Origin of the sequence: Pectobacterium brasiliense, from assembly GCF_013449685.1 — a bacterium.
GTDB lineage: Bacteria > Pseudomonadota > Gammaproteobacteria > Enterobacterales > Enterobacteriaceae > Pectobacterium > Pectobacterium brasiliense_A.
The window spans coordinates 1-57,671 of the sequence record NZ_JACDSF010000023.1 but is presented as its reverse complement, the minus strand read 5'-3'; the positions used below and the strand labels follow the sequence as shown (position 1 = coordinate 57,671).

At 48.1% G+C, this 57,671-nt stretch carries 49 protein-coding genes and 1 tRNA gene (1 of these 50 running past the window's edge); 32 read left to right on the top strand and 18 right to left on the bottom strand.

Translation table 11 applies throughout. The features are described 5' to 3' along the window. Positions 1–2,289: the 5' portion of an acyl-CoA dehydrogenase FadE gene (fadE, locus tag H0248_RS10870; protein WP_180785945.1), read on the bottom strand. The gene continues 159 nt to the left of window position 1, outside the view; 2,289 of the gene's 2,448 nt are visible here — the first part of the coding sequence; its start codon is at positions 2,287–2,289; its stop codon lies beyond the left edge, outside the window. A gap of 350 nt (positions 2,290–2,639) precedes the next feature. On the opposite strand from fadE, the gene lpcA reads away from it, so the two are divergent. Both lpcA and H0248_RS10860 read left to right on the top strand, forming a co-directional pair. Further along, complete coding sequence (gene lpcA / locus H0248_RS10865) at positions 2,640–3,221, top strand: D-sedoheptulose 7-phosphate isomerase (protein ID WP_180785944.1); 582 nt, start codon at positions 2,640–2,642, stop codon at positions 3,219–3,221. 50 nt (positions 3,222–3,271) lie between these two features. Beyond that, positions 3,272–4,039: a class II glutamine amidotransferase gene (locus H0248_RS10860; RefSeq protein WP_180785943.1), complete on the top strand. Its 768-nt coding sequence runs from the start codon at positions 3,272–3,274 to the stop codon at positions 4,037–4,039. On the opposite strand, the gene dpaA is transcribed toward H0248_RS10860, so the two are convergent. Together dpaA and H0248_RS10850 are read right to left on the bottom strand one after the other, a co-directional pair. Beyond that, a complete protein-coding gene (dpaA, locus tag H0248_RS10855; RefSeq protein WP_180785942.1) occupies positions 4,010–4,765 on the bottom strand; it encodes a peptidoglycan meso-diaminopimelic acid protein amidase in 756 nt (251 codons plus the stop codon). The genes H0248_RS10860 and dpaA overlap by 30 nt on opposite strands. 267 nt (positions 4,766–5,032) lie before the next feature. Beyond that, positions 5,033–5,806: a class I SAM-dependent methyltransferase gene (locus tag H0248_RS10850; protein ID WP_257981551.1), complete on the bottom strand. Its 774-nt coding sequence runs from the start codon at positions 5,804–5,806 to the stop codon at positions 5,033–5,035. A gap of 232 nt (positions 5,807–6,038) precedes the next feature. Here H0248_RS10850 and H0248_RS10845 point away from each other — a divergent pair, with 232 nt between their 5' ends. Together H0248_RS10845 and dinB are read left to right on the top strand one after the other, a co-directional pair. Next, positions 6,039–6,839: a helix-turn-helix transcriptional regulator gene (locus H0248_RS10845; protein WP_180785941.1), complete on the top strand. Its 801-nt coding sequence runs from the start codon at positions 6,039–6,041 to the stop codon at positions 6,837–6,839. A 75-nt stretch (positions 6,840–6,914) separates the two neighbouring features. Continuing rightward, on the top strand, positions 6,915–7,973 hold the full coding sequence (gene dinB, locus H0248_RS10840; protein WP_180785940.1) for a DNA polymerase IV: 1,059 nt from the start codon (positions 6,915–6,917) through the stop codon (positions 7,971–7,973). Between the two features lie 66 nt (positions 7,974–8,039). Here dinB and pepD read toward each other — a convergent pair whose 3' ends face one another. Beyond that, the gene (pepD, locus tag H0248_RS10835; RefSeq protein ID WP_180785939.1) at positions 8,040–9,500 is read right to left on the bottom strand and encodes a beta-Ala-His dipeptidase; all 1,461 of its coding nucleotides are present in this window, start codon (positions 9,498–9,500) and stop codon (positions 8,040–8,042) included. A gap of 330 nt (positions 9,501–9,830) precedes the next feature. Between pepD and gpt the strand changes: the two genes are divergently transcribed. From gpt to proA, 5 genes are all read left to right on the top strand, one after another. Beyond that, the gene (gpt, locus tag H0248_RS10830) at positions 9,831–10,289 is read left to right on the top strand and encodes a xanthine phosphoribosyltransferase (protein WP_010282559.1); all 459 of its coding nucleotides are present in this window, start codon (positions 9,831–9,833) and stop codon (positions 10,287–10,289) included. Positions 10,290–10,565: 276 nt separating this feature from the next. Next, positions 10,566–11,816: an esterase FrsA gene (frsA, locus tag H0248_RS10825; protein ID WP_180785938.1), complete on the top strand. Its 1,251-nt coding sequence runs from the start codon at positions 10,566–10,568 to the stop codon at positions 11,814–11,816. Between the two features lie 104 nt (positions 11,817–11,920). After that, positions 11,921–12,295 (top strand): sigma factor-binding protein Crl, encoded by a 375-nt coding sequence (gene crl, locus H0248_RS10820; RefSeq protein WP_180785937.1) that lies wholly within the window; start codon positions 11,921–11,923, stop codon positions 12,293–12,295. A gap of 123 nt (positions 12,296–12,418) precedes the next feature. Beyond that, the gene (proB, locus tag H0248_RS10815; RefSeq protein ID WP_180785936.1) at positions 12,419–13,522 is read left to right on the top strand and encodes a glutamate 5-kinase; all 1,104 of its coding nucleotides are present in this window, start codon (positions 12,419–12,421) and stop codon (positions 13,520–13,522) included. A gap of 10 nt (positions 13,523–13,532) precedes the next feature. After that, positions 13,533–14,786 (top strand): glutamate-5-semialdehyde dehydrogenase, encoded by a 1,254-nt coding sequence (gene proA, locus H0248_RS10810; protein ID WP_180785935.1) that lies wholly within the window; start codon positions 13,533–13,535, stop codon positions 14,784–14,786. A gap of 307 nt (positions 14,787–15,093) precedes the next feature. Here proA and H0248_RS10805 read toward each other — a convergent pair whose 3' ends face one another. Continuing rightward, positions 15,094–15,513 (bottom strand): hypothetical protein, encoded by a 420-nt coding sequence (locus tag H0248_RS10805; protein ID WP_180785934.1) that lies wholly within the window; start codon positions 15,511–15,513, stop codon positions 15,094–15,096. Between the two features lie 525 nt (positions 15,514–16,038). On the opposite strand from H0248_RS10805, the gene H0248_RS10800 reads away from it, so the two are divergent. The 5 genes from H0248_RS10800 (at position 16,039) to H0248_RS10780 (ending at position 20,432) form a co-directional block, all read left to right on the top strand. Then, positions 16,039–16,114: transfer RNA gene (locus tag H0248_RS10800), tRNA-Thr, on the top strand. Between the two features lie 551 nt (positions 16,115–16,665). Next, positions 16,666–17,709 (top strand): hypothetical protein, encoded by a 1,044-nt coding sequence (locus H0248_RS10795; protein WP_180785933.1) that lies wholly within the window; start codon positions 16,666–16,668, stop codon positions 17,707–17,709. 117 nt (positions 17,710–17,826) lie between these two features. After that, positions 17,827–18,063 carry a helix-turn-helix transcriptional regulator gene (locus tag H0248_RS10790; protein WP_103808587.1) on the top strand — a complete coding sequence of 79 codons (237 nt, stop codon included), beginning with the start codon at positions 17,827–17,829 and terminating at the stop codon, positions 18,061–18,063. 103 nt (positions 18,064–18,166) lie between these two features. Continuing rightward, on the top strand, positions 18,167–19,579 hold the full coding sequence (locus H0248_RS10785; protein WP_180785932.1) for a YfjI family protein: 1,413 nt from the start codon (positions 18,167–18,169) through the stop codon (positions 19,577–19,579). Positions 19,580–19,808: 229 nt separating this feature from the next. After that, positions 19,809–20,432 (top strand): inovirus Gp2 family protein, encoded by a 624-nt coding sequence (locus H0248_RS10780; protein WP_180785931.1) that lies wholly within the window; start codon positions 19,809–19,811, stop codon positions 20,430–20,432. Between the two features lie 60 nt (positions 20,433–20,492). Here H0248_RS10780 and H0248_RS21920 read toward each other — a convergent pair whose 3' ends face one another. From H0248_RS21920 to H0248_RS10760, 5 genes are read right to left on the bottom strand one after another with little or no spacing between them, the layout of a single operon-like run. Then, the gene (locus H0248_RS21920; RefSeq protein WP_205561840.1) at positions 20,493–20,639 is read right to left on the bottom strand and encodes a hypothetical protein; all 147 of its coding nucleotides are present in this window, start codon (positions 20,637–20,639) and stop codon (positions 20,493–20,495) included. An 8-nt stretch (positions 20,640–20,647) separates the two neighbouring features. Next, the gene (locus H0248_RS10775) at positions 20,648–23,782 is read right to left on the bottom strand and encodes a type I restriction endonuclease subunit R (protein WP_180785930.1); all 3,135 of its coding nucleotides are present in this window, start codon (positions 23,780–23,782) and stop codon (positions 20,648–20,650) included. After that, a complete protein-coding gene (locus tag H0248_RS10770; protein ID WP_180785929.1) occupies positions 23,782–24,969 on the bottom strand; it encodes a DUF4268 domain-containing protein in 1,188 nt (395 codons plus the stop codon). Before H0248_RS10770 ends, H0248_RS10775 begins: the two co-directional genes overlap by 1 nt. Beyond that, the gene (locus H0248_RS10765; RefSeq protein ID WP_180785928.1) at positions 24,962–26,353 is read right to left on the bottom strand and encodes a restriction endonuclease subunit S; all 1,392 of its coding nucleotides are present in this window, start codon (positions 26,351–26,353) and stop codon (positions 24,962–24,964) included. Before H0248_RS10765 ends, H0248_RS10770 begins: the two co-directional genes overlap by 8 nt. Then, complete coding sequence (locus H0248_RS10760) at positions 26,343–28,052, bottom strand: class I SAM-dependent DNA methyltransferase (RefSeq protein ID WP_180785927.1); 1,710 nt, start codon at positions 28,050–28,052, stop codon at positions 26,343–26,345. Before H0248_RS10760 ends, H0248_RS10765 begins: the two co-directional genes overlap by 11 nt. Positions 28,053–28,385: 333 nt before the next feature. Here H0248_RS10760 and zorA1 point away from each other — a divergent pair, with 333 nt between their 5' ends. From zorA1 to zorD, 4 genes are read left to right on the top strand one after another with little or no spacing between them, the layout of a single operon-like run. Then, positions 28,386–30,575, top strand: coding sequence for a type I Zorya anti-phage system protein ZorA1 (gene zorA1 / locus H0248_RS10755; RefSeq protein ID WP_180785926.1), 2,190 nt, complete (start codon positions 28,386–28,388; stop codon positions 30,573–30,575). Between the two features lie 13 nt (positions 30,576–30,588). Beyond that, complete coding sequence (gene zorB1 / locus H0248_RS10750) at positions 30,589–31,329, top strand: type I Zorya anti-phage system protein ZorB1 (protein ID WP_009114116.1); 741 nt, start codon at positions 30,589–30,591, stop codon at positions 31,327–31,329. Further along, positions 31,326–33,008 (top strand): type I Zorya anti-phage system protein ZorC, encoded by a 1,683-nt coding sequence (gene zorC / locus H0248_RS10745; RefSeq protein ID WP_180785925.1) that lies wholly within the window; start codon positions 31,326–31,328, stop codon positions 33,006–33,008. Before zorB1 ends, zorC begins: the two co-directional genes overlap by 4 nt. Continuing rightward, positions 33,008–36,250, top strand: a complete 3,243-nt coding sequence (gene zorD / locus H0248_RS10740; RefSeq protein ID WP_180785924.1) for a type I Zorya anti-phage system protein ZorD — start codon at positions 33,008–33,010, stop codon at positions 36,248–36,250. Before zorC ends, zorD begins: the two co-directional genes overlap by 1 nt. Before the next feature lie 327 nt (positions 36,251–36,577). On the opposite strand, the gene H0248_RS10735 is transcribed toward zorD, so the two are convergent. From H0248_RS10735 to H0248_RS10705, 7 genes are read right to left on the bottom strand one after another with little or no spacing between them, the layout of a single operon-like run. Further along, positions 36,578–36,985 carry an SMI1/KNR4 family protein gene (locus tag H0248_RS10735; RefSeq protein ID WP_180785923.1) on the bottom strand — a complete coding sequence of 136 codons (408 nt, stop codon included), beginning with the start codon at positions 36,983–36,985 and terminating at the stop codon, positions 36,578–36,580. Continuing rightward, positions 36,982–37,602 carry an HNH/ENDO VII family nuclease gene (locus tag H0248_RS10730; RefSeq protein ID WP_180785922.1) on the bottom strand — a complete coding sequence of 207 codons (621 nt, stop codon included), beginning with the start codon at positions 37,600–37,602 and terminating at the stop codon, positions 36,982–36,984. Before H0248_RS10730 ends, H0248_RS10735 begins: the two co-directional genes overlap by 4 nt. Beyond that, complete coding sequence (locus H0248_RS10725; protein WP_180785921.1) at positions 37,599–40,850, bottom strand: ATP-binding protein; 3,252 nt, start codon at positions 40,848–40,850, stop codon at positions 37,599–37,601. The genes H0248_RS10730 and H0248_RS10725 overlap by 4 nt, the downstream gene beginning before the upstream one ends. Positions 40,851–40,860: 10 nt before the next feature. Continuing rightward, positions 40,861–41,730 (bottom strand): hypothetical protein, encoded by an 870-nt coding sequence (locus tag H0248_RS10720; protein ID WP_180785920.1) that lies wholly within the window; start codon positions 41,728–41,730, stop codon positions 40,861–40,863. Between the two features lie 14 nt (positions 41,731–41,744). Further along, positions 41,745–44,003, bottom strand: coding sequence for a dynamin family protein (locus tag H0248_RS10715; RefSeq protein ID WP_180785919.1), 2,259 nt, complete (start codon positions 44,001–44,003; stop codon positions 41,745–41,747). Between the two features lie 14 nt (positions 44,004–44,017). Further along, positions 44,018–44,992, bottom strand: a complete 975-nt coding sequence (locus H0248_RS10710) for a dynamin family protein (RefSeq protein WP_180785918.1) — start codon at positions 44,990–44,992, stop codon at positions 44,018–44,020. A gap of 3 nt (positions 44,993–44,995) precedes the next feature. Beyond that, complete coding sequence (locus tag H0248_RS10705; RefSeq protein WP_180785917.1) at positions 44,996–45,898, bottom strand: helix-turn-helix transcriptional regulator; 903 nt, start codon at positions 45,896–45,898, stop codon at positions 44,996–44,998. Positions 45,899–46,229: 331 nt separating this feature from the next. On the opposite strand from H0248_RS10705, the gene H0248_RS10700 reads away from it, so the two are divergent. The 11 genes from H0248_RS10700 (at position 46,230) to darG (ending at position 54,490) form a co-directional block, all read left to right on the top strand. Further along, complete coding sequence (locus H0248_RS10700) at positions 46,230–47,105, top strand: GTPase family protein (RefSeq protein ID WP_180785916.1); 876 nt, start codon at positions 46,230–46,232, stop codon at positions 47,103–47,105. An 84-nt stretch (positions 47,106–47,189) separates the two neighbouring features. After that, on the top strand, positions 47,190–48,026 hold the full coding sequence (locus H0248_RS10695; RefSeq protein WP_180785915.1) for a DUF932 domain-containing protein: 837 nt from the start codon (positions 47,190–47,192) through the stop codon (positions 48,024–48,026). Between the two features lie 215 nt (positions 48,027–48,241). Beyond that, positions 48,242–48,976, top strand: coding sequence for a helix-turn-helix transcriptional regulator (locus H0248_RS10690; RefSeq protein WP_180785914.1), 735 nt, complete (start codon positions 48,242–48,244; stop codon positions 48,974–48,976). A gap of 56 nt (positions 48,977–49,032) precedes the next feature. After that, positions 49,033–49,248 carry a transposase gene (locus H0248_RS10685; protein WP_180785913.1) on the top strand — a complete coding sequence of 72 codons (216 nt, stop codon included), beginning with the start codon at positions 49,033–49,035 and terminating at the stop codon, positions 49,246–49,248. A gap of 51 nt (positions 49,249–49,299) precedes the next feature. Next, positions 49,300–50,262, top strand: a complete 963-nt coding sequence (locus tag H0248_RS10680; RefSeq protein WP_180785912.1) for an Ivy family c-type lysozyme inhibitor — start codon at positions 49,300–49,302, stop codon at positions 50,260–50,262. Positions 50,263–50,477: 215 nt separating this feature from the next. Further along, positions 50,478–50,960 carry a RadC family protein gene (radC, locus tag H0248_RS10675; protein WP_374705269.1) on the top strand — a complete coding sequence of 161 codons (483 nt, stop codon included), beginning with the start codon at positions 50,478–50,480 and terminating at the stop codon, positions 50,958–50,960. Between the two features lie 39 nt (positions 50,961–50,999). Beyond that, the gene (locus H0248_RS10670; protein ID WP_180785910.1) at positions 51,000–51,335 is read left to right on the top strand and encodes a type IV toxin-antitoxin system YeeU family antitoxin; all 336 of its coding nucleotides are present in this window, start codon (positions 51,000–51,002) and stop codon (positions 51,333–51,335) included. A 68-nt stretch (positions 51,336–51,403) separates the two neighbouring features. Next, positions 51,404–51,724 carry a TA system toxin CbtA family protein gene (locus H0248_RS10665; RefSeq protein ID WP_180785909.1) on the top strand — a complete coding sequence of 107 codons (321 nt, stop codon included), beginning with the start codon at positions 51,404–51,406 and terminating at the stop codon, positions 51,722–51,724. Between the two features lie 117 nt (positions 51,725–51,841). After that, positions 51,842–52,675 (top strand): DUF4942 domain-containing protein, encoded by an 834-nt coding sequence (locus tag H0248_RS10660; protein WP_180785908.1) that lies wholly within the window; start codon positions 51,842–51,844, stop codon positions 52,673–52,675. 104 nt (positions 52,676–52,779) lie between these two features. Then, positions 52,780–53,427 carry a type II toxin-antitoxin system toxin DNA ADP-ribosyl transferase DarT gene (gene darT, locus H0248_RS10655; protein ID WP_180785907.1) on the top strand — a complete coding sequence of 216 codons (648 nt, stop codon included), beginning with the start codon at positions 52,780–52,782 and terminating at the stop codon, positions 53,425–53,427. 13 nt (positions 53,428–53,440) lie between these two features. Continuing rightward, positions 53,441–54,490: a type II toxin-antitoxin system antitoxin DNA ADP-ribosyl glycohydrolase DarG gene (darG, locus tag H0248_RS10650; protein ID WP_180785906.1), complete on the top strand. Its 1,050-nt coding sequence runs from the start codon at positions 53,441–53,443 to the stop codon at positions 54,488–54,490. 83 nt (positions 54,491–54,573) lie between these two features. On the opposite strand, the gene H0248_RS10645 is transcribed toward darG, so the two are convergent. Beyond that, positions 54,574–55,893 carry a tyrosine-type recombinase/integrase gene (locus tag H0248_RS10645; protein WP_180785905.1) on the bottom strand — a complete coding sequence of 440 codons (1,320 nt, stop codon included), beginning with the start codon at positions 55,891–55,893 and terminating at the stop codon, positions 54,574–54,576. Positions 55,894–56,486: 593 nt separating this feature from the next. On the opposite strand from H0248_RS10645, the gene H0248_RS10640 reads away from it, so the two are divergent. The 3 genes from H0248_RS10640 to H0248_RS10630 all read left to right on the top strand — a co-directional run bounded on the left by H0248_RS10640 (position 56,487) and on the right by H0248_RS10630 (position 57,578). Beyond that, positions 56,487–56,681: a hypothetical protein gene (locus H0248_RS10640; RefSeq protein WP_039499580.1), complete on the top strand. Its 195-nt coding sequence runs from the start codon at positions 56,487–56,489 to the stop codon at positions 56,679–56,681. Positions 56,682–56,724: 43 nt separating this feature from the next. Next, a complete protein-coding gene (locus H0248_RS10635; protein WP_180785904.1) occupies positions 56,725–57,108 on the top strand; it encodes a hypothetical protein in 384 nt (127 codons plus the stop codon). Positions 57,109–57,182: 74 nt separating this feature from the next. After that, a complete protein-coding gene (locus tag H0248_RS10630) occupies positions 57,183–57,578 on the top strand; it encodes a hypothetical protein (RefSeq protein WP_180785903.1) in 396 nt (131 codons plus the stop codon). The last annotated feature ends 93 nt before the right edge of the window (positions 57,579–57,671 follow it).

Genomic DNA, 57,671 nt, shown 5'->3' with positions numbered 1-57,671 from the left:
CAGTGCCTGTTCTGCCAACTGATCCAATCGCATGAACGGCAGTGGTTTGTCGCTGGCTTTCGACAGGCGTTGGTAAATCGGCTCGGCAGCCATGATATCCAGCAGTGCTTCTTCCAACAGCCCGATAGGGTTGTGTTCGCTGGCAACCAGATATTGACCGCGTCCCAGACGGCTGCGCGTTTCTGACGGCGTTTGCAGAATCTTCGCGACCTCATGAGCGAGACGGTCAGACGGTGCCGGGCAGCGCAGACCCAGTGGGAAGATGATAAAGGTCAGCAGCCCTGCGACGGCACGGTTCGGGAAGTTACGCAGCAGATCGTCCAGCGCCTGCTCGGCCTGATGCAGGCTGTCCTGCACACCCCAGTGCACCAGCGGTAAATCCGCTTTCTGACGCCCTTCGTCCTCATAGCGTTTCAGCGTCGCGGAAGCCAGATAGAGCTGGCTGAGAACATCCCCCAGACGCGCCGAGATACGCTCACGACGCTTCAGGCTGCCGCCCAGAACCGCCATCGACACATCCGCCAGCAGGGCTAGGTTCGCGCTGAGTCGGTTGAGCTGCTGATAGTAGCGACGTGTTTTGTCGTTCACTGGCGCACGGCTTAGAAGTCCGTTGGTCAACCCAAGCCAGAAGCTGCGCACCTTGTTGCTGCCGACGTGGCCGATATGTCCAACCAGCGCATGGTCAAAGCGTGATACGTCGTTTTCCTGCGCGGCTGCCATCTCTTCCAGTACATAAGGGTGGCAGCGGATGGCACCTTGCCCGAAGATGATCATACTGCGCGTCAGAATATTCGCCCCTTCCACGGTAATCGCAATCGGTGCGCCCTGATAGCTGCGCGCCAGGAAGTTGGACGGGCCAAGACAGATGCCTTTACCGCCGGCGATATCCATCGCATCCATCACGCTACGCTGACCGCGGTGGGTACAGTGATATTTAACGATAGCGGAGAGTACCGCCGGTTTTTCGCCCTGCATGATGCCGCTGGTAATCAGCGTTGCGGCAGCGTCCATCACGTAAGCGTTACCCGCGATGCGTGCCAGAGGCTCTTCAATGCCTTCCATCTTACCGATGGAGATTTTGAACTGGCGGCGAATGTGCGCGTAAGCACCGATGCCGAGGGCAATCGATTTCAGCCCACCGGTCGAGTTGGACGGCAGCGTAATACCGCGTCCGACCGACAGACACTCCATCAGCATACGCCAGCCCTGACCCGCCATCTTCGCGCCGCCGATGATGTAATCCAGCGGAACAAAAATGTTCTCACCTTGCGTCGGGCCATTCTGGAACGGCACGTTCAGTGGGAAATGGCGGCGGCCGATTTTAACGCCGTCGGTGTCCGTCGGAATCAACGCACAGGTAATGCCTACGTCGTCTTGATCGCCTAACAGATGATCGGGATCGTACAGCTTAAAGGCCAGCCCCAGCACGGTGGCGACGGGGGCGAGAGTGATATAGCGTTTATTCCAAGTCAGGCGCATGCCCACGACCTGTTCACCGCGCCAGTTGCCATAGCAGACAATGCCGGTATCGGGAATCGAGCCTGCATCCGAACCCGCTTCCGGGCTGGTCAGCGCAAAGCAGGGGACTTCCTGACCGCGTGCCAGACGTGGCAGGTAGTGATCTTTTTGCGCTTCTGTCCCGTAATGTTGCAGCAGTTCGCCGGGGCCGAGTGAGTTAGGCACGCCGACGGTGATCGCCACAATGCTGGAAACGCCCGCCAGTTTTTGCAGTACCTGCGCCTGTGCATAGGCCGAGAATTCCAGCCCGCCGTACTGCTTCTTGATGATCATGGCGAAGAAGCGGTGCTCTTTTAAGTATTCCCACAGTTCTGGCGGGATATCGGCGCGTTCGTGGGTGATTTCAAAGTCGTTTGCCATCCGGCAGGCTTCAGCAACCGGCCCGTCGATAAATGCCTGTTCTTCGGCGGTCAGCTGTGGACGCGGATAGTTATGCAGCTTTTTCCAATCCGGCGCGCCGCGAAACAGGTCGCCTTCCCACCAGGTTGTCCCGGCATCAATCGCTTCTTTTTCCGTGTTCGACATCGGCGGCATGACCTTCTGGAACATGCGCAGCGCAGAAGCGGAAACCAGCTTTTGGCGCAGAGCCGGAATCGTCATCGGAATCAGCAGAATCACGAGCGGAATCATCAGCCAGACAGGCCACAGCAACATGGCGGACATGGCTGCGAAGTAGGCCAACAGGATGGCGCTGCCGAGCAGAAGACTGAGCCGATGGTAAAACATCGCGCCGATAATAATCAGTAGGAGGAGGATACTGACAGCAACCATAACGTGTCTCCTGCATTGTGATCGAATGGAGGGGGTTCACCTTTCCATCAAACGTTATGTGGCAGTGGAAAGTGAGAACCGTTTTTATCAGTGAAATAAGGCGTAATAGGTCAATATCATAAGAGGTCTGACCTGTTGCTTATATTCGTTGTAGTTTATCTGATTATTTTTATCAATTCGTTTACATCATAATTACAACTCACTTCACAAACCGAGCGGCAGTCGTGTGTTTTCTGACGGGCATCAGCGATCCTCTCAATCCCGTGATTACGCGCTTCTCGCTGTTTGTTCAATCCGCTACACTGCATTGCAGAAGATGATACTGTCACCAGACAAAATGAGAGGATTCCATGTATCAGGATTTAATCCGTAGTGAACTGAAAGAAGCGGCAGAAACACTGAATAATTTTTTGAGTGATGATGCGAACATTCAGTCGATTCAACATGCTGCGGTACTGCTGGCTAACGCGTTTAAAGCGGGCGGTAAAGTGATCTCCTGCGGTAACGGTGGTTCACACTGTGATGCCATGCACTTTGCCGAAGAGCTGACGGGCCGCTACCGCGAGAACCGTCCGGGCTATCCGGCCATTGCGATTTCCGATCCGAGCCATCTGTCCTGCGTCAGCAACGATTTTGGCTATGATTTTGTCTTCTCTCGCTATGTCGAATCGCTGGGGCGTGAAGGTGATGTGCTGCTGGGGATTTCCACTTCGGGCAACTCCGGCAACATTATTAAAGCCATTGCCGCAGCAAAAGCGAAGGGCATGAAGATCATTACGCTGACCGGGAAAGACGGCGGTAAAATGGCGGGCTCAGCCGACGTGGAAATTCGTGTTCCGCACTTTGGCTATGCCGACCGTATTCAGGAAATCCATATCAAAGCGATTCACATCCTGATTCAACTGATTGAAAAAGAGATGGCGGATCAGTAAGCCACGTTAATACGCTCTAAAAGGGCAAGAAGGGAAGGGTAGGAAGTCAGATGTGTGAATTGCTGGGGATGAGCGCGAATGTACCGACGGATATCTGCTTTAGCTTTACTGGGCTGATACAGCGCGGTGGGAAAACCGGACCGCATCGGGATGGCTGGGGAATTACCTTTTATGAAGGGAACGGCTGTCGTACGTTCAAAGATCCGCTGCCAAGCTATAATTCGCCGATTGCCCGACTGGTGCAGGATTATCCGATCAAATCGTGTGCGGTGGTTTCACATATTCGGCAGGCCAATCGCGGCGCGGTGTCGTTGGAAAACACCCATCCCTTTACGCGCGAGCTGTGGGGACGGAACTGGACGTTCGCCCACAATGGGCAGTTGAAAGGCCACCACACTCTGAAAACGGGCATGTTTCGCCCTGTTGGCCAGACGGACAGCGAATTTGCTTTCTGCTGGCTGCTGTCCCAACTGGCTGAACACTACCCGCGTACGCCGGGCAACTGGCCAGCGGTATTCCGCTATATCGCCAAGCAGGCGGATGTCTTGCGGGAGAAAGGCGTGTTTAACATGCTGCTGTCGGACGGGCGTTTTGTGATGGGCTACTGCTCCACCAAACTCTACTGGATCACGCGTCGCGCGCCGTTTGGTAAAGCGACACTGTTAGATCAGGATGTGGAGATTGATTTTCAGCAGCAGACGACACCCAATGATGTCGTCACCGTGCTGGCGACGCAGCCGCTAACGGGCAACGAAACCTGGCATCAGATTATGCCAGGTGAATTCGTCCTATTTTGTTTCGGCGAGCGCATACTTTAAAGTCGGCTGGCTGGTCATCAACGGTGGGTTAACGACGTATTGCCCGTTAAACACGGTGATGGCCGGTGGCTGATTGTGCTGATTAAAATAGGCATACCCCGGCTGAAGCTGTTTCCAGAAGCTGGCGTAGATGGAATTACGGTGGCGCTGCATGTTCTGCTCCGTCATACGGAACGGGTAGATGGCGATATCAATCTTCGCCTGCCCGTGGCGTAACGCCGCTTCGGCATAGCGATAAATCTCATCCATATAGGTGTTGGTCATGGCATAGCAGCCGACCGACACACACTCACCGTGGATCATCAAATAGCGACCAGAATATCCCTGTGATTTATCATAGTCGTTGGGGAAGCCGATATTGATCGCGCGGTAATATTGGCTGTCTGGCTTGAGCTGGCGCAGGTCAACCTGATAGAAACCTTCCGGGCTTTTTAAATCGCCTTCAACGCGTTTTGGTCCTAATCCGCCTGAATATTTACAGATGGGATATTGTTCCAGTAAACGGTATTCGTTACCGACTTTCGCATAAAGTTCGAATATTCGCTCTTCTTTAAAGATCTGAATATAGATCGGAGAGCCTAATAATTGCTGTTTTAATTCTTTTGCTATCGGCGCTAGCGGCGGTGCGGTCCCGCTGGCGGCGCTGGTAACAACACTGGCTTCGCTGGTAATAACAAGAGAAGGCAAAAAAAACAACATCGCAAACGACAGCGCGATTTTTTGCATTATGGTTCCTGATAATAAAATTGCCTGCTACACGCGGCATCCGCGCCGCGCTACTAGTGTTTTAGCGAAAGCGTGGGGATAGCCGTTATCGGTATATATTCCGTCGGCGAATAGGTCACGACGAAAACGAAATCACATTATCATTGGTTTCGTATTAATCAAGCGTTGAAAAGCGCTAAAAAATAACATTTACAAAAAACGACCCGAAAGGATGCGGGCCGCTCAATTTGAGATCGTTTTGAGGTCGTTAATTACGGGAAAAGCGTATCAGGCGCGGGTGGCTTCTATCATCATAATGTCGGTGACAAAGGAACCATCCGTCTGTACGTCAAAATGCTGTACCACCTCGTCCGGCAGCGTTTTTTGCAGTTCACGAATCGCGACCGCGAAATGTTCTGGCGTGCGCATACGGGCGATCCAACTGCTGAACTCCAGTGTTAACCTGTCGCTGGTGACGTTACGCACGATAAACCCTGCGTCGGTAAAGAAGCTCAGCCATTCGCCTGGCGCGTAATTGCGCACGTGTGAGGTATCGCGCAGCTTCTCTACCGTCTGCAAATAGCTGTCCAGCAGCGGATGACCGGGCGAAACGACATCCATCACGATCACTCGGCCGCCCGGTTTCAGAACGCGCCGCATTTCTCGTAATGCCTGTCCGACATCATGCCAGTGGTGCGCAGAATAACGGCTGATGATGATATCTGCGCTGCTATCCTCGAACGGTAAAGACTCGGCGACACCTTGCTGAACGCGGATGTTATTCAGCCCTTTCTGCGCCGCAGCCTGACTCACCACGTCCAGCATTTGGGAAGACAAATCGTAGGCGACAACCTCCGCGACAGCCCGCGCGGCAACGAAACTGGCATGTCCGGCACCACAGCCGACATCGATCACGCGCGCCTGCGGGAAGGGCGCTAATAAAGCGGCCAGTTGGGTTAAATCTTTGCCCTGCGCGTGCACCGCACTGGTCAGGTAGTTCTGCGCCTGTGAGCCGAACTGGTGTTCGACGCGATGATTATGGTTCTGTTTTTCTTCCATCATTGCTCTCGCTTTATTTATCTGAACTGCTTTCGTTTCATCATGGGTTAAACGGCGGCGCGCCAGCCACTACAGAAGACGTCGGTCTGAGAACACTATAATCAGGGAAAAATACGGGTACAATATGAGCATTTATACGGGTATAAAATACTCCCTGTTTGATTAACCTGTTTTTCATTAATGCCGCTGCCATCGCAAGCCACCTATACGAGCGGGATGAAAAGGACACCTGATTATGTCTGCACATTCGTTTATACCTGCCAATTCTCTGAGTGGCCCAAAAGCGCTAGGGGCTTTCTTACGGGTGCTGCGTGAGCGGACTACGCCGGAAATGGTCGGCCTGCCAGCCTCTGGACGGCGGCGCACCAGCGGATTACGTCGCGAAGAGCTGGCGCAAATCGCCCGCATCAGCACCACCTGGTATACCTGGCTTGAACAGGGGCGTGATGTGTCCGCTTCGGCATCGGCGCTGCGCCGCGTGTCGCAGGCGTTAAAACTGGAACCCGCAGAGCATGATTATCTTTTTAGCCTTGCTGGCGTGAAAGATCCTCAGAAGCAGAATAGGGCAACGCCGCCGGATGCGCAGATTGCCGCCAGCTTGCATCACATTACTTGTCCTGCATATTTTCTGGATGGCAGTTGGAATATGCTGGCGTGGAATGCGCCGTCGGAACAGCTGTTTGCCGGATGGCTGGGGAACGATCCCGAGCCTAACCTGCTGCGTTTCATGTTTCTGAATCCGCTGGCACGATCGCTGGTGGTTAATTGGCCGGAACGCGCGAAGCGGGTGGTGGCGGAGTTCCGCGCGGAATCAAGCCATTACGCGCCGACTGATTCTGTTCGGCAAATCGTGATGGCGTTGTGTGAAGAAAGCCGTGAATTCAACCTCTGGTGGTCACAGCAGGCGGTAACCGCCCGTGAAGGCGGCGAGCGACGTTTCCACCATCCTTCGCTTGGCGATATTGCCTATCATCAACAGACTTTTCACCCTGCCGTGCAGAGCGAATTTAAGCTGGTTATGCTGATCGCCCAATAAACGCGGCAGGCATCGCGCAGCTTGTCTATACTGACTTTGATCTGTATATTCATACAGTGTTGTCAGAGGGCCAGTATGCGCAAAATCATTCATGTTGATATGGACTGCTTCTACGCAGCAATTGAGATGCGTGATAACCCGCGCCTGCGCGATATTCCTCTGGCGATTGGTGGGAGCGCCGATCGCCGTGGCGTCATCAGCACCGCTAACTATCCTGCCCGACGCTACGGCGTCCGCAGTGCTATGGCGACGGCAACCGCCTTGCGTCTCTGTCCACATCTCACGTTGTTGCCGGGGCGCATGGAGGTGTATAAGTCCACCTCGCGCCAAATCCGCGAGATCTTCGCCCGCTACACGTCGCTGATCGAACCGCTTTCTCTGGATGAAGCCTATCTGGATGTCACCGATAGCCCGCACTGCAACGGTTCGGCGACGCGCATCGCCGAAGAAATCCGTCGAACCATCGCGGATGAACTGAATCTGACCGCCTCGGCGGGGATTGCGCCGATCAAGTTTCTGGCGAAGATCGCCTCTGAGTTAAATAAGCCGAATGGGCAATATGTAATTACACCGGAGCAGGTGGATGATTTCCTGTTGGCGCTACCGCTGGAGAAGATCCCCGGCGTTGGGAAAGTGACGGCGAAACGGCTGGAAGAACGTGGCTTGCATACCTGCGCGGATGTGCGGGTGTATGCGCTGGCGGATCTGCTTAAAGAGTTCGGCAAGTTTGGCCGCGTACTGTGGGAGCGATGTCAGGGGATTGATGAGCGACGTATTTCACCCGATCGGCTGAGGAAATCGGTTGGCGTGGAAAAGACGCTGGCGCAGGATATTCACGACTGGGAACAGTGTGAAAATCTGATCGAACAGCTTTATGAGGAGCTGGAAGTCCGCCTGAAACGGGTGAAGCCCGATCTGCATATTGCGCGTCAGGGCATCAAACTCAAGTTTGATGATTTTCAGCAAACGACGCAGGAGCATGTGTGGCCGGTGCTGAATAAACAGGATTTGTTGAAGCTGGCGCGGCAAACCTGGCAGGAGCGGCGTAAATCCAGAGGCGTCCGGCTGGTTGGGCTGCATGTGACGCTGCTCGACCCGCAAATTGAGCGACAGCTGGTGTTTGATTGGGGATAAGGCTGTTGAGTTGAGGATAAAAAAGGGCGACGTCTATGCGCCGCCCTGAATTTTACGACTACGCGATTAAGCGCGTGGCGGAATCGCTTTCAGCAGCGCTGTCAGCAATTTCCAGTACAGATCGACGCTGCCGATATGCACTTGTTCATCCGGCGAGTGTGGCCCGGTGATGGTCGGTCCAATGGAAACCATATCCATGTCTGGGTACGGCTTTTTGAACAGACCGCATTCCAGACCGGCGTGAATCACCATGATGTTCGGCGTCTTGTTGAACAGCTTCTGATACGTTTCGCGTACCAGCGCCATGACCGGCGAATGCGCATCTGGCTGCCAGCCTGGGTAGCCGCCTTTCGGTGATGTTTTCGCGCCAGCCAACTGGCCCAGTGCTGTCAGCGTACCGACGACGGCATCTTTACCGCTGTCGATCAGCGAACGAATCAGGCAGATAATTTCCGCGTGGTCGTCTTCCATCGTCACAACGCCGAGGTTCAGTGATGTTTCTACCACGCCTTTGACTTCGTCGCTCATGCGGATCACGCCGTTCGGCGTGGCGTTGAGCAGCGCCAGCAGACGATCGCGGCTGTCTTGCGTCAGCGGGTGCTCATTGCTGTCGCTGGCTTCTACCAGCACGGTCACGTTTTTCTCAACGGCGGACAGCTCATTTTTCAGCACGGCCAGATAGTCCTGGCTCAGCGCTTTCAACTGCTCGACGTTAGCGGCAGGCAGTGACAGCGTGGCGAAAGCTTCACGCGGAATCGCGTTACGCAGCGTCCCGCCGTTCAGATCGAGAATGCGGAGATCCAGCGCTTTCGCCTGCTCGAACAGGAAACGTGCCAGCAGCTTGTTGGCGTTGCCCAGCCCCAGATGGATGTCGCCGCCGGAGTGGCCGCCTTTCAGCCCTTTAATCGTCAGCTTCAGCGTGTGGTACCCAGCAGGTGGCAGTTCGCGCTCCAGCGGTAAATGCGTAATGAAATCAATACCGCCAGCGCACCCCATGTAGATCTCGCCTTCTTCTTCTGAGTCGGTATTGATCAGGATTTCGCCCTGAAGCCAGTTAGGTTGCAGACCAAACGCGCCATCCATACCAGCTTCTTCCGTCATGGTCAGTAGCACTTCCAGCGGGCCGTGCTCGACGTTCGGATCGGCCAGCACCGCCAGCGCAGACGCCATACCGATACCGTTATCCGCGCCCAGCGTGGTACCACGTGCTTTCAGCCATTCGCCGTCAACATAAGGTTGGATCGGATCGGTAGTGAAATCGTGTACGGTGTCGTTGTTTTTCTGCGGCACCATGTCCAGATGCGCCTGCAACACGACAGGTTTGCGATTTTCCATACCTGCGGTTGCCGCTTTGCGCAGCAGAATATTGCCGACCTGATCGCGCTCGGTATAGATGCCTTTCTCTTTAGCCCATTCCAGAATGTGCGCGGCCAATGCTTCTTCATGATAAGACGGGTGCGGAATGGAACAGATCTTGGCGAAAATATCCCACAGCGGCTGGGGGGAAAGTTGAGACAATTCAGACACTATTTCAGTCTCCTTTTTAGCGGCCAGCCTTTGTGTTCTGGCGGGCAAAGCTATAGGTTAAAAGTTAATCGCGGTTAGCCACGAAATATGGCGTGTTACAACAGAATATCATTTTCCATCAAAGCAGGGGAATTGCCGTCAACCCCGTCTTATTTTTCCTGCTGCAATATGAATCCATGGGCTTCCTAGGGCGCAGGTTGTCAGGAAAAACTCGATTCTCACGTTGAGAAAAACTGGTTTTTATGTTGTTGGCTATCTATAATCCCGCGCAACCTTTTTTCCCCCTCAGACTCAACTTAAGCCGTTTTTTATTCGGCTGGGATATATTTTATGAGCGAAAAGTACGTCGTAACCTGGGATATGTTGCAAATTCATGCCCGCAAACTGGCGCAGCGTTTACTGCCTGCCGATCAATGGAAAGGCATCATTGCCGTTAGCCGCGGTGGTCTGGTGCCAAGCGCGCTGCTGGCGCGTGAGCTGGGCATTCGTCACGTTGATACCGTTTGCATCTCCAGTTATGACCACGACAACCAGCGCGAAATGAAAGTGCTGAAGCGTGCCGAGGGAGATGGCGAAGGGTTTATCGTGATTGACGATCTGGTTGATACGGGCGGTACGGCGAAAGCGATTCGTGATATGTACCCGAAAGCGCACTTTGTGACCATTTTCGCGAAACCGGCTGGTAAACCGCTGGTTGACGACTACGTGATTGATATCCCGCAGGATACTTGGATTGAACAGCCGTGGGATATGGGCGTGGTGTTTGTTCCGCCTTTGTCTGGCCGTTAATCGCCTGAGCGAATATTCGTTTCCATCAATGCCCGGTTTAGCCGGGCATTGTCGTTTTTGACGATGGGTATTTATGACGATGGGTACTTATGACGATTGTTGTTTATGGCGATAGTTGTTTCTGAACGGTCGTCATTTCTCGCGCAGGCTTTGATCCCATCGTGTGTTTCTGCTGTTGATATTTGTCTTCTCTGGCCTGAGTTCGTTACACTTTAGTGGGTGACGAAGACGTCGTCTGATGTCCGCTAACAGCGGTTTACATTAACGGAGGCTGCTGTGGCGCAAGCTAACCTGTCTGAAACGCTATTCAAACCATCTTTTAAACATCCAGAAACCTCGACGTTGGTCAGACGTACGCGGAATAGTCAGGACGTGCAGGGGCTGCATTCTACGCTGGAAGGGGAGAAGACCGGCAGTTGGTATCGGATGATTAACCGACTGATGTGGATTTGGCGTGGCGTCGACCCGTGGGAAATCGAAGATGTGCTGTCGCGCATCGCCGCCAGCAAAGCTGACAGAAGCAACGAGCAACTGCTTGATACGGTGATCGGCTACCGAGGCGGCAACTGGATTTATGAATGGGCGAAGCAGGGCGCAGACTGGCAGCAGCGGGCACTTGAGAGTAGCGATGAGTCGCAAACTGGGCAACGCTGGTTGAATGCCGCCAACCTCTACAGCATTGCTGCCTACCCGCATATTAAAGGCGATGAGCTGGCGGAGCAGGCGCAAACGCTGGCAAACCGCGCCTATGAAGAAGCGGCTAAATATCTGCCTTATGAACTCAAAGAATTAACCTTCCCGATTACGGGCGGCGGTACGCTGACCGGTTTCTTGCATATGCCAGCGCAGGCGAAAGCGCCTTTCCCAACTGTGCTTATGTGCGGCAGTCTGGAAATGTTGCAGAGCGATTATCATCGCCTGTTTCAGGACTATTTTGCGCCAGCGGGTATGGCAATGCTGACGATTGATGTTCCCTCCGTTGGATTTTCTTCCCGTTGGAAGCTGACTCAGGATTCCAGCTTCCTGCATCAGCAGGTCTTGCGCGCATTACCGGATGTTCCGTGGGTCGATCACACTCGCGTTGCCGCGTTTGGTTTCCGCTTTGGTGCCAATATTGCCGTTCGGCTGGCGTATCTGGAATCGCAGCGCTTACGTGGTGTGGCCTGTCTCGGCCCCGTGGTGCATCACCTGTTAAGCGATCCGACTCGCCAGCAGCAGGTGCCGGATATGTTTATGGATGTGCTGGCGAGCCGACTGGGTATGCCGTTCTCGACGGATACCTCACTGAAAACCGAACTGGGGCGCTATTCGCTGAAAACGCAGGGGCTGCTAGGACGCCGCTGCCCGACGCCGATGCTGGCAGGCTATTGGGATAACGATCCGCTCTGCCCGAAAGAAGAGGCCAGCCTGATTGTGAATTCATCCGCACAAGGGAAACTGCTGCCAGTGAATTTCTCGCCGGTGTACCAGAATTTCCACCGCGCACTACAGCAAATCAGCGGATGGTTGCAGGATAAAGTGTGTTGAGCATGATGTATCAAAAGTCTAACACCGAACGGTAACCTGATGCCAGGTGGTTGATAAATTGCCATTCTCTGCTAAAAAGAAGGTTCAACCAGAGGAGATCGTAGATGATGTTACCGAGTGGACACCCCAAAAGCCGACTCATGAAAAATTTTACGTCGTTGGGACCTTATATCCGTGAAGCGCAGTGCGAGGATACCGCGTTCTTCTTTGATTGCCTGGCGGTTTGCGTCAACATCAAGCCTGCGCCAGAAAGTCGTGAATTCTGGGGCTGGTGGTTGAATTTGGAAGATACTGGCAAAGGCTTTACCTATGACTATCACTACGGTTTGTTCGATAAGCAGGGCAACTGGCGTGAAGAAAAAATCAAGGACAAAGCCGTAATGGAACAGGTGGAAAATGCCAGAAAGGCTTTCCATATCCGTCTGGAGAAACAGTTGCACTCGTTGGACCCCGCCTGTAGCCTCGTCGCACGACCGTGATATTTCCCTGACGATCCCCGATTTATTCACAGGTTTTCGCGTTGTGCCTGTTGGCATAACGCGTCTGTCCTGCTACAACGTTTTTCTTATTCTTATTTTTTGACATCCAACGGCAGAGATATTATGAGCGGCAGCCAGACTTTGGTTGTGAAACTGGGCACTAGCGTGCTAACCGGCGGTTCGCGCCGCCTTAACCGCGCCCACATTGTTGAACTGGTGCGCCAGTGCGCGCAGCAACATGCGGCAGGGCATCGAATTGTTATTGTTACCTCAGGGGCGATTGCCGCCGGGCGTGAACATTTGGGTTACCCCGAACTCCCCGCGACGATTGCGACCAAACAACTGCTGGCCGCCGTGGGCCAAAGCCGTCTGATTCAACTGTGGGAGCAGCTGTTTTCTATCTACGGTATTCACGTCGGGCAGATGCTGCTGACGCGTGCGGATATGGAAGACAGGGAGCGTTTCCTTAACGCGCGCGACACCATGCGGGCGCTGCTGGATAACAATATCGTTCCGGTCATTAATGAAAACGATGCTGTTGCGACCGCTGAGATCAAGGTCGGTGACAACGACAACCTGTCTGCGCTGGCGGCGATTCTGGCCGATGCGGATAAACTGCTGCTGCTGACCGATCAGGCTGGGCTGTTTACTGCCGATCCGCGCAATAATCCCGATGCGGAGCTGATCCGTGAAGTGACCGGTATCAACGATGCGCTGCGCAGCATTGCGGGTGATAGCGTATCAGGCCTCGGAACGGGCGGTATGTCGACCAAATTGCAGGCTGCCGATGTGGCCTGCCGTGCGGGTATCGATGTAGTGATTGCCGCTGGCAGCAAACCGGGCGTGATTGGCGATGTGATTGCGGATATCTCCGTCGGAACACGTTTTCATGCGCTCGATGCGCCGCTGGAAAGCCGCAAACACTGGATTTTCGGCGCACCGCCAGCGGGAGAAATCACCGTCGACAACGGCGCGCTCTCGGCGATCCTCGAACGCGGCAGTTCGCTGCTGCCTAAAGGCATCCGCACCGTAGAAGGGAACTTCTCTCGTGGTGAAGTGATCCGCGTGCGTAGCTTGGCGGGCCGCGATGTGGCGCATGCCGTGACGCGTTATAACAGCGATGCACTGCGTATGATTGCCGGGCACCATTCTCAACAGATTGCCGAGATTCTTGGCTACGAATATGGTCCGGTGGCTATCCATCGCGACGATATGATTATCAATTAAGGAGTTCGCGATGCTTGAACAAATGGGTAAAGCGGCAAAAGCGGCCTCTTATCAGCTGGCGGTCCTGAGCACAGCGCAAAAAGATCGCGCGCTGCTGACGATTGCGGATTTGCTGGAAGCCGAGAGTGCGACGATTCTGGCGGCTAACGCGCTGGATTTAGCCGATGCGCGCCAAAATGGCATGAGTGACGCATTGCAGGATCGTCTGCTGTTGACGCAGGAACGACTGAGCGCGATTGCCAGCGATGTGCGTCAGGTATGTCGCCTGACCGATCCGGTAGGGCAGGTGATTGACGGCAGCATGCTGGATAACGGGCTGAAGCTGGAGCGTCGCCGCGTGCCGCTGGGTGTGGTCGGTGTGATTTATGAAGCGCGCCCGAACGTCACCATTGATGTGGCGTCCCTGTGCCTGAAAACCGGTAACGCGGTGATTCTGCGCGGTGGAAAAGAGACGTACCGCACCAACGCGGCGACGGTGAAAGTGATTCAGCAGGCGCTGTCGCAGTGCGGCCTGCCTGCTGCTGCGGTGCAGGCGATTGAAAGCCCGGATCGTGAGCTGGTTAATCAACTGCTGAAGCTGGATCGCTACGTAGATATGCTGATTCCGCGCGGCGGTGCAGGCTTGCACAAGCTGTGCCGTGAACAATCGACGATTCCTGTTATCACTGGTGGTATCGGTGTTTGTCACATCTATGCTGACGACAGCATCGATTTCGACAAGGCGCTGACCGTCATTGAAAGCGCCAAAGTGCAGCGCCCTAGCGCCTGTAACAGCCTGGAAACGCTGCTGGTCAACCAACATATTGCCGACCGTTTCCTGCCAGCGCTGAGCAAGAAAATGGCGGCAGCGGGTGTGACGCTCCACGCCAGCCCGTCAGCAATGCCTTATCTGACCGGTGGCCCGGCAAGCGTCGTTGCGGTGGAAGAGGCCAACTATAACGATGAATGGCTCTCTAACGACCTGAACGTTACGCTGGTTGACTCTCTGGATGCGGCAGTTGCCCATATTCGCGAACATGGTACACAGCACTCTGATGCGATTCTGACGCGCTCCTTGAGCAATGCGGAACGCTTTGTGCGTGAAGTGGATTCCTCTGCGGTGTATGTCAACGCCAGTACACGCTTCACCGACGGCGGTCAGTTTGGTCTGGGCGCGGAAGTGGCGGTCAGTACCCAGAAACTGCATGCGCGCGGCCCAATGGGGCTGGAAGCACTGACCACCTATAAGTGGATTGGTTATGGTGACGATTTGATTCGCGCCTAATCGATGCATAGCTGCGTATATTGAGAGATATGCGCAGCGTTATTTTCACTCCGTTTTATTACTTTTCTCTTTTTGTCTAAATAAGACATCTTATTCCGATTGTGATTTTTGCTGTGTTATATGTATTTAACGTAAAATGTAATACAGCAATAGAATTGCAATAAAATAACCGCATCAGAGAAATATCCTCCAATAGTAACAGGCTATGCTTTGTGCGGCGTATTCACAAATACATAACCTGTCTTGCTATCGGAGGATAAAGGGTAATAATGACTTATCCTCTATTACAATAATGCATTATTTCATATTAACGCTGATGCTTCTCTGCGGCATTGTGGATGGAGTCGGCAGTTTCACGAGCATTCTTTTCCGCGCGGCTGTTAAAATTATCCGCTTTCGATTTGACGTCGGCCCAGCCTTTTTCGGCGTCTTTTCTGGCCTCGGATTCTCGGGATTTAACATCCGCTTTGACGTTGTCCGCCCGTTCTCTGGCTTCTGGTTCCCTTGATTTGAGATCAGCTTTGAAATTATTCGCTTTTTCCCGCATCTGGGCTTCATGCTCATGCGCCTTGGTTCTCGCTTCTGACGCTTTTTCTCTCGCTTCAGTGCGATCGTGATTGAAGGCGGATTCTGCTGATGCCCGGGCGGAATCCAGACCATTTGCTGCCACCATGCCAATGTAACTGGTTCCCAAAATTAAGCCTAAAAACAGTGGTTTCATATTCATGGTCTATTTCCTCTTACCGCGCTCTATGACTACGCTAGCAATAACCTTGTCGTCGAAAAAATATTATTGAAAACTTCACATTAAGACCACTGCCTTGTCGTCTTGGCTATTTAAGTAGAGCAAAATAGAAAATAAAAAGAATAGGGAATCATCCTAAACCGTACACTTGGTTTTTTTATGTATTGCATTTATATCTAAAAGGTAAAAAGATATTTTTATTGTAAATATCATGCTTTATAAAACAGGAATATTTATCCGCAAATAAAATGGTGTTTTCACAGGATTAGGGACTGCTTTTCTGGTACTTCACCCGAAGAAGATGGTGACATAGGAAACATGCTCCGCATGCGCGTCCGTTAAGCCGAAAAGCTATAGCCTATAGCATTATTAGCACGGAAAATTATCAGAACAGCGTAGATGCTGATAAAACCAGCAGACGATCGCCAAACGCTTGACTTGACGTACCATTATCACTAATTTGTCACCCCGTAGTTCACGTCTGGCTCTCGCCACGACGATCCCAAAGCCGATATAGCTCAGTTGGTAGAGCAGCGCATTCGTAATGCGAAGGTCGTAGGTTCGACTCCTATTATCGGCACCATAAAATCAATGAGTTACAGAATCCCCTCTCTCTAACATCTTCATTTTTTGCTCTTGGGTACACTCTCGGGTACACAAGTTACAATGTATAGATCATCTCTGTGGTTTTTTCACAAAATTCCCGTCATTTCATTTTGTGATGCCTGCTGGTTTTGTTGAGTAAATCGAACTTTCATCGGCTGATAGGACCAGATCACACTCTTTCCTGATAAAGCATGGAGGAGCGTGGTAAAGCAGAAATTCAACATCTCCTATTGGAAATGTTATAACGATGCGCTCCTACAACGGGGGAAGCTGGTGTTTTGGATTAGCGATGACGCTGCCGTATGGAACGATAAGGCCGACCTAGAACGGTGTTGCAGACCGTTACGACCAGTATTGGTAAACGGATCGGGAGCGTCAACGTTAACATCAAGATGCCAATGCGTGGTGAGTATGGCTTTATGCTGCTGTTCAGCAGATGTTGTCATTCTATATATTGGTGTTTAAGGTACAACCGTGTGATGATTAAATTTTTATATTTACAACGCTTTGTAATATCGATAAATTTAAATGATTGATAATCACGCGTTGGGGATTTTAATGAAGAAATTTTGCTCTATATCAGAAATTGTTAGTCAGTATGATATAGATATTGAATTTATTCTTAGTGAATGGATGATGGAGAAGTTTTGCATCTTTACTCGTTTTGATGGTGAGTTATGCACAATGCGGCATGCTCTGGATTATGAGAGGGAATATAAAAATTTTAAATCTTATTTGAACCATAAAACTGATCTTTTTCAAAGTAAAGAATACTCAATTCATGAATATCTTTTATTTTCTCCCGAGCAACCATTAGATGATCATTTTAGGTCTGAGTATAAGGCGGATTGGTCCGGTCCTTTTTTTAAAGGATATGATGAGATCATGTATGAGGGAAGGGCTTATGGATATTGGTATTTAAAACCGACTAAAACTACACATTTTGGTCGAGATTATTATGTCTTATCAGATGAAAAAAACTATAATGACTTGAAAAGTAAATCTGGAGCGATGTTTGTTTCTGCATTTAGAAAAAATCCATATAATTATTTGGTTTTTCACGAGTCGATAAAAGTTGATGTAAATGATTTATTTATTGAAGATGAAATGGTCGATTTTATTGTTGGGTTATATAAATCTTCAAACAACATTGAATGCATGAGTAATATAAATGAGGTAAGGAGTCCTTTAGTTGAAAAGGGGGTTTCCTCACCACCAACTAATAAAATTGCGATATATGTATTAGTGGCTGAAATTTTCTCTCGAAATGGAGGTGTTATTCCTAATAAGGTATCTGGTTTTTTCGATGATAGAGGAATTTCGATTAATCAAACTACCATAAAAGGATGGTTAGATAATCGACCAGAGGAAAGAAGTAAACCTTTTAGGGACTCACCAAGGAATAATAAGATAATTAATCTATTGCTGAGGGAATATTGTGAAGGAAAAGAAGACATGAAAAATCATCAAGCAATCGCTAATAAGTTAACATCAATCGCCAACGCTCACCCTTACAGTTTCAACATGAAGTTCACTTCGAAAATGGTTTCTAAGTGGCTGAAATTTAAGTAATAAAAACATTTTCTTCACCTCTTACTAAGAGCTTATTAAGCTCTTAGTAAGAGGTAGTCTTCTTTTTTTCCACTTTATCCTGGTTCATTCTTCTTCAACCGAAACGAAGGAGGCAGAATGAACACATTATTTACCCCACCGACCCCCATACAGCGATCAAAAATCTTGCAGGACTACGGCGAGCCTTGTGATCGATTGGTTCGTGAAAGAGAGCGTCAGCATATCACATCAGTGTCTCGCTCCACGGCTTGGAAGCTGGAGAGAGTTGGTCTTTTCCCACAACGAAAGTCGATAGGGTTGAAATCCTGCGCTTGGTTATTAAGTGACCTTCTTTGTTGGATCAATGAGCGTTAATAAATTTTATTACTGGGTGCTCATCTTGCTATTTCTGCTAAAAATAGCGGAATAGCTACTAAGGTGGAGTATTTTCAACGTTAAACTGATTATGAGGTGCTTTATGTTCGCTGAACATCCTTTCCCTGTGCATGTGTTTCCACCAGTCATTAGAAATGTAATTCATGAAGTTGGGCAACATACACAGGCACCGCTGTCTTTGATTGCTGCATCTGTCCTTGGGGCTATTTCCCTGGCATGTCAGAACAGGATTGATGTGTGTAGACCTCGCGATTTACGTGGTCCGGCATCTCTTTTTCTACTGACGCTGGCAGAATCAGGGGAACGAAAAAGTACAGTGGATAAACTACTGATGAAGCCACTGTACCAATTGGAAGAGAAACTGTTTGTAAAATATACGCAGGAGTTTGAGACTTGGCGAAATGATGAAGTCGTTTTTAATGCGGAAAAAAAAGCTTTGATATCAAAACTGAAATCTGATGTTCGCCTTGACAAAGATTCTTCCGTAACGAATGAACGGCTAAAAGACCTATTGGCGACTCATCCGACTGGGCCAACCAGGTATAAGCTAATGTTCAATGATGCCACTCCAGCGGCGATTAAAGACTATCTCTGTGGAGATTGGCGAGCTGTTGGTATCATGTCTGATGAGGCTGGCACTATATTTAATGGTTACACGCTGAATGAATTGCCATTCATTAACAAGATGTGGGATGGCTCAACGTTCTCAGTGGAAAGAAAAAGCTCACCAGAACGGTTGATTAAAGATGCCAGATTGACTTTATCTTTGATGGTGCAACCGGATATTTTTAAGGGATATCTGGAGCGTAAAGGTGATACAGCGAAAGGCATCGGATTTTTTGCTCGCTGCCTAATTTGCCAGCCAGATTCAACACAGGGCTCCAGGAAAATTACTAGTCCGGTTAGCTCAAGTGAACACCTTCCGATATTTCATAATCGATTGCTAGAGATCGTTCACGATAGTATCGATAGCAATGTCGAAAATGAAAAAATCTGCCTGCATTTTACTCCCGATGCAGAGCAACGATGGATTAAATTTTATAATGATGTTGAATCCGAAATGGGGTTGTTGGGGAACTTATCAGATTTTAAGGATTATGCATCCAAAGTAGCAGAAAATATGGCGAGAATTGCCGCACTACTGCACTATTTCAATGGTGATAAAGATAATATTTCTCTTGCGGCAACAAACACTGCTGTGAAGATAACTTTATGGTTTGTAAACGAATATGTAAGATTGTTTTCTAAACCCCAAGAGTTGACTCTACTGGGTTCAGATGCCGATGAACTTTACTGGTGGATAAAGGAATATTGTGTCAAATGTTTTGTTCCATACATCAGAAAAACAACTATTCTACAATATGGCCCGAACCGGTTCAGAAATCGAAGTAAATTGAATGAACTACTGAGTACGCTTTACTCGCAAAATAGAATATACACAGAGAAAAGAGGCAAAGCCCTTTTTATAAAGCCTATAGATAGCCTTACGTTATAAACTAATTATGGCTAACTAAAAAATAATTGCTTTATTAAATGGTAATTATTTAAATTAATTATAGAGTGAATTTAAATAAGTCATCGCAGGCTATGGCTATTCTTTTTATGAAATAGGCTGTCGGATAGTTATTATATATTGTATTCCTTAATACTATATGTGAATCTATCACGCTAATAGACCATTTCCAGTAATGTGATGACTGCCATCCATTGAGGAACAAATCATTATGAATATCTACCATAGCGAATATGGTGGCCATGTTACATCATACAAAAGTAAGATCATCGGCGTTATTAATAACGCCGTTAAAGAACACCCTAGAACATTGGCTTTACGAGTGGATCTTCATGACCCAGTTATTCTGGACAATGGTGATACCATTTCCTGTTTCGCTAATACTGATTCAGGTGCTATATCAAGATTTACTAATTCCCTAAAAGCCAAACTGGCAGCATATGAACAGCGCAAACGCAAAGAAGACAAACGGGTACACCCGAATACGCTCCGCTATGCATGGGTACGGGAATTTACCCAGAATGGTAAACGTCATTTTCATGTATTCTTGTTTCTGAACAAGGATACTTACTACCATCTGGGAGACTTTAATATGAATGAAGATACACTCAGAACAATGATCACCTCTGCATGGTGCAGTGCATTAAACTTGACTTCCGAAGAGGGGCAGCACCTAGTGCAGTACCCTTCTAAGGGTAAATATGTCCTGAGTCGTGATGATATTCTTAACGACATTTATCCCGGTGATTTACTGAACCGGATTGATTATCTCACAAAAGTTAAAAGTAAAATTTTTGGTGAAGGCGAACGTAGTTTTGGTTGTAGTCTAAGCTAATTTATTTTTACAGCATCGGCCTTTCCTATGCGAGAAAGGCCAACCTAAAATAGGTAGTTATTAGTCGGCTAGTTCATCTGCTAAAGTTTGCCACTCAGAAGAAAAAACAGCATCCAGGATTTTGGCTGAACTCAATAATGTCTCAAATGCTGTTCGAAGTGGAGAAAATACTTCATGTCCCACTGGAAATTCATCGCTTCCCTTCATGATAGACCTCAAACCGTCCAGCTATTTGAAACCACTTCAGCCTGTTTCAGTATCAGATCGACAGCATAAGGTGTTCTATCTGGCGGATACTTATATTTGCGTAACGTCTGACGCACAAGAATACGCAGTCGAGCCCGTACACTTTCTCGCACCTGCCAGTCTACCGTTGTGGATTGGCGTAATTTTAGCGTAACTTCGATCGCCAGCTTCTTAAGGACATCATCTCCTAGCTCCCGTACTGCGCTTTCGTTTTCTGCCAGCGCATCGTAGAACGCGATTTCGTCCGGGTTCAGTCCCAATGCCTCATCACGCGCCATCGCTTCCTGAAACTCTTTTGCCATCTGGATCAGTTCTTCAATCACCTGTGCAGTTTCAATGGCGCGGTTATTGTATTTGAGCAGTACGGCTTTCAGGCGCTCTGAATATTTCTTCTCTTGTACCACATTGTTTTTGGTTCGGGCATGAATGCCGTCGTTCAGGAGTTTTTCTAGCAACTCGACAGCCAGATTACGCTGCGGCATTTCACGTACTTCTTCTAGAAATTCGTCCGATAACAGTCCGATATTCGGTTTATCTAGGCCAGCCAGTGCAAATACATCATCTACACCCGTCGCAATAATGGCGTTATCGAGGATCTTACCGAGCAGTGTATTTTTCTCTGACTGACTGAATTTTTTATCGGTTGTTGTCAGCTTAATGATTGCCACTTTCACTGCTGACAGGAAAGCCACCTCTTTTTGTAGAGATTTAGCTTCGTCAAGCGTACTGCACAGCGACCACGCTTTGTTCATCGCCAGCACGACATCGAAAAAGCGCTTTTTGCCATCATCAAGACCCAGCACGTAATCTGCGGCTTTAAGTAAAAACCGTTGAGGGACCTCTTCAAAACCAGTGTAATCAAACCCGGATGCCGTTGGTGTTTTAGCAAACATGCCGTGAATAACATCCAGCTTTTCAAGCAGGATGGAGAACGCTTCATGAGCATCGACGGTAGTCTGTCCTTTACCTTTTGAATCGGTATAGGTTTTCAACGCCTGTTTCAGTTCATTGGCGATACCGATGTAATCCACTACCAGGCCGCCAGGCTTATCTTTGAATACGCGGTTTACACGTGCAATCGCCTGCATCAGGTTATGTTCGCGCATCGGTTTGTCGATATACATAGTGTGGCAGCATGGAGCATCAAATCCGGTAAGCCACATATCGCGCACAATCACCAGTTTCAGCGGATCGTTGAGATCTTTGAAACGTGCTTCAAGGCGTTTTTTGGTTTGCTTATTGTAGATGTGTGACTGGAAATGTTCTTTGTCGGCAGCGGAGCCGGTCATGATGATTTTTATTTCACCTTTTTCGACGTCTTTGCTGTGCCATTTCGGGCGTAATGCAACTAAGGCATCATACAGCTTCACGCAGATTTCACGGCTCATGGCCACAATCATCGCCTTACCGTTCATTGTGGCATTACGCGCCTCAAAATGTTGAACCAAATCAGCGGCCACCTGATTGATGCGCGGTTCAGAACCGACCAGTTTTTCCAGGCGGCTCCAGTCCCCTTTGGTTTTCTCTTTTTGCGCAATCTCTTCATCTTCAACTAACTCATCCACTTGATTAGACAGCGTATCTAGATCTTCGTGATTGAGGTCGAGTTTTGCCAGACGAGACTCATAATAGATAGGTACGGTTGCGCCGTCTTCCACGGCGTCCTGAATATCGTAGATTGAGACGTAATCACCAAACACCGCTCGGGTATCTTTATCTTCGGAAGAAACTGGTGTTCCGGTAAAGCCCATAAACGATGCATTGGGTAATGCATCACGCATATGTTTGGCATAACCGTACTTATAAGAGCCCGTTTCCCGGTTCAGCGTGGCGCTAAGACCATACTGGCTGCGGTGCGCCTCATCGGAAATGACGACGATATTACTGCGCAGGTTGAGCGACGGGTGTGTCTGTTCGCCATCCAAAGGGGCAAATTTTTGCACAGTGGTAAAAATAATCCCGCCTGATTCACGGGCATTAAGCATTTCGCGGAGCTGATCGCGGTCGTTCGCCTGCAATGGCTCCTGCTTCAGCAGATCCTGCGCCTGGCAGAACGTGGCATACAATTGGCCGTCGAGATCGTTACGGTCGGTGACAACGACGATGGTGGGGTTGTTCATCTCAGCCTGTTGCAGCAATTTCCCTGCGTAGCAGCACATTGAAATGCTCTTACCTGAGCCTTGGGTGTGCCATACCACGCCCGCTTTTTTACTGCCTGGCGTGATGTTACTGCGCAAAGGCAAGTGTTTACCGGTAGAGGCCACAATCGTCGCTGCCACTGCCTCACGCACAGCATGGAACTGATGATAGGCGGCAATTTTTTTTATTAGCCGATTGCCGTCAGTTTCAAACAGAATGAAATAACGAATGTAGTCGAGCAGCAGTTCGCGGTTAAAGAACCCTTTCACTACCGTTTCAAGCTGCCACTCAAACAGCGGCTTTTCATCTTCATTAGTTAACGTTTTCCACGGCAGGAAACGTTCTTCGTTTGCGGTGAGAGAACCGATACGAGCATTGTAGCCATCGCTGATCACCAGCGCTTCATTGCAGATAAACAGATCGCTGAGTTCGTTTTTGTAGGTTTGCAACTGATTAAATGCGGCCCAGATATCGGCATTAGCATCAATCGGGCTTTTCAGTTCAATGACAGCGACGGGTAGACCGTTGATATAACTGATGACATCCGGACGACGTACCTGCTTCGTTCCCTGGATGGCGACCTGATTCACCACTGTAAAGCGGTTATGCTTGGCGTAGTTGAAATCCATCAGTAGGGCTTTATCGTGGATAATCTTATCGTCCTGTTTGTACTGCACCGGCACGCCGTCGAGCAGCAGGTGATGGAAGGTTTTGTTACTAACGACCAGATCCGGACTTTGCGCATGAGCGATACGCAGTATTACCTCGTCCAACACGGCAACTGGGAGATGTGGGTTAATCTTTTGCAACTGTTCCAGTAACACCGGGCGCAAAAAAACATCATGGAACGAAGCACGCAGCGGATTGTCGCCATCTGGCGCAATATCCGGTCCGTGCAATACTTCCCAGCCCAGTTCAGCAAACCATTGAAGACTTTGCTGTTCTAAATCGTCTTCGCTCAGCATCAGGCTTCCCCTGTCTCAAGTTCTTCCGTATCTTCCGGCGTGTTTGAAATAGCTTTGAGTGCCATATTTAGCGGGGCAATAAAGGGATCGAGTGCTTTTTCAAACGCAGTCAGGTTTATCAACAGCCAGTCGATCATCGCTGACCAATTGCTCTCATCAAGGCTAGTCGCAAATGTGGCGAAAGAGATACGGCAGGATTTTTTACCAGGTAAAGGCTCCCACTTAAGCGCATGGCCGAAGGTGCTCTCAATCATCTCTTTACGCTCATACAGCCAATTAAAGGCAAAGGTATTGCTCTCCGCAGAGGCTTTGGCAATCCACAGCTCGACGCGAATCTCTTTTTTACTGAAAATCAAGTTATACGACACAGCACTAATACCAGACCCAGCACTGAGCCAGTGGTCGGTAGAGGGGCTGATATTGTTATACAACGTACACGTGCTGGCTTTCAGGCGTTCGAGCATTTTGGTCCAAAAGGCTTTACGCAACTGATGCCGGGTTTTCAGTTCGCCGCTGGCTGACTGCTCTTCAGCCTCTTTCTGTGCCATGCCGATCATGTAAGATTCTGCTTCCGGTGTTGGGATCACCTGGCGTATATCGACAAACACCTCGTCATTAAATTTATACGGTTTGACCTTAAAGCACTGTACTCGCAGACCAAACTGCATCAACCACAGGGCAGTATTGGTCACTTCCTTACGGAAGTTGGCTGCCACCATCATCACCCGCTGGCTACGGCTCTGATTGATTTGCACTTCGTCCAGGCTTTCACACTCCAGAAATTCAGCCATCACCTCGGCAGCCGGGCGGGTTTCTTCCGGATCATATTTATCGAGATAGAGTTGGAAAGTTTCCAGGATTTGATCTTTACGCAGATTGGCGCAATAGCCCGCGTATTTTAGTGCCTGCCAGATAACGTCGCGCCCGGAGTCATCGAGTTTATTTTCGATAATTACCAGATTGCGCTGTTTATCGATCGCCAGCAGGTCAAGGCGCTCTTTGGTGTCGTCAAAACCAGCGAACTCTTTCTGAATAATCAGCAGTTCATCGTCGTTGTCGCGGGTCAGCGCCTGCGGGTTTTTCGCCAGCCATTCTTGTAAATGATAGCGCTCAGTAAAACCAAGACTACTGAAAGAGACTTCTTGTAGGGAGTGCAGGCTGTTAGTAGGTGTATCGACTTTATACATGTTCCACCTCTTTGACTGCCTGCTCGGCTTCCGGCAGGGTGATTTCACCAGAGAGGAGTTTGGGGAGGAGGGTGTCACGGAATTGGGTTAACGTTTTATTCTGTGTATTGTTTATTTCAATGAATGAATAATACTTACCAACTGCCTTTGAAAAAGCATCAGAAATCTTCTTATCAGGGAAAATACATTGCCATCCCATAATCGCTGTTTTATCACCACGAGGCATTTTCACTCCTTTAGATGTCAGCATCATGAAATCAAAGAATGACTCTTGATAAAGGAGGTTGTAAATATACTCTACAGTTACAGCATCTCGTGCTTCAAAGGCTAATACATCCGCCGAACGGCCACCGCTATAACGAGCTAACCAAATTTTTTTAAAATAAGGACGAATATTGGAAATCAGAACATGTCCAGATCTAAAACTTGGAATGCTATTTACTGATGGTAATGAAGTGGCTGTAGAAATTCCCGCTCGGTTTTCCAACATATTTTCAGTAGATACATATGTTTCAGCTGTCAAAGAAGAAACATCTACTTTTCCGTTGGCAAAAATGGCAATGTTACTCAATGGTCCAAGATTCCATCCCTCTGGAATATCCCCCAACTCACTCTCATATATTGCAGACGGAAACAGTTCTGCCGTGGCTTTTAATTCGGCATATTGATCAGGGTATTCACGCTCAAAAACCATCAACGCATCTGCATCTTTACCAGAAATCGCAGTCATAGCAGCAAGCGTCGCATCTTCCTGCGAACCGCCTGCACCCAGCACTGCCATTTTGGCTTTTACCGGTTCAAAATCGACAAACCAGCTTTTGAACAGGGCTTGCGCCATTTTTTCGAGAGTTTGGTTAATTTTTTTATTTAATTTTATTTTGCTATCAATGCATTGAAAAATATGGGAAATTTTCTTTTGTATAACTAAAGAGGGTAGTTTGATTTTTAAATTCTTTGCAGAAGCCACGTTAAAATGTTGCTGTACGGCACCAACGAGTTGTGAATTAACCTGATGAACAGCAATTGAGTTCAAGTAGTAGCACAAAAAATAAGGACACAGTTTATGTGTATTAACTCTAACAATAACCAAATCTGAACAGTTGGCCTCTGGCAGCTCATCCGGGATCACGCACGAAGTTCCAGGCTTCCCCGTTCGCACGACAGCAACATCACCAGGACGTAAAACTGATTTCTTTATTTTTTTATGGAATTCAGATGACACATATTTTATGTCGTCCCAGATGACTTCATAATTGGAAATATTTTTTGACCGTAAGAAAGGGATTCCTGAGTCAACGTACTCATGAATCATAGATCCCACAAATCCAACAGTAATCTCATCGGTTAACTCGGATAAAATATTCTCAGCCCAATCATAACGCATAACCCAACCCCCCCAGATTCGCCTTAATCTGCGTTTCCAGCGTCGCGCTCTCTTCCAACTGATCTTTAAGCTGCGCCGTCAGTCGTGCCATCTTCTCGGCAAACGGCTCATCGTCTTCTTCTTGCTCAGCTGCACCGACATAACGCCCAGGAGTAAGCACAAAATCGTTTTTCTGAATATCGTCCAGCGTGGCAGAGAAGCAGAACCCTGCTTCGTTTTCATAGCCTTTATCCGCCTGCCAGGCATGGAAGGTATCGGCAATTTTTGCGATATCCTCACGAGTGAAATCACGCAGTACACGGTCTTTCATATAGCCAATCTGGCGCGCATCAATAAATAGCACTTCACCTTTGCGGTGCGCTTTACCGTTGCCGCCAGATTTATCTTTGGTCAGTAACCAGATACAGGCTGGGATTTGGGTGTTGGTAAACAACTGGCCCGGCAGGGCCACCATACACTCCACCATATCGGCTTCGATCAACTTACGGCGGATCTCGCCTTCATTATTGGTATTAGAACTCATCGAACCGTTGGCTAGCAGCAGCGCCATCGAGCCTTTCGGTGCAAGGTGGTGGATCATATGCTGCATCCAGGCAAAGTTAGCGTTGCCCTGCGGTGGTGTGCCGTATTTCCAACGCACGTCCTCTTTCAGTTTCTCGTTCCACCACTCCTTCATATTGAACGGTGGGTTGGCCATCACGAAGTCGGCACGCAGATCTGGGTGTTGGTCATCCAGCAGTGTATCGGCGTTTTTGCTGCCGAAGTTAAAGTCGATGCCACGGATCGCCATATTCATCGCCGCCAGCTTCCAGGTGGTCGGGTTTGACTCCTGGCCGTAAACAGAAATATTGCGTTTTTGCTCGGCGGCATTGTAATTTTTTTCGCCTGCGTGCTCTTCAATAAAGCGATCGCTGGAAACAAAGAACCCGCCGGAGCCCATTGCTGGGTCGTATACCCGCCCGTTGTACGGTTGCAACATTTCGACAATCAGGGTCACGATGCTTTTGGGCGTGTAGTACTGGCCACCTTGCTTGCCTTCCGCCAGCGCAAACTGGCCGAGGAAATATTCGTACACGTGCCCGAGGATATCTTTGCTCTTTAAGCTGAGTTTTTCGCCGTTATATTCCGGGTTACTAAAGTTCGCGTCAGAGAAGGTGTTAATCAGCCCAGTCAGCACCTCGTTGCCCAGTTGGTACTGGCTGATGCGGTTCAGAATACCTTTCAGCTTCGGGTTGGTTTTTTCAATTTCATCCAACGCGTTATCCACCAGCCAGGAAACGGAGCGCAGTTTGACCTCCAGTCCGGTGTTTTCATCCACCCACAGCACTGTACCGATCGGCAACATGGCTTTATTTTTCAGTATTTCCCAGCGTGCAGCTTTAGGCACCCAGAAGACGTTTTTCTCGGTATAGTAATCTTCGACTTCCAGCTCATCCTGAATAGCCTGTGCGTATTCTTCGTCGGAGTCGTAATCGTCACGCGACATGGCATAGATGTTGTCTGGATTACCCACATCGCGAAATAGCGCCACTAGCTCCTGCTGGCGCGCCTCGAAGGCATCAGAAACATACTTCAGGAAGATCAGCCCCAGAACCACATGCTTGTAGTTGGCGGCGTCCATGTTGGAACGCAGTTTGTCGGCAGCTTTCCAGAATTTGTTATCCAACTCATTAAGAAACTGTTGTTCAGCGTTGTTCATGAAAATCCTCGGGGTAGATCGCAGCGAAAGAGCAACCATGCCATATCGCAAATTCAGTTTTGGAATGCATTGCGCAAAATGATAACCGTAATGGATACGATTACAAACGACACCGAGTGAAGAAGTTTGCTTTTGAAGGGTAAAAAAGAGGAAACTAGATCACCGTCTCGCTTGTTTATCCTACTTTTATCATTCATTCCTTGAACGGCAGGAGCCATTTAGGGCTCGCGATGCGGTGACGACCATTGCAGCGTATAAATTTTGATTAAAGGTAATCAGAATGTTGTCGATGGTAACTCTGATCACAGATTAATACATTAAACGGATAAAATAATGTCCTGGCTTAATTCTCTCTTAGTGACACTTACGTCTGTGGAACCCCATTGGGTGCCTGTCACCGTTATCGGTCTCGTTAGCTTTGCAGTCGTCTGCTTTATTTACTTTTATTTGATCAGAGCCATTAGAATTGTGAATGGCCTTAAAAAATACACACAATCAATTATCAGCGTTGAAAACAATGCTCCAGAGGCCCAGCTTGAACATCTTAAGAACCTGTTTCAGCGGCCTGGACTCAGGCACGCGTGGAATGAGTTCGAAGAATCGTTGCACCCGCAGCGTGAACTGAGTAACGGGGAAGAAAAAATCCTCCGTATTCGCGCCACTGCACCGAGTGCCAGTTTCTTCTCTGAGCAACAATTGATCGATATTCCTTTAAACACTGAATTCTTCAAACACCTGCCCGGAATTCTGACCGGTGTGGGGATTATCGGCACCTTCTATGGTCTGATGATTGGTCTCAACCATTTCGATCCCAGCACACCAGAACAAGTCACCAGTAGCGTCAATAATCTGCTGCACGATGTGTTGTATGCTTTCTTGGGATCTGCGTTCGCTATTTTTGCCTCCATTTTTGTCACCTGGTTGGAAAAGCTATGCATCGCCAAGTGCTACAAATATCTGGAAAAATTCACTGCTGCTCTGGACTCCCTTTATGACAGCGGCGTTGGTGAGGAGTACCTTGCCTCATTGGTAAAATCCAGTAACGAAAGTGCGACCCAGGCACGTCATCTGAAAGAGAGCCTGGTTACCGATCTCCGCGATATGTTGCTGCAACTAACCGAAAATCAGAAAGCCGAAAATGAACGTCTGGCTAATACGTTAAGCACCACTTACCGCGAATCAGGCGCACAATTTGCCGAGCAAGTCAGTGGTGCGATTGAAAACAGTCTGAAGTCGCCTCTAGATAAAATTGCCGGTGCCGTGCAGACGGCCAGTGGCGATCAAAGCGGTATGGTGCAGAACATGCTTCAGGATGTGCTGACGGCATTTATGGCGAAACTCGACACCACCTTTGGCCAGCAGTTCACTAATCTTAATGAAATGATGGGGCAAACTGTTGGCGCGATTCAGACAATGCAAAACGGTTTCGCCACGTTATTACAGGACATGCGTCAGGTAAGCGATGATTCCCGCCAGGGGAGTGCACAACTTATCGAGAAACTGTTATCAGAGATGAAATCTGGTCAGCAAGCGATGCAGGCTGGCATGAATGACATGCTCACCAGCCTTCAGGCTTCAGTGGCTAAGATTGGCGCAGAAGGTGAAGGGGCCGGTGAGCGTATGGCTCGCCAACTGGAGAAAATGTTCGCCGATAGCGAAGCGCGAGAAAAAGCACAGGCAGAGCATATGGCCGCCTTTATTGAAGCCATCCAAAACTCGGTGCAGCAGGGACAGAGTGCCACAATGGAAAAAATGGCGTCCTCTGTCGAGGCGCTTGGTGAACAGTTGGGTAGCTTGTTTGGGCAGATCGATAAGGGTCAGCAACAGATTTCAGCGAATCAGCAAGCGAATCAACAGTCCTTGCACGAACAGACACAGCGAGTGATGAGTGAGGTAGACGATCAGATTAAACAACTGATCGAAACTGTTGCCAGCCAACATCAGAGAACGACTGAAACACTTCGCCTGTTTGCGGAACAAACCAACCGACAGATTCAGGATATGCAAAATGGCGCGGACAAAATGCGTGTTGCAGCTGAACGCTTTGAACACGCAGGCGATCGAGTCTCGGAAGCAAATCACCTCACTGCTGATGTACTGAATAAAGCGCAATCTGCGGGTTCATCGCTCTCTCTTGCCACCAGCGAACTCACATCTGTAGTGGCCGATTATCGTAACAATCGGGAAGCCGTTAGCAAATCAATTGCTATGCTGGAATTACTCGCCGCTAATACACAGTCTGAACAAACCACGCGTAACCAATTTATCGCCGATCTTAAACAGCACGGTGAACGTCTGCAGAGCTATAACCGGGAAGCACAGGCTTTTATGGAAAATGTCAGTGACGTGCTTGGGAAAGGGTTTGAAGACTTCTCTGACGGTGTTTCACGTAGTCTGGATAAAACACTGGGTAAACTTGATGTAGAAATGGCAAAAGCTTCCAATCTGCTCGCCGGTTCTGTTGAACAGATTGGAGAAAGCATCAGCGAGCTTGACGATGTTCTGTCACGCGCGCGTGCCTGAGGGGTGACAGCTGATGTTTGGAAACGCATTTGGCGTTAAAAAACGCCGCAGCGATGAGGCGGAGAAACCATTCTGGATTTCCTATGCTGACCTGATGACGGCTATGATGGTGTTATTTCTGGTGGTTATGGTGGCGTCGCTGAGCTCTGTTACACAGCGCATTCAACGTGTGGAGCAGGGGGAAAAAACAAGGGGGCAGGATATATCCAAATTGTGTGAGCGCTTGGAATTGCATGCCCGCAACGTGAATAAAACTATTGTTGTAGATTGTCACGATAACCGCATCAGTTTTGGCGAAGCCGGGCGTTTCGATCACAACCGTTTTTTCCTGAACGCTGAAGGGCAAAAAGCACTGCAGGATGTTGTTCCGCTGGTGCTGGAAGCTGCCGACAGTGAAGAGGGCAAAAAGTGGTTTAAGCAAATCGTCATTGAAGGGTTTACCGACACTGATGGCTCATATCTGTATAACTTACATCTCTCCCTACAGCGCTCTGAATGGGTGATGTGTAGTCTGCTTGATAGCCGCAGCCCACTGCAAAAAGGTCTTTCTGCAGAACAACAGATCCAAATCCGTAAACTTTTCCTTGCAGGTGGCGTCTCCTTCAATAATGCCAAGGAAAGCAAAGAAGCTAGTCGTCGCGTCGAGTTACGTATGCAGTTCTTCGGGCTTAAAGATAAACGAGATAAGGCCGATGAGGTGGATTTTCCCCTTGTAGTTAATAAAGAAGTTTGTCAGTTGGTAATGCCCCAATGACGCCTGCACTCAGTTCTCTTTCTCAACGTATTGCCGCTAGGCTTTCTTCCAGTCAACGGGATGACCATTATCTACGTAATGATTTCCATACGTTGGCCTCCGCTGCTCTAGATATGGAAAAACGGTTTGATAAAGCAGAAAGAATCCCCTTACCTCCTCAAGAAATGCGGCTAGCGGCCCTGCGTCGTCTTCGTCTTGCGGAAGAACTCACGGAACGAGAGTGGCGGATGGTATTTTATGGTCTTGCCGATAACGATCCGTCATATCCTGACCAGCCAATCCTGCTGGAGGATGATGTATTTTTTCCTGAGGTCGACAACGCTATCAAGACGCGGTTGGAATCTAAAGCGTTAAAACGCAAGGATTGGGCGGCACTTTGTTCAAGCTATTTTGCTTACCAGCATGAATCACCCGAGACAAACCCGCACTGGTGCGTATTGCGTGGGCATATCGCCCAAGGGTACTTCGTGGTGAAAGCCGCGATACGACGAGAAAAATCATGGATGAAAACCATTGAGTTTTATCATGACATTTTTACCCCACAAGCCGGAGGCGTGATATCCAAGCAGTTACTGTCAGGCGAAAGAAACTCACTTTCAGCATTAGAGAAAATTGCGCAAATCCCCGATAGTAGTTGGTTGTGGAAACGCATTTTCACTGTTCTTTTAGCACAATTGGATACTCTTGATGATCCTCTGTTTCTGGACAAACTTAGCTGGTTGTTAGGTCTGGCTGCGCAATGGGTACGTTTTCGTGACGATATAATGACTGCGACCCTGACTCGCTATTACCATTCTATCTATCGCGATCAGGCACATTCAGCGCTGAAGCAGGCAGCGTTGGAATACTGGGATAATCCCCAACTGAAAAGCCAGCAAAATAAGTGGCACCAGTATGTCGCCGAGCCGGTCGCTGCGATGGTTCGGGGATGGCTGGCAAAACAAGACCTGACACATTTCTTTGAACTCTTGCGCGGTAATGGCGATGTCGATCAGGCACGATTGCACTACTGGCTTCGTTTCGCCAATCAGATGGGATTTACTCGTATCGTCATGGGGACTGATGCCCGGCAAGATCGTGGTAGCGACTTTGTGAAATTCCGCGACGAGAATAAGGGACGACTGAGCTACTTACGAGGTGGACGTAGCTTTGATAATGCCATGATTATGCAGATCAACGATTATCTGTTCGTTGAATTTTCCGGGACAGGAAATGCGATGTACGCCTATAGAATAGGTCACGCGCCATTTAATCCTGAATCACGCACGCTTGATATTAACATTCATCTAAAAGACCAGGGGCGCTGCGTACTCAGAATGCCTCATGCACCTCGTGCTGAGGGGTATAACAAAGTACGGATAACTGGCTGGATGTTGAAATATGACGATGAGCTGCGCAAGTTGGGTATTCGGTGGATGGCGGAAGAACCCGTTAAGTTTGTCGATAAGAAAACAGACTCTCCAGCCTCTCTGTCTGCCATTAAAATCATCAATCCGTTGCGTGATACGGCTATACAGCGCTTGGTTGAAGGGACTTCATGTGTCGTCAGCGATAATCGACAAAAAGGTGGCGTGCTGTCCGTACAGCTCAATACACCTGACGACACCCTAGAAAGAGAGTTGTTACGACTAGGCTTTGCGCCTGTGGCTAAAGAACCGCATCGTTACTGGATCAAATAATGCTGAAACGCCTGTTAAGTAAACTGACGGGAAACCGTCAGCAGATAGAACGCCACCTAAAGAATAAATATCAGGTTGAGGAAAACGGACTCAGCTTTCCGCTATCGCTGGTTGATGATTCGCAGCTTTGGGCATTGGCATCCTGGCTTGAACAACTGGCTGAAGAAGACTATCTGATATCACTTACAGACCGGTGGTTGTTGAGTTGGGATGCATTGTATCGCCTGCTGGAGGATGAGGAACATGCCAGCAGCCTGCCTCTGATCGGTGTACCTGAGATACTGCCTTTACGCGCAAGCCTGAGTTCACGTGGGGCGTTAAGTGATAACGATTTTCGCGTCTGGATTGCTGAATGGGCTACGGTTCCAACTTGTAAGCCGATCCATTTCAGCCGTACTGGTGCCATTTTGACCCATGAAAATCAGCAATACCTGTTATCACGGGAAAACTGGATACTCTTACAGGCAACAGAGCAACTCAGTGCGCAGCAAACTCAGGCTCCCAGCGAAACGACTAACCAGTTAGGGTGGGCCGCTATCCGCAAATGTGCAAAACAAGCTTCAGCAAAATTTGATGATTATTTAGAAAAAACGCATGTCGTCAAACCAACCTCATTGTCATTACGTCTGCGTAAGGCAAAGGTTGCCGATACTGCGGTTATCGAAATTGAACCCCATTTTGAGGACCAGCCAGCTAACTGGCTAGGCAGTTTTGACAAGAATTCGCAGGTTCATGATAGCTATCGTATCCCTGGAGAGAATGGCGAACTTAGCCACGTCATCATCCCTCCCGAAGTGAAAGAAGTCCTAAACTCAATACACTCGATCCCTGGTCGTCGAGTGGCAGGGAGCGAAGCGCTTTCTTTTGTTCGCAATCCCTATACCTTTTTGGGCGAAGAGGCCGCCAATGTTATTGCCCCCGAAGAACATGAGCAGGCGTTGTTTGATGCCAGGATTTTCTTCCATCATTTCCGATTGATACCCCAACTGAATGCTGAGAATAAGATTGCGGAAGTTACGCTGGTGCTTGAACCGGTTTCACCTGTTCCCCAGCCAGAAATTACTTTTGCATTCTTAGCGCCCTGGGAGCTTGAAAAATTCATACAGCAACTCGGTATTAGTGTAGCAGCACAGATGCCAGCAGGCTCCTGGCAAGGTTACGAGTTGGAGTTAAGTCAGTTCACTGAACAGCAATGGCACGATTGCCAGGCACTGTTAACCCGCTGGCAACAAGAAATTGAAGGAAAAGAATTTAGCGATGTGCTGGATATTGGGAAGTATGGCGATCGAGTGATTGGCATTGGTGAATTTGAAAAAATTTCCTCTCCTTGGCTAACCAAAGCGCAGAGTGAGAACTGGCTTCCTGATGACATCGATTTCTCCGCATTTTCAGTCGAAACACTGGCTGATTGGCAGCCTGAAAATCTTGGCCATTTCAGTGAACTGCAGGAGAGAATTACTCAGGCAGAAGCTGCTGGTGAAACGCATATCACCACACCATGGAATGACAGCGAATTACCGCTGGATGCAGCCAAAACCTTCAGTAAGAACTGGGAAAAACAGCAAAGCGCTGAAAATGAATCTCAAGGTAAAGTTGTCGATAAAGCGGCTCGTGCCGTACTCAAAATTGAGCAGAATATTGAAGAAGCGGCCTACATCAAACAGCGCCGCGATTCACTCCTCAATGCGCGTCATGCAGAACCTGAAATTCCTCTGAGTCTGAAAGAACATATCCGACTCAAAGATCATCAACGTGCAGGCGTTGCCTGGCTCCAGCAACTTTTTCTTAGTTCACCAGAGGAAACTGCGGGTTGCCTGTTGGCGGATGATATGGGGCTGGGGAAAACGCTACAAATTTTGAGCTTCTTGGTCTGGTTTATTGAAAAATTTCCGCAGGAACCGCCCAGTCTTATTGTTGCCCCAGTTTCTCTTTTAGATAACTGGGAACGTGAGCTGGACAACTTCTTCTACACTGCGGGTATTCCCGTGTTGAAATTGTATGGCGAGACGATTAAAGCGGTGAAATACCCCAAACAGGCTATTCCTGCTCATCTGCAGTTTCAGGGAATCAAAAATCTGCTTAAACCTGGCTGGCCAGGTGAGGCGAAAATCATTCTGACGACTTACGAAACGCTTCGCGATCAAGAGTTTTCTCTGGCACGCCAGCCATGGTCCATTATGGTGTGCGATGAGGCACAAAAAATAAAAAATCCAGCAGCGTTAATCACACATGCTGCCAACGCGGTACAAGCAAGGTTTAAAGTGGCGTGTACCGGTACGCCCGTCGAAAACACACTTGTTGACCTGTGGAGCTTATTTGATTTTGCCCAGCCTGGATTATTAGGGGCACTAAATGAATTTGGTAAACATTATGTTCGTCCTATTGAGAACGACGCTGGCCGCGATACGGAACGACTGGAGCGTTTGCGGGCGCTGATAGAACCCCAGACTTTACGCCGAACCAAAGAAGAAGTTGCGCGTGATTTGCCTCAGAAAATTGAAGTAGAAAACTGCAAACAACTGACGTTGTCCGGCGTGCAAAAACAGCTCTACCTTTCGTCTGTTGCAAATTGGCAACAGCAGCAAGCATTGAGCGAAGGGATGCAGCAGGCCGGAGCAGGTATGTTAGGTTTGTTACACCGACTGAAACTCATTTGCGCACACCCTGCAGTAGTTAATCCAGAGCCATGTTTTCGTGATAACTCACCTAAGCTTAACTGGCTGTTGAAAATACTCGAAGAAATAAAGCATACCACGCAAGATAAGGTCATTATTTTTACTGAACTTCGAGACTTACAGCGTGAACTTCAACATGCGATCTATCAGAAATTTGGTTTCCGTCCAGTCATTATTAACGGCGATACCAGCACTAAAAGTAGTAGTCAGAATAGTCGTCAGCGGCTGATCGATGATTTTCAGTCTCAGTCAGGTTTTGGAGTGATTATTCTTTCTACGGTTGCAGTTGGATTCGGTGTTAACGTCCAGAAAGCCAATCATGTTATTCATTTCACTCGTTGCTGGAACCCAGCCAAAGAAGATCAGGCAACAGACCGGGCGTACCGAATAGGACAAACTAAAGACGTGTATGTCTATTATCCGACAGTGAGGGACACTGAAATAACCACATTTGAAGAAACTCTGGATGACCTTCTGCAGCGTCGACGTGCATTGGCCAGAGATATGCTCTGCGCTACTCCTGACTTGAGTGGTGCAGATTTTGAAGTCCTTTTGAAAGGGGCGTAGGTGTTTAAATTGCGTTATTACCCCTGTCGGCTTCGATTCTATGCTGAAGCCAAATGTAAGATCATATTCAACGATGTGTCGTTGTTGAGACAACAGCTTCGCTAGGGAACCTATTCCAGGATATGCCAGAAAACGATAGGTTTATCAGTAACTTTCTGGCCAAGTCCAGATTCCAGTTCTTTAAATTGTATTATTATTTTCAAACCAGTCGATCAGTTCGCGAGCGCTTTTGCAGTGTGGGGGGCTTGGTTGAGCTATGGTGATTTATAAATCTGTAAAGTGAAAAACAGCAGAGCCTTTCGACTCTGCTATGGAAGGAGACGTCTACTATTGAATATCAAACACGGTTTTTAGCAGGAATGTTTCGAGCGATTCATTGCTACACTCCTGAACGCCAGACACCATTGACCAGGTTAAAATCTGCCGTGCCTGATTGTCGTAAAGATAATAGTAACCATCGCCAATTTCGCACAGTGGAACCGCCTGTAACGGATAATTTTTGCCCTCGCGCAGAGGGACTATTGCACTCAGAATATTCAGGTGGGACGTGACGGGTATGCCGAGCCCATAGAGTTCGGTTGCACCGGAAGCTATCAGACCAAACAGTGCAAGATAGGCTCGGTATTCTGGGGAAAATGCGATTTGTAGCGTTTGTTCCGCTGCGGCAATTTCCTGCTCGCTTGCTGGGCGAGTAATGGCATTGTGCGCTGCAACCTGTTGTTCGACCTGTTTCATGCTCCCTCCTGTTCCTGACGTTGTTTAATCTCTTCGGCTCGGGCTTTCCAGTGATCCTCTCGTTCTTTAGCAAAGGAACCGCGATCGATCTCCGATTCTTTTGTGGTGTCGTGAAGTACCGTATTATTGCCGCCTTCCATGTGCTGCTCGTGGGTCAGTTCCGCCAGCGGAGAATCCGATTTCTGCCCGATGTGGTGCAGTTCAATGGGTTTACCGTTCTCATCCAGCGGTGGTTTACCCATCTCCATTCGTTCAAGGTTGGTATTACCCAGTGCGTCAGTTTGTTCTAGGTCGATGTCGTTATTTACTAGCGCATCTTTACCATTTACGGGCTGACATTCCAGTCCCGCTTCCTGATAGATTGTGGCTTCCTCTTCACTGCCGATGTTGTCGATAACCTCCTTGCTGTAGCCATCTTCTGTAAGCACCTCTTTGGTCTCTTCGGTCAACTCAGTGAGCCCAAGGCGCAGACCACACTGTTCGGTAGCCTGTTTAATGAAAATAGGTTTATCGAGTTCTTTTAGCGAAACATCTCTACTGGGAAGTTCACCCATTCTTTCCATGAGTGTTCCCACCATCTCTTTTTCCAGCTCTTTAATTATAATTGCCTCAATCATGCGACAGCCTCCGAGGTAATGTAATCACGCCATTCGGCATACACAGGCAGAAACTCCTCGCTACGGGTAACCAGATCGCGCATAAAGCATTGTTGTATTGCTACATTGAGCGATTCGGGCAACTCGCCTGCCTGCCGGGTAATCAACCGACGGAACGTTGTGTCGAGGACATCAAACCCTGACGCTTGTCGCACACAGCGTTCAATAGCGGAGGAGTAGCCGAACAGATTAACCACGATGTTCGCCAGTCGGGCAAAATTCTGCTCCTGATGCAGTCCGAGCATTCCTGTTTCTCGGAAAGCAGAAAATAACGATTTTAACTGGATTTTTTGTGTCGTAGCGAGGTTGCTGCCATCCAATTCAGCCTCTAGCGTCTCAAGTGATATTACCTGTGGGACTGGTACGCGTGGTGACAGTAACCAATTGAGCAAATGTTGGTTGAATTGCTGCGCGTTAGTCGCCATGGATGTGGGAGCATCGTAGTGATACAGCACTTCTTTACCAGCAAATTTATTCACTCGGCAAAGCACGGGTTCAAGCCAGTCATTCTGGTAAACCAGCGCGACCCCTTTTGGAAAACGCGCCAGTTCATCGAGTTGCTCATCGTTCAGCCCTGCGGATTTCCCTGCAATCCGGCGATCGGCTTCATCCGGCAACCGCATGATAATTTTGGTGTTTGTATTACGAATGGCCGAAATATCAACGGCATAAGGGGATTGATCGGCAATGATAAATCCTTCGCCCCAGGTACGCATTTCTGCAATCGCATTGGCGAGCATTTCAACGGATTTTCCGGTAATGTCGTTGCCTTCTCCGCCGCTTGTGTTGCCACGTTTCAGAATGTTGTGAGCTTCTTCTAGGACAGTGACATGTTTTAATGGCTGATTCATACCGGAGTTTGCCGCGCGGTATTCGCTCAGGCGGATCACCAGAATGCCCATGATCAGCGATTTTGTCTCCTGCGCGCCGATACGACTGAGATCGATAATGACTTTACGGTCGAACAACTCCATGCTGTCGATCTCTTCGCCGCAGAATATCTGTCCATTCAGCCCATTGGTCAGCGATTTAACGCGAGTCACCAGCGAACCGGTGTAGTTACTTTTTAGTTCCTGCGAATAGGCCGAATCATCAATCACGGCTTGTAACTGCGCCAGTAGATCGTTAAAGGTCGGGAACAGTGCTGGCGAGAACTGGTTTATAGAGTCGACCATGTTCCAACCGCATTCGCTGTAGCTTTGTAGAATCGCCTCTTTGAGGATAGCTGGCATGGCCGCATACATTGGCCAGCACATAGAAAACACTTCCACTAGGCGATCGATATGTTCCAGAACGTGGGTTTCTGGTGGAAAACGGAACGGGTTAATCCGCAGCAGCTCGCTGTAGCGAGTATTGCTGCCCAGAACACGCACGTCAGGGTGATGACCAAAGATATGTTTATATTCGCCTTTCGCCGGTTCAATGACTAGAAAAGGGATTCCGTGCTGGCCCAGTTGAGAGAGCAACTCATAAATGGTGTTGCTTTTGCCTGCACCAGTCGAACCGGTCACAAAAAGGTGGCTTGCCAGTTGGTTAACATCAAGATTGATGGTCTGTGGCAAGTCGTTCCACAGGTGACGGATCTGGCCTAGACAAATTTGTCGTTCACGCTTTTCCGTTGCGTTGTTGCTGTCCAGACGTTGGACTTTGCGGCCAAACGCCTGAGTTTGCAGAACGGCAACTGTGGAGGTTGAGCGGCGCGGCAGGCTTAACTGAATGGCCATCTCCTTACTGGAAACTAGCGTGGCGGGGGTCAGGAAATCAATGTTGATACCGGCTGAAAACATTGGAGTCAAGTGCGGATGCGTCAACGTTGTCAGCCATTCGAGCACCATTTTTTTTTCGCGTGACTGCCATGTCGTCAGTGCGAAATCCTCGGTGCTAGAGCGGCTACCGCGCATTAACCCAAGAAAAATACTAGCAAGTGATTCAGAGGATGCGGTGCTGTCGCCGATGAAATAGGCTGCAGTCTGCCATCCACCATAGGTGTGAGCTTCGTTCACCCTTTCCAGATGGTGATCCACTTTTTCGAGCAGCTTCTCAACGGTTTTGTCGGTGATGTCAAAGGCAATTTGCCGAGTATTACCTTGAGTTTTATTCAGCGAATGGCTGTCTGTCCGGGTGGTGGTATCTGTCTGGGTCGTCGTGGTCGAGTTAGCATGCGACTGGGTAGCCGTCTGACTACTGGAAACACCGGCTGAACCGCCACTCGTTTGGCTAGCAGAAATGTTACGTTCTAGAACATTGTGTTTCAGCAGACAACCCAGGCTGCGCATTGGCCCCATGGTGTCCCCCTGCTGGTATGAGCGCTGAAACTCATCAACAGTACGCGTGAAGGCGTTGCTGGCACCGCTGGTGTAGGTATTACCCCAACTTGAACTTGTTGATGTACCCGTCGTGTCCGAGGTACCTTTGGTTTCCGTCATTCCTAGGCTTTCGCCCAGCGATTGACTCAGTCCCTCACTGATGCTCAGGCCAATACTTTCACTGTCCTGCGCACCGTAAGAGTAATTACGTTTTACCAGCCCAGAAAGCTGGGTAGCAACCTGCTCATAGCCTGTACGGATCACCTCAAGATTCTGCGGAGAGATAGGTTCTGCAAGGATCAGCGCTTGATAGACACGGCTTTCCGCTGCATCAATAAAGTGCTCTAAGCCTTGCATAAAGAGATCATGGTTGTCTGTAGATAACGACGGCACTCCGGTTACGGCAGTGATTGACGCAGAGGGTTCATGCTGCTGAGCCAGTGCACCATCCAGCAGTTCATCCGTTTCGGTTGCGGCCAGAGGGATGAGATGGCTACCCGAAAAATGGCCCTTGAAGGTTTCTTTGAGCAGTTCGCCAGCGCTGTGTCCCAGCGTTTTACCGGCTGTTCCACGCGTACCAATGTACAAATGTGTTTCACGACCGTCAGATTTCAGAAACAGGAAAACGGTATACCCAGCTGCGCCGAGTGCCGTGTAGGCCGCAGTCGTGCTTTCAAGCACCGACTTCTTGTTCTCCTGCACGATACGCTCAATGCGAAAGATCCGAATATCCGTAGCGCGGTTGACCGCAAGCCCCGTCTGGCTTGCGAGATCCTGGAGCGGATAGAGCTTCATTTCTGCCAAATAGCTGCGATTAATTAAGGATCTCGCCGCTTGGAGAGAGACCTCTGTGCGCAGTTCTAACTCCTGCAAACGAGTTGGCGTGATGATTGATTGTGCCATAACGTCATCCTTAAAGTAGTGAAATGACTAGAGCTGCAAGCAGAGCCAACGCGCCACCAGCCAATAATGCAACGCGCAGGAAGCCAGGCTGTACCGACGATGCAGTGGTAGTGGAAGACGACGCGGTACGATAACCTGACTGGTCGTGCTGCTGTGGCCGAGATTGCGGTTGTCTCCGAGTGATAACAATGCGTTCAAACCCTTTAACGCCGCGCTGACGCAGCATGTTACGCACTTCAATCAAATGCTTAAAACGGGATTCTGCAAAGTTAACATTGATGTAGGAGGTTTGGAGATAATAATACTCCGCATCCCACTGAGCGGGATCAAGTATCATCTTGCCTGCCAGAGCGTTTTCTTCGTAGTCTATGAAGAGGTCCGGCACGCGCTCATGGGTCCAGCGAACGGCTTGGGTGACTTCATCTATTGTCAAACGGTTATCTTCCAGCTCGTTAATCAACGCTGAGCGTGCCAGGCTAGTCGTACGGTTAAGTACCATATCTGCCAGGTTATCGCCCGGCGTATAATCGCCAATGCCGTTATTGTTTGTCATTTTTTTGGTTTCCTGTGCAGTAGCTGAAATTCTGACAAAACCCGCTATCCCCTCATTCATGAGATGCTCACGAACGTCAATAAGATGGTTAAGGCGTTTTTGTGAAAAATTACGCTGCGCCAGCTTACGCTGATGGGCAAAATAACCTGCGTTCCAGTCGAGTTCGCTCGGCTCGATGGACTCAAGAAGTTCATTCACCTCATAATCATCAAAGACCGTATTGTTCGGTACCGCCAGGAGAAGTTGGCGCAGAGCGTCGCTTTCCAGTTCGTTTTCAGCCAAGTGCTGTAGCAGCGCCTGTCGAAAAGTCTGCATGATGTCGTCCATTGAAAATTCCATCCTCAGATAGCTAGCGTATTATCAAGCTTTGTTTTGAAATCATTAATCCAGCGCTGCTGCTCTTTTGCTTCGTTAATCGCTTCCTCACGCTTTTCTTTGTCGGTGAGCTGTGTCTGGAGAGCATTGACCAGCGCGTCGAATTTTTCGTTAAATTCACGTTCAATAAAGGCTAGGTAATTCTCTACCAGTTTGTTTTTATCGGTTTCAAATTTTTCAAGAGCACAACTGCGTAAGTCGTTAAATGCACTTTCAACCAGCGTTCTTTTCTGTTTCCAGACATCGTTCATATCTACGTATTTGACATCTCGGTATTCGTAGACAGTACGAGTACTTCCCCAAGAAAAAGGGTTATACCAGCGAGAATTGCTGACTTCTCTCTGCCCGCTGACCACCTGTTTTATTTGAATGTCACGGTCATTAAGGTCGAGATTGAGTGATACCCCCTGAATACTCTCTTTCAGTCCCTGTAGCATAGGGAGAGATAGTTGGCGGGTTTCGTCAAAAATACTCGTAATAAATTTCTTGTACTCATCATTTAGCTCATCTTTTATGTGCTGTTGGCTTACTTCGAATACGGTTTCAAAATCGCCAATCAGGTCGTTATGTAAGAAAGAAAGCTGGCGTTCTGCATTGCTGAGTTCAATCTGCGCGCGGCTAGCATCCACTTCACCCTGAGAGCTAATGGTGTTACTCAATTCATTCAATATGCCACGGAATTTTGCATCCGACGTGGAGAATGAGCTACCAACGAATTTCGGCAAACCTTTACCTTCGCGGCGCACGCGATCCTTGTACGTTTCAGTGTCCAGCCCTTTCTTACGACGTTCCCGCAGCAAGATGATCTCATCGTTAATCAATGCTAGTTCGCTTTCCTCTCGCTGGAGTTGTTCGGCCAATTGTGTCTCTTTCATCCCGAGACTAATAGCACGGTGCAGAGCGGTATAGGCACGGTTCAGGCGAGTTGGGACATTATATTTATCAATGTATTCATCAATCATCACTTCTACGGCAGGAAGGCCGCTACGTTTCAGAACACCGCTCAAACCACGTTCTTCTAGGCTGCGGCGCACGCGTGAGGTCAGTGGCATATAGGACGGGAAATCCATCATCGGCTCTTCAACAAACAGCTCTGTCAGAGTGTGTAAATCTCCTCGCTCTTTCTTGGTCAGGCTGTCGGGATGTTTGCGCAGTAGGCGGGTTAGATGGGCTGAGACCGGATAAACCTGCGGATTGCGGATACCATTGGCTTCCAGGTATTCAGTTACACGCCCCAGAGCAGCCCCCACATCTTCCCCACTTTCCGGATCGAAGGCATCCATTTTGTTGACCACAAAAATAAAGCGATCTTTGCTCTGCTTACCACCTTTTTGCATGGTTTCAGCCACTAGGCTCAGCAGGTTTCTATCGTCATTCGTACCCAGTTGCGTTCCGTTTAGAACATACAAAATCAGAGGATTACGGCGCGAATCTTTAATAAAACTCATAGTTTTAAGTTCGTGGCCTGCATCCTGGCTGTTATTTGGCCCTGGAGTATCGGTTAACACCAGACGTACATGGTCGCGTGGCTGCATCGCAACAATATTGCCGCATAGCTCTATCTCCTGCGTACCTTCCATGCTATTCCATATTTTAAGCGTCTCGATAGAAACATCTGGATGAGACTCTTGCTCTCCCTCAACTGAGAAGCGGCGAGCTAAGAAGCGGCTTCCGGTGGTTTTATCATCAATAATCTGTGCGATTGTCGCCGTTGTTGCTTCGTTGGCAGCAGGGAGCAAATCCTGCCCCAGCATGGCGTTAATTAGCGTGGATTTTCCGGAAGACATGGTTGCTACAACATAGACGTTAAAGTCGTTGTTAAACGCCTCGTGAAAATCGTTGCGCACCTGTTCATTATCTTCTATGTATTTGCTGAACTGATCATTTTTCTTTGCCTCTGCCATCAGAGCATTGATTTCGTCCAGACGATCTTCCGTTGCCCGCACCGGTTCCCAGCGCAATGCAATTATCATGCCATTTGTACGGGCGTGCTCGGCTGCGCCCTGCACATCGATATAATCAGATTCCACCCCTTTAAATGTCACGTCGAACTGCGTTTCGCCATTGAGTAGAGCCTGAATTTCGTTAAACAGAGACTCAACCCACAACTGCAGACGTGCCTCTTTATAGTCCGATAATTTGCAGCCAGGGGCGGGTTCGGTTCCATTAATCAGAAAAACTGATTCCACAGTAAATGGGTTGTGTTCTATATAAATGCTATTCATAGTTATCCGTGAGATTAATTATGTTGTGATATATAAAGCTCAAGGGTACGAATACCGCTATAAGCGATGAATTGATTGAGTTCTGTTTTATTAAAAATGCCAAATTCCGCATGTTCAGGTTTAGTTCTGTTTAACTCGGCGTAGATCTGACGCTTAATCACAGCAGGAATATTTGAGGCGAGATTAAACAAATGTTTATTCTGATGAAAACGCTGTAATTCCGTCTGCAAACGCCTGTGCTGAGTACGGGTTACAGGCTTTCTATTAAGGATTTTTCGCGCAATTAATGACATCTGCATCATGGCTGGAATAATAATTGGCTGCCGGAAACCAATACGTTCAAGATAATCACGAGATTTATTCAAAAATAGCTCTATAGATTCACCATGCTCTTCGTCCAATTCGTCGACTTTGTTAAGGATAAAAATAATAGAATCGTTGGTCGTCAGATTCACATTCTGTTTGATTTCCTGCAATAGACACTCATCATCACGAGTTGCAAGTTGGGTTGCGTTGAGTACATAGACTAGAAGTTTTTTGCCTGGTAGTGCGAGAGCGGTATTCAACAGTATTTTATGGCTCATATCTTGGCTGTTATTTGGACCTGGGGTATCGTAGATAGCTAGGGGACGTACAGTTTTGCGCAATCCCGCAATGCGGCAGCCAAGGTTGATGCTGCTAACCGCCTGATGATCGTTCCATTGACGCAATAGTTCACTGTATACGTTATCCGACTGCGCGTGAAGCTCTCCATAGACGGTATAACTTGCACCCTCAACCCGCTGGCGTAAATTACGATTAGGGATAATGCGGGTGAGCGTTGCAGTTGCAGCCTCGTTTGCTGAAAACAACAGATCATCTCCAAGAAGAGCATTAATCAGTGATGTTTTTCCCGCACTCATGGTTGCAGTAACAATGACGCTACAGTGTTGAGAGGCTGAAAAAGCTTTTACTGGCGATTTTGCTCTGTTGCGTTTTATTCCTGCCATTGACTATCCTTGTATTCCTAAATAATGACGCATAGTGGTTTCTAGTTCTTGTCGTAAACTTTCTGGCGAAACGATCCTCAGGTGGGGCAGCCAATATTGCACGATAGGTAAAACTTCGTTTTTATGTGAAATACGAGCGGAGATAATTAATCCTCCATCAGTCAGTTCTTTTTCTACTACTTGGCCGATGACTAAATCTCGGCGCTGAAAATATTCTGCAACCTCAGGTGAAACTTTGATGACAACTTCGAATTTAACCTCATTACTCCAGACGCTTTCTTCATTTTTCAAATCATTGAGTAGGATTCTGGATCGTTTAAAAATATCAAATGTGCAGTGTAGGGCTGAAATTTTGCTAAGGGTGAATTTCTTCATTTTTCCATTATGATTTGCTGCAAGATACCAGATGCCGCTATGGTTAATTAACTGATATGGTTCAACATGGTAGGTGTGGTGCTCTGCTCGTTTAAAGTAGCTAAAGTCAATGCGGCGACATTCACTAATTGCTTGCTGCAAACGTGTGAAATTCTCTGTTTGCTGTGCATTTTTAATATAACGATGTCCCATCACTAGGATGTTTTGCTCAGGTGTTGGATAAAAGACTGATTGTAGTATCTTCTTATCTAGTGCTGGAAATAATTCTTTAACACCAGCAACCTCAGCGAAAGTATCAATACTGGAGGCATCAAATTTACCTAGGTACTCGACACGTAAACTATAACTGCTCTTAACGGTATCTTTTTCGACGCCAGCGATAGCAAGGCGATCTTCAATGTCACGGCGAATAGTACGTGGATGAACCCCATATTCTTCTGCCAACCCGTTCAGCGTTAAAGTTTCACCGCGGTTAAATCGTAATAAGATGTCGGCCAGACGCGAGGCCAACAGAAGGTTCTTCTTGCCCATCACTTTTTCCTTGTGTGCTCTTATATTACTGAGCTTACCCCTTGCCGTTGACAGGTTATGTCATCAGTGAATAAAAAGTATTGATATGTTCAAGTTTCACAGGGATAGAGTTTGGTATCGGCATAAAAATAAAAAACTTGAGGATGTTAAGATCGCCCCTGTTTTGTGCAATCGTATACTTACTCCTGACCGGTACACGTCTTACCCCTTACCAGATAGTTTAGAGACCAATATTACAATAAATTTCAGATAGATATTATTCCCATGCACACCTCAATCTGTGGCGATTTTCAATACCCGCCACACTGTTTTGTCTGTCTGAGAAATTCTTATGCCCAACCACGAGAACCTGCGAGAGATACAGGCGTCGCTGTCAGTATTGCCCGATATCCTGCACCAGCGCGTCATTGATCACATTGAACAACTGATCCAATACGAACCCGTCATCGGCATCATGGGCAAGACCGGTGCGGGTAAATCCAGCCTGTGTAATGCACTATTTCAGGGGGACGTGTCCCCGGTCAGTAATAACAGCGCCTGTACCCGACACGCCCTTACGTTCCGGTTGTCATCGGGGCAACGCAGCATTCTGTTTGTTGATTTACCCGGAGTTGGTGAGAGTGAGGCGCGGGACCGTGACTATGCTGCGCTCTATCAGCATTGGTTGCCCCGCGTTGATATCGTGCTCTGGTTGCTCAAGGCCGATGACCGAGCGCTCTCCGTTGACCAGCATGTCTATCGCACCGTTATCGGTGAGCGCTACCGTGACAAGATACTGTTTGTCCTGAATCAGGTAGATAAGCTGGAGCCTTGCCACGAGTGGGGCTGGGACACACAGCAACCTTCACTCAATCAGTCCGGCAATATTTATGCCCGTCGCGTCGCCGTGCGTTCCACTTTCTTTCCCATCCATCCGGTCTGTGCCGTATCGGTAAAAACCGGCTGGGGCATGGCAGCAATGGTGGATACGCTGTTTCAGTGTTTACCGCCGAAGGCCAGCAGCCCGTTGTCAGCCCGGTTACAGCCCGACTGGCGTTCAGTGGCGATTGAGAGCCGGGCTCAGAATGATTTTGCCCAATCGGTCGGTGACGTACTTGATAGCATGATTGCGCTGCCTGCCGTCCCCGCACCGTTAAAAATGCTTATCGGCAGCCTCAAACAAACCATAGTGTCGCTCGCCCGCTCATTGTGGTCACTGCTGTTCTAGGCAACACCTAACCTTTTCATTCTCATCTGACCCTGTCGCTTTTGCGGCAGGGTTTTCGTTTATTCTTTTTCTGAGGAAATTCCTATGGTTCGTTTAGCTTCCCGCTTTGGTGCTGCCAATGTTATCCGTCGTGACCGGCCGTTAACACGCGATGAACTGTTCCGCGTGGTCCCCAGCGTGTTTAGTGAGGACAAACACGCGTCGCGCAGTGAATGCTACACCTGTATCCCGACCATTACCCTGCTGGATAATCTGCAACGTGAAGGATTCCAACCCTTCTTTGCCTGCCAGACCCGCGTCAGGGATATCGGCAAACGCGAACACACCAAACACATGTTACGCCTGCGTCGGGAAGGGCAAATCACCGGCCAGCAGGTGCCGGAGATTATCTTGCTGAACAGTCATGACGGCTCAAGTTCATATCAGATGCTGCCGGGGTTGTTTCGCAGTGTGTGCCAGAACGGCCTGATTTGTGGTGAATCGTTGGGTGAGGTTCGGGTGCCACATAAAGGTGATGTGGTTGAGCGGGTGATTGAAGGGGCTTATGAGGTACTGGATACCTTTGAACATATTGATGAGAAGCGGGATGCCATGCAGTCACTGTTGTTGCCGCCACCGGCTCAGGTAGCGCTGGCAAAGGCGGCACTGACCTATCGCTTTGGCGAAGACCACCAGCCGGTCACAGCAGCTCAGATACTGGCTCCACGCCGCTGGCAGGATGAGTCCAACGACCTGTGGACCACCTATCAACGGGTACAGGAGAACCTGATAAAAGGCGGGTTGACCGGTCGCTCCGTGCAGGGCAGGCAGGCCCGGACACGAGCAGTCAAAGGGATTGATGGCGATATCAAACTCAACCGGGCGCTGTGGGTGATGGCGGAAACCATGCTGGCACATGAACAAGGGCGTTTGCCAGTATGATAAACATTAACAGGGATTGCCAATACGGACACATCCTGTCCGCATAAATCCTCGGGATAGAACAAGAAAACGCAATTTTATCCAGCCAACCCGCGTGACACCTGCCTTACCTCTGAAATAAAAATATTTTTCATCGTGTCCATACCCTGACCATCCCCCTCGTTAAAGTATTCATATCTATTTTTAGTCAGTTAACTTTGTACGGAGATGAAATCATGCCTAAGGCAGAGCGTCGTTATGATCGTCTGGCTATCAGGTTGTCGTTGATCATCAGCCGTCTGTTGGCCGGAGAAACGTTAAATGTTAGTAAACTGGCCGCTGAATTTGGCGTGTCAGTACGTACTCTGCGCCGGGATTTCCGTGAGCGTCTGATGTATCTGGATTTGGAATATAACAGCGGAAATTGCCGACTGCTCACAGGGCATAACATTGTTCATCCTGATCAGGTAGCACTGACATTTGCCCGTCAATCCGGTGTCGCTGGTATGTTCCCAGACCTTGATAGTCGCCTGGTAAACATCCTGCTGGCTGGCAGTGATGATGCACCATGCCTTATCTGGCATGGTGTCCCGAATACAGCGACTACGTCACTGTCTGGTTCCTTCTATCGACTTGCCACCGCCATTACGGAGAAACAACGCGTATGCCTTTTAGCTGATGGTAATCGCTGTGAGAGGTTAGCCCCTTATCGCCTGATTCTATTGACTGGATGCTGGTATTTGACAGGAGAATATCAGGGGCGCATCGCAGTTTTTCCGCTAACGGATATACATGCTGTCACTTTCTCGAAAGAAACCTATACACGCAGTGAGGTGATTTATCGACTTACGGCAACCCCGAGTTTCATTACTGCGCTGCCACACTTTCGTTTTATCCGCGAAGTGATGTCAGCATTCGCTACTGTCTCTGCACCAGTAGCAGAAATTATCTGCCAGGAAAATGAAAGCTGAGACGATCCAATAATTACTAACGCGTTAACCAATCATTAAGCACAAAGGAGAAGACTATGGGATTTTGGGATGCAGCAGGAAAATTAGCCAAAGAGGCAGCAAAAGATGCATTAGGTAATGTTCGTGAAATGAAAGAAACCCACGAAAAACTGGATGGAAAAAGCAGTGCTGAGCTAAAGAAAATCATGAATGATGATGGTTTCTTTAGTAGTGCAACTGACATGGAAAAAAGGCTAGCGAGAAAAATCCTCCGGGATCGTGGCGACATTTAATTATTTCAATAGAGCTGATATTTCAGCTCTATTTAAGTTTAAGGAAACACGATGAATATCTATATCAGAAATACCCTCTGGGTTGCAATGTCTGCCCCATTTCTGAGTATTCCCCCCAGTTCGGCGAATAATATAAAAACAGCAAGCGAAGCATTACAATGTAAGATAAGCAGTGTTGGAAACACAATCCAAAATACCTGTCCTTACCCCTCAGAACTCTACAACAGCGATCCCCAGTATAAAAAGGATATCGATGCCAGTCTGGACAAGGTAGGCCTGAAGAATTTGATGGAAGATAACACACCGTTAGACGGTCCAGAAAGCCCATTATTTCCCATTGAAATAGCAGGGAAAATTTGGTTGAAGGGCTCGATGTGTGAAGCACATAATTGTGGTGAACATTATCTCAATTTTCTGTATCAACCTACAGAGCATCGCGTTTTAGGGTATTACTTTGGTGAGCGAAAAGGGTTCCTTGGTGAACCCGGAGAGGAGGAAAAGAAAATATTGTTTGCGGACGAAATCGAGAAAAAGGAGACCGCAAAGCGTATTGCGGAAGCGAATAAATCTGTTGCCAATAACAATCCAGATGCTCCGCCACCTAACAGTATCTGGGAATTTACTGATAAGAATGGATACACGCTCTGGCAAGCCTGTGGCGGTTCAAACAGCACATGTGTACTGATTGCTAGTGCAAAATTTCATGTTGCCGTTTTTAATCGGGTATCGAAGAGTGGTTGCTCTTTTGGTGATTTGTATATTGTAAATCGTGGCGATACTCAATCCTGGCAACAGTATGATACTGGGGTTTGCAGCCCTAATGCCTATATTACGAAAAGTAGCACATATGGGCTTACTAACGTTGATATTGGGATCAACGGCGCATTGGTTAAACGCTATCCAATCGGTGCGTGGTCCTTTAATAAGGAAAAACACGATCCTGTGTGGCTTAGAAACCGAAAGTATGGTGAAAATAACTCTTTTAGCAATCCAGATAATGAAAGTAAGAAATAGAAAGATAATTAGATCCACATATCGATGATATTTATCTCTATTAATTAAAATGCTGGAAAAACCAATGTATTATATCGGTAATGTTTTAACGGATTATAAAATATGTTAGCCGATAGATAAATCAGCTTCAATGATCTGTTGATTAAATACGTATATCTTCTTTTACTTTGGCTCCTGTTGCTTACGCAACAGGAGCCTTTATCTTTGATAAGGAAATGCATGAAATGCAACATGTCCAACGCTTTTCTATAGCACAGAGCCGAGAGCAGCGCATCATCCAGATGGCGCTGTGCCTGCTGGAAAAACGGGTGCGTAAAAATGCGCGGCAGTTCAAAACCTCGGAGGACACCAAAAGCTGGTTAATGCTGGAGCTCATTAGCCTGGAGCGCGAGGTCTTTATGGTGCTGTATCTGGATAACCAGCATCGCCTGATAGAAAAGGAAGTTATCGCGCTGGGTGGTATCAACAGCACCGAAGTGCATCCGCGTGAAATCCTCAAAGCCTCACTGCGTCATAACGCCGCTGCCGTGATACTGGCGCATAACCATCCTTCCGGCTGGGCCGAGCCCAGTCAGGCTGACCGTCATATCACCGACAAGTTGAAAGACGCGCTGTCACAGCTCGACGTCAGAGTCCTCGATCATCTGGTTGTCGGCGGCGCTGAGGTGGTGTCGTTTGCTGAACGCGGCTGGTTGTGATGATCACATTTACCATCGCACTTTTATAAGGAAACAATCATGCCATCATCGGATACCCCTGAATGGGGATTAAAATGTGCCATCACGCCGCGATTCGGAGCCAGACTGGTGCAAGAAGGTCACCGTCTGCATTATTTGGCAGACCGTGCCAGCGTTGTCGGTACGTTCAGCAAAACAGTAGCTCAAAGTCTGGAATGTTGCTTCCCTGAGCTGATTAAGCTGTTGGAGCAGAAGCTACGCACGGGTGAACTGAATCCCCGCCAGCAGGGCTGCATCATTCTGCATTGCAACGAATGGACCTGTGAAGCCGATACGCTGGGCAGTTTTGGTTATGTGTATATTGTTATTTATTCCTCTTCGGTAGCAGCAGAATAACCCGTTGCTTCTCTCCCCATTCTGAACATTTCCCTGATCTTATCGACTTAACCTGAGAGACAATTCCCATGCAAACATCACCTGCAATCCCGCCACGGGAGGATAATCCCTGTGCGTCGCCTATAGCCGTCTGGCAGCAACTTCTGACCTACCTGCTGGAAAAGCACTACGGCCTCACGCTGAACGATACGCCGCTCTGTGAGGAAAATGTGATTCAGGAGCATATCGATGCTGGCGTTACACTGGTCAATGCCGTGAATTTTCTGGTGGAAAAATATGAACTGGTGCGTATCGATCGCAACGGCTTTAACTGGCAGGAGCAATCGCCATTTCTTACCGCCGTTGATGTTCTCCGCGCCAGACGTGCTACCGGCTTGCTCAAGGTATAAAGATTGCGAGCCGCTTTCCAGTAATACCAAGCCAAATCTATTTATCCTCTTCCCCAATGCATAATGCGCCAGCCCTTAGCGGCTGGCGCATTTGCTTTTATGTATGGATCACAAACTATGCAAACTGAACCCGAGGTTTTAACCGAACACACCGAACTGATTTGCTCGACCAATATCGAACGCATCGTCACCGGACGTGATGCCGCTCTGCAACAGATAGAACAACTCCTCAAACAGCTACAGGCAATTTCAACACTCACGGCGACTATCGGCGGCGGCACTGCCGAAGACTGGGGTCTGAAGCAAGGGCACCGCTACGATTGCTGGCTGACAGAGACACCTGATAAAGCGATCCCAGCTATCACGCGCATGTTGGATCGCAATATCTGGCGTGACCTGATGCTGAAATCTGGCATGCTGTCGCTAATGGACGCCGAAGCACGCAGCCAGTGGCATAAAAATCTGGACGAGGGTGACCTACCGGCCATTAGCGAAACCAATATTCTCAGCACGTTTGAGCAACTTCATCGGAGTAAGCAGGAGGTATTCGAGCGCGGGGTCATCAACGTATTCAAGGGGCTGTCGTGGGATTACAAAACCAATCACCCTTGTTACTTCGGCAAGAAAATCATTATCAGCAATCTGGTGACATACAACCGTTGGGGCTTTGGTCTGAACTGGGGCTGGCGACGCGATCAACTGGCCGATCTGGAACGTATGCTGTATCTGTTAGATGGCAAATCGATCCCCGACAACCGAGGTGATATCACCATCCGTTTGATGGACCATATCCGTGATAATCCGCACAAGCAGGAATACGAGGATGAGTTCTTTAGTGTGCGTTACTTTCAGAAAGGCACCGGACATCTCACCTTTAGACGCCCCGACCTGATCGAGCAGATGAACGACATTATTGCCAAACACTATCCGGGGATGCTGGCGGCGAGGTAGCCATTTCCTTTCTTACTAGCGTGGTATTCATGCCTATTTCCTCCCCCAAAATTTGTTATTATTGCGGCAGATTAGCATTGGATTGCTAAAAGGAGCTGGTTTGTATGCCGATCCCTGAACGTCCCAAGATTTACCATATCCTTCACATTGATCGACTTCGTTCGATCATTGCCGAAGGGTTGTTGTCTGACGAGCAAATCTCGGTTCGTCATGGTGCCGGTACAATGATAGGTATGAGTAGCATTAAACAGCGTCGGCTCCATGAGTTGACGCTCACAAACCATCCCAATCTGTATGTGGGACAATGTGTGCCTTTTTATTTTTGTCCCCGCTCTGTCATGCTATACCTGATATACAGATCCAATCATCCAGAGTTGGCTTATCGTGGTGGTCAGGAGCCTATTTTGCATCTTGAAGCTGACCTCTATACAACCATGGCATGGGCGGAGCAACATCGACAACGCTGGGCGTTTACGTTATCTAATGCCGGTTCACTTTACTTCGAAGATCGTTGTCAACAATCCCAACTTGGAGAGTTGAATTGGGACGCGATACAAAGTAATCAGTGGAGCGGTGGCAATGGAACTAAAGAGGCGAAACAGGCTGAATTTTTGATTGAGCGCTGTTTCCCCTGGCATTTAATTGAGCGCATCGGTGTTCATTCACCTTTGATTTATCAGCAGGTTGCTAACATGATCCCGCTTGACGGGCACCGTCCCCCTGTTGAGGTGAAACGAGAATGGTACTACTGATGAGGATTTCATAATGATTGAATACAGACAGGGTGACATCCTCCAGGCAGAGACTGAGGCCATCATCAATACCGTGAATTGCGTCGGCGTAATGGGCCGGGGTATTGCATTGCAATTCAAAAACGCTTACCCGGATAACTTCAAAGCCTACGCGGCCTCCTGCAAAGCAAAACTCGTGGTGCCTGGCAAAATGTTCGTCTTTGAGACCGGACAGTTAACCAATCCGCGTTATATCATTAACTTTCCGACCAAACGTCACTGGAAAGGAAAAAGTCGCCTTGAAGATATCATTGCCGGATTGGACGATCTGGTCGCAGTGATCCGACAACATGATATTCGCTCTATTGCAATCCCGCCATTGGGGAGTGGCTTAGGCGGTCTGGACTGGCAAGATGTTAAGCCCTTGATTGAGTCAGCGGTTCAACCGCTTGAATCCGTACAGATTGCGATTTACGATCCCAGCGGCGCACCGTCATCGGAACGTATGGTTCATAAAACAGAAGTGCCAAAGATGACGGCAGGACGGGCTGCTCTGGTTGAACTGATGCAGCGTTATCTTAATGGATTGTTAGATCCGTTCATCTCTTTGCTCGAATTACATAAGCTGATGTATTTTATGCAGGAATCTGGAGAACCGTTACGTCTTAAGTACCAGAAAGCGCATTATGGGCCTTATGCGGAAAACCTTCGACATGTGCTTAACGCGATTGAAGGGCATATGATCTCTGGGTATTCAGATGGCGGTGATATGCCTGATAAGCGGCTCTCGCTGGTTCCCGGAGTGGCAGAAGAGGCAAAAACGTTTCTTGAACAGCAGGAAGAGACTTATCGCCGCTTTCAGAAAGTCTCGGATTTGGTGGAAGGCTTTGAGTCGCCTTTTGGTCTGGAACTACTTTCAACGGTTCACTGGACAATGCAATATGAATCATTGACGTCCCCTGAAGACGTTACTGATTTTATCTATGCCTGGAATGAGAGAAAACGGCAGTTTACACCGCGTCAGATATCTTTAGCGGTAGATACGTTGCATCGCAAGGGGTGGTTAACCTCTACCGTTGCTTAGATTTAGTCTTTGTTTAATGACTCGCATGGCTCTTGCTGTTCTGGGGACTCAGAGCCATGCCTCCTTATTTGTTACTTAATTTGTTACTTACCACCGAACTGAACTTTAACGACATTATTTGGCATTGATGCGGGTAGGTTAATGATTTCCTGTTGAATAAAATCACCCCAGCGTAGGAATAGCTTTTTCAGTTTGTCCGCTTGTTGCCCAACTTGATAAGTACGGATTAATCGATCTTTAGGAACGTGATTCAGCAGAAGCTCGATCAAGCGCTCTGGTGCATCCAAATATTCCGCACAACCCGTGGCAACGCTGCGACGCAAGTCATGAGGAGAGAAGGGCGCAAGTTCCGCGAGATATTTAGATCTCACACGCTCCAGAGCACGAGTCAGGGCATCACCAGTGATAGGAAATCCCGGTTTGCTGGTGGAGCCGAAAACATAAGCCCCTTCAGTGATCACTCGCTGTTCTTGAATAAGGGATAGGGCGTGGGGATGTAGTGTGACAATATGACTTTTGCCATTTTTTGTCGCTGGAATAGTCCAACGATCACCGTTGATTTGATCCCAGCGCATTTCTGCTGCTTCTGACCGACGAACACCGGTGAATATAATCAGACGAAGTGCATTCGCCACTGACAATGACATCACCACGCTGGATGCTATCCCGCGACCACCCGCAGCAACGGAACCTCCGCCAACAGAGGCTTCATTCAGCGCTTTCCAAAGCATATGGAGCTCATCTTGCGGTAACCAACGTTCACGCGGTTTACCCATTGATGCGCCAAACATGGCCGGTTTGAGCAAGCGAGTAGGGTTGTGCTCAATTAGCCCTTGCAACGTGGCATGATCAAGGGTCAGATTCAGGATGATTAACCCTTTGCGAACCCCTTCTGCACTGTCCTTTCTCACTCGGCGGAGATGCTCGAAAATGACAGAACGTGAAAGGTCGTTAACGCGCATATTACCCAAAGCCTTTTCGAGGTGGCGGCGATAGGTGCCTTTATAGTCGGTAATGGTACGAGTGCTGATGGGTTTGCTCTCTGTTCTGAATGCCAACCAGTTTTGCCACAAGTCAGCGAATATTGGCATTTGCTCGTTTTGCTGCTTCTCATTTTTTCTAGCATAACGAGGGTCAATGCCTTTTTTTACTAACTCAGCGGCTTCAGCATGGGCTTGACGAGCCTGGGCCAGACCCATCGCTGGGTAGCTACCCAATGTCAGCTTGATTTGCTTTTGTGCGATCCTGTAACGATAAATCCAGCTTTTACTTTCGCTGCCATGACGAACACGAATGTAGAGACCCCCGCCCGCTTTTGATTTGACTGAGACAACATTTTCTTTTTCTTCTTCAGTGACTGAAAGAGAGGCTAACTGTCGATCCTGAGTGATGATGATTGCCATAATAGGTCCTTTCTGGGGTACACTCTCGGGTACACACTTAGCATGATATCAGGGGAAACGACAGCGAACGAGTGGAAACCTAAATATTGATTAATACTCTGATTTTTAAAAATAAAGTATCAATATTTAAACAGGGAAAACAGAAGGAAACATCAGTCTATTGAGTTCGTAATGCGAAGGTCGTAGGTTCGACTCCTATTATCGGCACCATCCTACCTATTTTAACGTCTCCCTAAGTCTACTCAAACACCCTCTAAACCCTTATAATACGCGGTCTGACGGCCCTTATTGTCTCTGCTCGTCTACTCACGTTCACGGAAATCTACGGTGAGTTGGGGGCATCGCTGGGGGCATATCGTGTTCGGTCTAGAGGAGATGCCCCCAGATGAAGCTCAATGCCAGACAGGTCGAGACTGCCAAGCCCAAAGATAAACCCTACAAGATGGGTAGGATCAGATTTCTTCTTGTTCCAGAGGTGTATTATCGAACATGACGCACCCCGTAGCTTGTTGCCGAAACTGGTGATGAGAGTAATGTGCTTTTGTGATAGTGTACGTACCTATTACATTCATCATATTGAAAAAGGTACGTACATGTCAATGATAAAACGCGATACTAAGAAATCAACATCAGCAGGGAAATCACCGACTTTCCAGATACGCATCTCCCCTGATCTACGTGAACAGCTTGATGAGGTCGTAGCGACAGAAGGCGTCAGCTTAGGTAATTGGTTCAAGGAACTTGCACGCAAAGAGCTTCGCAAAAAGGGAATTGAGCCGAAGGGGTGATGATTTAGTTGGTTCGCAGAATAAACAACCAAGGGAATGGGTGATGGATAAAAGAACACTAATCTTAAAATCAGGGTTGACGGTCAGCGAGCTACTTCGTCTTAAAAATAACTATGTGTATGTCAAAAGCGATGATTTTAAATTTAATACCCCAACGAAGAAAGCTGAGTCCTTTGCAGACTATGTTTTTATCGTTACTCGTTTATGCTGGGAAGCAATGTATCTTCCTATCTTCATGAGCCTATTTTTTTCAATTTACGCTTACTATGATAGTGGCAATGTGATTGCCTTTGTCAAAACTTTTTTTATTATTTATTCGATATCGATTTTTTGTGTATTAAAAGTTGAGGCTAATCATTATAATATACATATGATTACGGTTTTAAAATTAATTAAATTTAAATTGATGGTTTTTTTTGCTAACTGATTTTATTTTAACGTTATTCATCGGCGATAGTGGTTAATCAGGAATTACTTGCATTATGAGTGAGGGATCGTGTAATGAATAAAAGAGCACTAATATTAAAATCAGGGTTGAGTGTAAGGGAATTACTTCGCCTGAAAAATAACTATGTTGACACTAAAAGTAAAGTTTACAGCAAAGAAACAAAAATAAAAGACATCGAACCCTTTTCTGATTACATCTTGTTTGTATCACGTTTATCTTGGAGAGGGATGTTAATACCTTTCCTTTTGCCACTATGTTTCGCTATTTATGATTATTATGAATATCGTATTATAATAAATAGTATTAAATTTTTTATGCTTATTTATGGAATTATGTTGTTATGCGTTTTTAAATCAAAGGGAGATTATTTTAAGGTGAAAATGATAACAATAGCTAAATTAATGTATCTCAGGGTTCGTGATGTTTTAAATTACCAAAAAAATATTTAAAATGGGAACGATTATAGAAATAACAACGCGGCGAGACATTGCTATTTCTAATTGATTGCTATTGGTTACCTAAATAGCTTTGCATATTACCGC

Excerpts from the sequence above, each read along its gene's own strand:
- H0248_RS10770 (WP_180785929.1), bottom strand. The coding sequence starts at position 24,969 with ATGTATAAAGTCGATACACCTACTAACAGCCTGCACTCCCTACAAGAA.
- radC (WP_374705269.1), top strand. The coding sequence starts at position 50,478 with ATGCATGAAATGCAACATGTCCAACGCTTTTCTATAGCACAGAGCCGA.
- H0248_RS10730 (WP_180785922.1), bottom strand. The coding sequence starts at position 37,602 with ATGATTGAGGCAATTATAATTAAAGAGCTGGAAAAAGAGATGGTGGGA.
- gpt (WP_010282559.1), top strand. The coding sequence starts at position 9,831 with ATGAGCGAAAAGTACGTCGTAACCTGGGATATGTTGCAAATTCATGCC.
- H0248_RS10665 (WP_180785909.1), top strand. The coding sequence starts at position 51,404 with ATGCAAACATCACCTGCAATCCCGCCACGGGAGGATAATCCCTGTGCG.
- H0248_RS10645 (WP_180785905.1), bottom strand. The coding sequence starts at position 55,893 with ATGGCAATCATCATCACTCAGGATCGACAGTTAGCCTCTCTTTCAGTC.
- proA (WP_180785935.1), top strand. The coding sequence starts at position 13,533 with ATGCTTGAACAAATGGGTAAAGCGGCAAAAGCGGCCTCTTATCAGCTG.
- zorA1 (WP_180785926.1), top strand. The coding sequence starts at position 28,386 with ATGTCCTGGCTTAATTCTCTCTTAGTGACACTTACGTCTGTGGAACCC.
- H0248_RS10635 (WP_180785904.1), top strand. The coding sequence starts at position 56,725 with ATGGATAAAAGAACACTAATCTTAAAATCAGGGTTGACGGTCAGCGAG.
- H0248_RS10680 (WP_180785912.1), top strand. The coding sequence starts at position 49,300 with ATGAATATCTATATCAGAAATACCCTCTGGGTTGCAATGTCTGCCCCA.
- H0248_RS10705 (WP_180785917.1), bottom strand. The coding sequence starts at position 45,898 with ATGGGCAAGAAGAACCTTCTGTTGGCCTCGCGTCTGGCCGACATCTTA.
- H0248_RS10790 (WP_103808587.1), top strand. The coding sequence starts at position 17,827 with ATGAACACATTATTTACCCCACCGACCCCCATACAGCGATCAAAAATC.
- zorC (WP_180785925.1), top strand. The coding sequence starts at position 31,326 with ATGACGCCTGCACTCAGTTCTCTTTCTCAACGTATTGCCGCTAGGCTT.
- H0248_RS10735 (WP_180785923.1), bottom strand. The coding sequence starts at position 36,985 with ATGAAACAGGTCGAACAACAGGTTGCAGCGCACAATGCCATTACTCGC.
- H0248_RS10715 (WP_180785919.1), bottom strand. The coding sequence starts at position 44,003 with ATGAATAGCATTTATATAGAACACAACCCATTTACTGTGGAATCAGTT.
- proB (WP_180785936.1), top strand. The coding sequence starts at position 12,419 with ATGAGCGGCAGCCAGACTTTGGTTGTGAAACTGGGCACTAGCGTGCTA.
- H0248_RS10775 (WP_180785930.1), bottom strand. The coding sequence starts at position 23,782 with ATGCTGAGCGAAGACGATTTAGAACAGCAAAGTCTTCAATGGTTTGCT.
- H0248_RS10805 (WP_180785934.1), bottom strand. The coding sequence starts at position 15,513 with ATGAATATGAAACCACTGTTTTTAGGCTTAATTTTGGGAACCAGTTAC.
- zorB1 (WP_009114116.1), top strand. The coding sequence starts at position 30,589 with ATGTTTGGAAACGCATTTGGCGTTAAAAAACGCCGCAGCGATGAGGCG.
- H0248_RS10860 (WP_180785943.1), top strand. The coding sequence starts at position 3,272 with ATGTGTGAATTGCTGGGGATGAGCGCGAATGTACCGACGGATATCTGC.
- H0248_RS10720 (WP_180785920.1), bottom strand. The coding sequence starts at position 41,730 with ATGGACGACATCATGCAGACTTTTCGACAGGCGCTGCTACAGCACTTG.
- H0248_RS10630 (WP_180785903.1), top strand. The coding sequence starts at position 57,183 with ATGAATAAAAGAGCACTAATATTAAAATCAGGGTTGAGTGTAAGGGAA.
- darT (WP_180785907.1), top strand. The coding sequence starts at position 52,780 with ATGCCGATCCCTGAACGTCCCAAGATTTACCATATCCTTCACATTGAT.
- H0248_RS10710 (WP_180785918.1), bottom strand. The coding sequence starts at position 44,992 with ATGGCAGGAATAAAACGCAACAGAGCAAAATCGCCAGTAAAAGCTTTT.
- dpaA (WP_180785942.1), bottom strand. The coding sequence starts at position 4,765 with ATGCAAAAAATCGCGCTGTCGTTTGCGATGTTGTTTTTTTTGCCTTCT.
- H0248_RS21920 (WP_205561840.1), bottom strand. The coding sequence starts at position 20,639 with ATGAAGGGAAGCGATGAATTTCCAGTGGGACATGAAGTATTTTCTCCA.
- H0248_RS10725 (WP_180785921.1), bottom strand. The coding sequence starts at position 40,850 with ATGGCACAATCAATCATCACGCCAACTCGTTTGCAGGAGTTAGAACTG.
- dinB (WP_180785940.1), top strand. The coding sequence starts at position 6,915 with ATGCGCAAAATCATTCATGTTGATATGGACTGCTTCTACGCAGCAATT.
- H0248_RS10695 (WP_180785915.1), top strand. The coding sequence starts at position 47,190 with ATGGTTCGTTTAGCTTCCCGCTTTGGTGCTGCCAATGTTATCCGTCGT.
- H0248_RS10685 (WP_180785913.1), top strand. The coding sequence starts at position 49,033 with ATGGGATTTTGGGATGCAGCAGGAAAATTAGCCAAAGAGGCAGCAAAA.
- H0248_RS10785 (WP_180785932.1), top strand. The coding sequence starts at position 18,167 with ATGTTCGCTGAACATCCTTTCCCTGTGCATGTGTTTCCACCAGTCATT.
- H0248_RS10760 (WP_180785927.1), bottom strand. The coding sequence starts at position 28,052 with ATGAACAACGCTGAACAACAGTTTCTTAATGAGTTGGATAACAAATTC.
- darG (WP_180785906.1), top strand. The coding sequence starts at position 53,441 with ATGATTGAATACAGACAGGGTGACATCCTCCAGGCAGAGACTGAGGCC.
- zorD (WP_180785924.1), top strand. The coding sequence starts at position 33,008 with ATGCTGAAACGCCTGTTAAGTAAACTGACGGGAAACCGTCAGCAGATA.
- H0248_RS10670 (WP_180785910.1), top strand. The coding sequence starts at position 51,000 with ATGCCATCATCGGATACCCCTGAATGGGGATTAAAATGTGCCATCACG.
- H0248_RS10765 (WP_180785928.1), bottom strand. The coding sequence starts at position 26,353 with ATGCGTTATGATTGGGCTGAGAATATTTTATCCGAGTTAACCGATGAG.
- lpcA (WP_180785944.1), top strand. The coding sequence starts at position 2,640 with ATGTATCAGGATTTAATCCGTAGTGAACTGAAAGAAGCGGCAGAAACA.
- H0248_RS10660 (WP_180785908.1), top strand. The coding sequence starts at position 51,842 with ATGCAAACTGAACCCGAGGTTTTAACCGAACACACCGAACTGATTTGC.
- H0248_RS10690 (WP_180785914.1), top strand. The coding sequence starts at position 48,242 with ATGCCTAAGGCAGAGCGTCGTTATGATCGTCTGGCTATCAGGTTGTCG.
- H0248_RS10640 (WP_039499580.1), top strand. The coding sequence starts at position 56,487 with ATGTCAATGATAAAACGCGATACTAAGAAATCAACATCAGCAGGGAAA.
- crl (WP_180785937.1), top strand. The coding sequence starts at position 11,921 with ATGATGTTACCGAGTGGACACCCCAAAAGCCGACTCATGAAAAATTTT.
- H0248_RS10700 (WP_180785916.1), top strand. The coding sequence starts at position 46,230 with ATGCCCAACCACGAGAACCTGCGAGAGATACAGGCGTCGCTGTCAGTA.
- H0248_RS10850 (WP_257981551.1), bottom strand. The coding sequence starts at position 5,806 with ATGATGGAAGAAAAACAGAACCATAATCATCGCGTCGAACACCAGTTC.
- H0248_RS10780 (WP_180785931.1), top strand. The coding sequence starts at position 19,809 with ATGAATATCTACCATAGCGAATATGGTGGCCATGTTACATCATACAAA.
- H0248_RS10795 (WP_180785933.1), top strand. The coding sequence starts at position 16,666 with ATGATTGATAATCACGCGTTGGGGATTTTAATGAAGAAATTTTGCTCT.
- H0248_RS10845 (WP_180785941.1), top strand. The coding sequence starts at position 6,039 with ATGTCTGCACATTCGTTTATACCTGCCAATTCTCTGAGTGGCCCAAAA.